Raw genomic sequence first — 57671 nt, forward strand, 5'->3', positions numbered from 1 at the left:
GCCCGAAAAGTTTCCTTTTACCTTGTTTGCACCAAGATTGGCTACTCGAAACTCAATTTTGGATTTTTCGGGATTAATTTTCTGGGATGAACATGTAAAATGAATCCCTCCAATAATCATTGCCAACAACATCAACCTTCTGATCATATGATTTACTTTTATGGAGTTAATACTTGAAAAGGATGTAAGGCCTTTGCTTATAAACAAATATAATCCATAAAGGCTGATCAATGCAAAATTAAATTTTGGATGGTAAAATAGGAATGGATGTAAAATGAACTATAGAATGAGATATTTTTTGACTCTGGAATAAGATTTAAATTGATTTGTCGTTACCTTTATCAGAAACCAATTAATATTCGACATTGGACTTTTACCTTAATAACCGGAATTGGAAATACCACTTTTTAATTGTTGCAGTTGTGATTGTGGCTGTTTCATTACTTTATACCAATAGTTTGGTGAAGAAACTGGCCCACGAAGAAGCAAAGAAAGTAGAGCTTTGGGCTATTGGATTAAAGAGTCTTGATACTAATCCAAACCAGGATGTTGCCTTGATTCAGCGGATAATGGAGGGAAATGAGACCATTCCAATGATTATAGCCGATGAAAATGATAGTATAATTGCTCACAGGAATATTAATTTTCCGGAGAACCAAGAGGCGAAAGTACTATCGAGGGAATTGATTAAAATGAAGAATGAGAATCATTCCATTACCATCGACTTGATTAACAGCAAAAATTACATTTACTACGATGATTCAAATATTCTAAAGCGCCTTGCTTGGTATCCATTCATTCAGTTGGGAGCGATTATTACTTTCATTATCATTGCATTTTTGGCATTTTCATATTCAAAATCTGCAGAACAGAATCGTGTTTGGGTTGGAATGTCAAAAGAAACAGCTCATCAATTGGGAACTCCAATTAGTTCTCTTATGGCCTGGATGGAATTGATGAAGTCGGGAAATCCAAGTCCGACAATGGTTGAAGAAATGTCGAAAGATGTAACTAGGTTGGAGGTAATTGCCGAACGATTCTCGAAAATTGGCTCAAAACCGATCTTAAAACCCTATAAATTGAATGAAATTCTTGAAGTAAGTATTGAATACTTGAAGAAAAGAACATCGGATAAAATAGAATTTATTTTTACCCATACTGATTTAAAAAATGAATTAGTGCCTTTAAACAAAGAGTTATTTTCCTGGGTGATAGAAAATTTGACAAAAAATGCGGTTGATGCCATGGAGGGGAAGGGAAAGTTGCATTTTTCCTTAACTAAAGGCAAAGAAAAAATTGTCTTGGATATTAAGGATACTGGGAAAGGAATCGCCAAAGGTCAATTTAAAACTGTATTTAAACCCGGTTACACATCTAAAAAAAGAGGGTGGGGTTTAGGATTATCATTGGCCAAAAGAATTATAGAAAATTACCATAGTGGAAAAATTTTTGTTGCCAGCTCTGAATTGGGAAAAGGCACGGTTTTTAGAATTATTTTGCCTCTAAACTGAAAGTTCTGGTTTTCAAATCACCAGAAAAGTTTTGAAACCAAAAAAGAACTCCTTATTTTTGCAGCCCGTTTTTAGGCGGGTTTGCTTATTGAATGCTTATTTGGCATCAGTAATTGCTTGAAATTGACAAAAAAGATGTATTTTTTTGTGAATTCGTAAGATTAATTTTTATACTTTTGCAAAGTTTTATTTGAATATTTTGGAATATCCAACAAAATATACGATTCCTTTTAAGGGTTTAAAGGATGGTTTACATGAATTTGATTTCAAGGTAAACCAAGAATTCTTTGAGTATTTTCAAGAGGAAGATGTTTATCAGGCGAAAGCTGATGTAAAAATCACTTTCAATAAAAAAACTCTGGTAACCACTTTAAAGTTTGAAATAAAAGGAAAGTTAAACGTAGCCTGCGACAGGTGTTTGGAAGAGCTGGAGGTTGAAGTTGAGGGTGAAAATTCTCTACATTTGAAATTTGGTGAAGAACACGAAGAGTTGGCAGATGATGTAATTGTTCTTGCAGAATCGGAAAACGAGATCAATGTAGCACAATACATCTATGAGCTGTTTGAATTGAGCTTACCATTAAGCTTTGTTCACCCTGACGATGAAGAAGGAAACAGCACTTGTAATGAAAAAATGATTCAAAAATTGAATGACCTCTCGGTGAATGAGGAAGAGAAGATTGATCCGAGATGGAATGATTTAAGAAAATTGATTGATAATAACTAGTTAAATAGGTTGAAAAATGGCACATCCAAAACACAGAACGTCGAAGCAGAGAAGAAATAAGAGAAGAAGTCATCTTAGAACAACTCCTGCTACTTTAGCATCTTGCTCAAATTGTGGAGCAACTGTTAAATATCACACTGTTTGCCCTGAGTGCGGTTATTACAGAGGCAAATTGGCTATTGAAAAAGAAGTTACAGCATAATCTGAGTACAATTAATCAGGTTTGAAGCTATATAAATTTGCTCCTCAGATTTTTCTCAGGGGCAAATTTGCGTTATACATGATTGTTCTTGCTATAACCCAGAATGTTGAATATGCAGGATTAAGATTATGCTGTAAATTCCATGCATAGATAGAGAAAAATCTGTATACTTGTAAGCTGAATTATCTGAAGAACACTAAGTAAGCTTAAACAATGTCAAAAATTAATGCAGTTATAACAGGAGTTGGGGCTTATGTTCCCGACTACATTCTTACCAACGACGAACTAAGTACCATGGTTGACACTTCTGATGAGTGGATCATGACTCGTATTGGTATTAAAGAAAGAAGAATTCTAAAAGGAGAAGAACAAGGTTCTTCAGAATTAGGAGTAAGAGCTGTTAATCAGTTGCTAGAAAAAACAGGAACTTCACCTGAAGAAGTTGACTTGGTGATTTGTGCAACAGTAACTCCTGATATGCAATTTCCTGCAACAGCAAACATTATCAGTGATAAGGCCGGAATAAACAATGCTTTTAGCTTTGACCTAAATGCAGGATGTTCAGGTTTCCTTTATGCTTTAGCGACAGGTTCTAAATATATACAGTCTGGTATGTATAAGAAAGTTGTAGTAGTTGGTGCAGAAAAAATGTCATCAATCGTTGATTACACCGATCGTCAAACATGTCCAATTTTTGGTGATGGTTCGGCAGCAGTTATGTTGGAACCAACAACTGAAGAGGTAGGTGTAATGGATGAAATGTTACACACAGCAGGTTTTGGTCGTAAGCATTTGCATCAAAAAGCAGGAGGTTCATGTAAGCCAGCTTCACACGAAACTGTTGATGCTCGCGAACACTTCATTTACCAAGAAGGTAACCACGTGTTCAAACATGCGGTTTCTAACATGGCTGATGTTTCAGTAGAAATGATGGAAAAACACAACATGACAGCTGATGATTTGGCTTGGTTGGTTCCACATCAGGCAAATAATCGTATTATCGAGGCTACAGCTAAAAGAATGGGCTTAGCTAAGGAAAAAGTGATGATTAACATCGAGAAATACGGTAATACAACTTCAGCTACCATTCCATTGTGTTTATGGGAGTGGGAAGATCAATTGAAAAAAGGAGATAATATTATTCTATCAGGATTTGGTGCAGGTTTTACCTGGGGATCTATTCTGTTGAAATGGGGTTACGATCCTAAATAGAATTTTATTACCACAAGATATTATAAAGGCTTCCATTTGGAAGCCTTTTTTTGTATTGAAACTTGACATAGAAGTGGGATTTCTGCCTCAAATTTTTATATTTGTATGGTCCGCGAACATGGGTGCTGTAGATTGGAGAAAATAAAGAGAATGTTCGTATACTTTTTTAAGAAATTTAGAGTTGATATAGGTGTCAATTCAGGGCAATAAAAGAGTAGAATATTTGATTGTATTTTATCAGTTACAATAGATATTGTCCACCTCAATAAGATTTCAAACATGTTTAGTAAAAAGAATAAAATGAGCAGAAACAACGACGTACAACCAACCGCAGTAAACCTTATTTGTGATGGAACATCAATAAAAGGCGACGTTCAAGCATCTAGAGATATCCGTATTGATGGCTACTTAAACGGTAAAATGCAGGTAAACGGAAAGGTAGTTGTAGGAAATACAGGTAAAATCGAAGGTGATATTAGTTGTAAAACAATAGATGTATCGGGTAGAGTAGAAGGTAATATTATTGCTTCAGAAATGGTGAACCTGAAATCTACAGCTTTAATATTAGGAAACATTGCTACTGATAAGATTTCTGTTGAGCCTGGTGCTAAGTTTACCGGATCTTGTAAAATGGGTGAAGCAGCACCTGCAAAGGATGAAAAGAAAAAATAATCCTGAAAAGGATAATAAAAGAAAACAGCTAAGTGGAGTTATTAAATACTCCGGCTTGGCTTTTCAAATGATTGTGGTAATTCTGGTGGTTTTATACGGAGGTATGAAACTCGATGAATACCTGCAAAAAGAATTTCCCTTATTTACTATTATAGGAGCATTTTTAGGCGTGATACTATCCCTCTATTTCGCTTTAAAAGATTTTATAAAAATGAAGTAGAAGTATTATGGAAAAAAAATACAAATCATACATTCTTAGGTTAGGATTGATATCCGTTTTTCTACTATTTGGATCGATTGCTTTATTCCTTACAGTTTTAAAGCCTTGGTTCAATTATATTTTTCCTTTCGTGATTTTATATTTTTTCTTATTCAATTCCATTCAACATTTTAAGTTGTTGAGATTATCAAAGGGAGATCCAAGAGTTTTCCATACAAATTATATGGCTTGGTTTGGAATAAAATTATTTCTGAACTTGAGTTTCGTAATCGTATACGTATTGCTGAACAGGGCGCAGGCATTGAGTTTTGTATTGTTCTTTGCCTTTTGTTATGTGGTATATACTACCTTCGAAGTAATTGTACTATCTAAGACTTTAAGGTCGGGAAATATTAAATAGACCAAAAAAGTTTTGTGGAGAACTTTTTTTATTAAATTTGAGGGACAAAATTCAGGGATGGCAAATTTTTCAATACTGTCATTCTGATAATTTAGTCTATTGACAATTAAAATAACAGATTGAATTGATCTGACTTTTGTAAGGATCTATTCATAGCAAGTGTTGTAAGTATGAAAAACATTCATCGATTTCTACTAATCTTCTTCTTTATTGCTAGCGCTGTTCCAGCGTTCGCATCTGATGAACATGACCAACATGCTCACCACGATACTCACAAAAAGGAAAAATTCGAACCTGGTAACTTTATCATGGACCATATTGCCGATGCTTACGATTGGCATATCTTATCCTATAAAGACAAGCATGTTTCGGTTCCTCTTCCTGTAATTGTGATATCTGAACAATCAGGTTTCCATATGTTCATGTCAAGTAAATTCCATCATGGGCATGATGCATACAAAGGTTTTTACATTGCGCAAGAAGGTGAATTTAGAGGCAAGGTTGTCGAAAAAATTAATGGACATGAAGTACGACCATTCGATATTTCAATGACCAAGAACGTTGTTGCATTACTTATTAGTATGATAATCCTATTATGGGTTTTCATATCAGTTGCTAAAGCTTACACCAAAAGAAAAGGACAAGCACCTAAAGGGATGCAGTCACTAATGGAACCATTAATTCTGTTTGTACGTGACGAAATTGCAAAGCCTGCAATTGGTGAAAAGAAATACGAAAAGTACATGCCATTCCTTTTAACCATTTTCTTCTTTATATGGTTGAACAATTTAATGGGATTGGTTCCATTAATTCCGGGTGGTGCGAACGTAACAGGGAATATTACTATCACAATGGTTTTGGCTCTGTTTACATTTATTATCACTACAGTGAATGGCAATAAAAATTACTGGGTTCACATTTTTAATACACCAGGAGTACCTTGGTGGTTGAAATTTCCTGTACCATTAATGCCACTTGTTGAACTTATGGGTGTGTTTACAAAACCATTTGTTTTAATGGTCCGTTTGTTCGCAAACATCACAGCAGGTCACATGATCGTACTGGCATTTGTGAGCTTGATCTTCATATTTGGACAAATTAGCCCAATGTTGGGATACGGAACATCGGTTATCTCTGTATTGTTTGTAATTTTTATGGATATGTTGGAGCTGCTTGTAGCATTGATTCAGGCATATGTATTTACGCTTCTTTCTGCGCTTTACTTTGGTATGGCAACAGAAGAACATCATTAGAATTTTCAACTCCTTAAATGGAGCTATTTATAGTTTTTTAATCATTAAATAAAAACACTATGATTACATTATCAATTCTTCTTCAGGCTGCAGCTAGTATGGCAGTTGCTAAAATGGGTGCTGCTTTCGGAGCTGGTTTGGCTGCTATTGGTGCTGGTATAGGTATCGGTAAAATTGGGGGGTCTGCTCTTGAGAGTATTGCTCGCCAGCCAGAAGCATCTGGAGATATTCGTTCAAACATGATTGTAGCTGCTGCACTTATTGAAGGTGCTGCTTTCTTTGCTATCATCATTTGTTTGTTGGCTATCGTATTGTAATAGCATTATCCACAATTTGCCAAAAAGGGATTGCCTGAGGCAAATTGTGGTAACAATTGATTATTAAAATCCACCGGAAGGTGAAAAAAATAGAATAATATGGGCTTGGTAACACCTGAATTAGGAACTTTTATATGGATGTTTTTGGCATTTGCCATTGTACTTTTTATCCTTAAAAAGTTTGCCTGGAAACCAATATTGAATGCCTTAAAAGAGCGTGAAGAGTCGATTGAAGACGCATTACGTTCTGCTGATCGTGCTAAAGAAGAAATGGCTGAATTGCAGGCCGACAATGAAAGAATTCTTCAGGAGGCAAGAAAAGAGCGTGAAGGAATGCTTAAAGAGGCAAAAGAAATGAGTACTAAAATTGTTAATGAAGCGAAGCAAAAAGCAACTCAAGAAGCCGATAAACTGGTTGAATCTGCCAGAGCTAACATTGAGAGTGAAAAAGCGGCTGCATTAAACGAAATTAAAGCTCAGGTAGCTAATCTATCAGTTGAAATCGCTGAGAAAGTTCTTCGTCAGCAATTTGCCGAAGATCAGCAACAAAAAGATTACTTCAAGAAGTTAATGGACGAAGTAAAGCTTAATTAGTATCCCGATAGTTCTCGGGAGAGTTAATGAGACAGTAATTCTCTCATCTCTTATCTAATAAAAAAAACATGAACGAAAGTAAAATCTCGGTTCGATATGCCAAAGCTCTTTTCGAATTAGGAAAAGAGAAGAATTTGATCGAAACTTTTATATCAGATATTAAAGTTATTGATGATCTGATTAAAGAAAGTTCTGATTTTTGGTTGATGATTGAAAGTCCGGTGGTGAAAACTCTTCAGAAAAGGAAGACAGTGAAGCAGATATTTACTGGTAATATTGATGCGATGACATTGAATTTCCTTGATTTGGTTCTACAAAACAGAAGAGAGATTTACATCAAAGATATTTCCAGAAACTTCCTGGCTCTTTGCAGAAAAGATATGGGAATATTATCGGCAACTCTTACATCAGCAGCCAAACTTGAAGATGCAAGCAAGCAGAAAATATCTGATCTTCTTGAAAAATCTTTCAATTCTAAGATAGAATTAACAGAAGTGATCGATGAGGATATCATTGGTGGTTTTGTAATTCGTGTTGAAGATCAACAATTAGATGCTTCGGTTGCCAGTCAATTGAATCAAATCAAACGAGAATTACTAACGAACAGAATTAGCTAAAAGCTAATGGCTTATTAAGAATATAAATCAGTCTAATAAGAATTAAATATGGCTAGTATTAAACCTGCAGAAGTTTCGGAAATTCTAAAGCAGCAATTAGAAGGATTAAAAACCGAAGCAGAACTGGAAGAAGTCGGAACCGTATTGCAAGTAGGTGATGGTATCGCTCGCATTTACGGATTATCGAATGTAGAATCAAATGAGTTGATCGAATTCCAAAATGGTGTATTGGGTATTGTTTTGAACTTAGAGGAAGACAATATTGGTGCAGTACTTTTGGGTGAATCACAAGGTATTAAAGAAGGTGACGTAGTAAAACGTACCAAACGTATCGCCTCTATCAATGTTGGAGAAGGCATGTTGGGACGTGTTATCAACACCATTGGTGAACCGATTGACGGTAAAGGTGAAATTACAGGAACAACTTACGAAATGCCATTGGAGCGTAAAGCACCAGGGGTAATTTATCGTCAGCCGGTAAACGAACCTTTGCAAACAGGATTGAAAGCAATTGATGCAATGATTCCAATCGGACGTGGACAGCGTGAGTTAATCATTGGTGACCGTCAGACTGGTAAAACTGCTATTGCAATTGATACCATTATCAATCAGAAAGAATTTTACGACAAGGGTGAGCCTGTATACTGTATTTATGTAGCTGTAGGACAGAAAGGTTCAACCGTTGCGAATATTGCCAGAACTCTGGAAGAAAATGGAGCTATGGCTTATACAACAATTGTATCTGCAACTGCATCAGATCCAGCTGCACTACAATTCTACGCACCATTTGCGGGTGCATCTATTGGTGAGTTCTTCCGTGATACAGGTCGTCCTGCATTAATTATTTATGATGATTTATCGAAGCAGGCAGTATCATATCGTGAGGTATCATTATTGCTTCGCCGTCCACCGGGACGTGAGGCTTATCCAGGAGACGTATTCTATCTTCACTCAAGATTATTAGAGCGTGCTGCTAAGGTGATTAACTCTGATGAAATTGCTCGTCAGATGAACGATCTACCAGAGAGTTTGAAGAATGCCAAGGATGAAAACGGAGAATCAATCATTAAAGGTGGTGGTTCGTTAACTGCACTTCCAATTATTGAAACTCAGGCGGGTGACGTATCTGCATATATCCCAACCAACGTAATTTCGATTACTGATGGTCAGATCTTCTTGGAATCAGATTTATTTAATGCTGGTATTCGTCCTGCAATTAACGTAGGTATCTCAGTATCTCGTGTGGGTGGTAACGCTCAAATTAAATCGATGAAGAAAGTTGCTGGTACCTTGAAACTTGACCAGGCACAGTATCGTGAGCTAGAGGCATTTGCCAAGTTTGGTTCTGATATGGATGCTGCGACCTTATCTGTTCTTGACAAGGGTGCTAAAAACGTTGAGATCTTGAAACAAGGACAGTATTCTCCTGTTACTGTGGATAAGCAAGTTGCGATTCTGTACTGTGGTACTCAAGGTTTATTGAGAAATGTTCCTACTGATAAGGTAAAAGAATTTGAGCATGATTTCATTCAGTTTATGGAATTAAAGCATAAAGATGTATTGGTAGAACTTGGATCAGGGAAATATACGAAGGAAGCGCAGGATATCATGCGTAAAGTAGCTGAAGAAGTAGCTGCAAAGTATAAATAATTATCAATTAACAATTATCAATTAGTAATGAAAATTGCTTTATTACTAATTGTTAATTACTAATTACTAATTGAATCAAATGGCTAATTTAAAAGAAATTCGTACTCGTATTTCGTCGGTTCAGAAAACCAAACAGGTTACTGCAGCGATGAAAATGGTTTCTGCTGCTAAATTGAAAAAAGCTCAGGATGCCATTGTACAAATTCGTCCGTATGCCGATAAATTACACGAGATTCTTTCGAATCTTACAGGAAGCTTAAATCCTGATGATAATTTGTATGGTGTGCAGCGAAAAGCCGACAAGATATTATTGATCGCCATTACTTCGAATAAGGGACTTTGTGGTGCTTTTAATTCAAATGTAATCAAGCAGGTAAATGTTCTTACCGAAGGAGTTTATGCCGATCAAAATCAAAAAGGGAATCTTGAAGTGCTCTGTATTGGTAAGCAGGCTAATGAAATACTTAAGAAGACTCATAAAGTAATTGGTGAACGCAATAGCTTGTACGATGATTTGAGCTTTGAGAATGTTTCGGCCTTGGCAGAATTAATCATGGAAGAATTTGTAGAAGGAAAATACGATAAGGTAGAGTTGGTGTACAACCAGTTTAAAAATGCCGGTGTGCAAATTTTAACTACCGAACAATTCTTACCTGTTCAGCAAGATGAGGATGAGAACAATGTTCAGTCGGATTACATTTTTGAGCCAAATAAAGAAGAGATTGTTCAGGATTTGATTCCTAAATCGCTAAAAACTCAATTCTTTAAAGCAATGTTGGATTCGTTTGCTTCAGAGCACGGAGCACGTATGACGGCTATGCATAAGGCAACCGATAATGCTTCTGATTTGATTCAGGAGTTGAACCTAACATACAACAAAGCTCGTCAGGCTGCAATTACCAACGAAATTTTGGAAATTGTATCTGGTGCGAACGCCTTAGCCCAATAAGCCTAAAAAGTGTCTTAAAAGGGATAAAAAGACCATATTTAAAAGATTTATATTGCTGCGAAACCTCATCCTGTTTGGATGAGGTTTTTTTGTTGATTCAACTTTTATTCTACAAGATTAAAAATTTTTACTAAATTTGCATGTTCAAACATATGTACAAAATGGAATTAAAGATAGATCACAATAGTCCGCTTCCCCTTCATGCGCAAGTCGAAACGTTATTAAGGAAAATGATAGAACTTCCTGAATACAAGAATGGAGGCTTCTTACCAAAGGAGGTTGATTTAGCGAAGCGTTTGGGAATTTCCAGAAATACTTTGCGACAAGCCACTAATAAGTTGGAGTATGAAGGGTTGTTGATTCGTAAAAAAGGAATTGGAACTAAAGTTGCCGAAAAAGGAATCACAACAAATTTGGATAACTGGCAGAGTTTTACTCAGGAAATGTCCGATCAGGGAGTTGATTTTGTCAATTTTTTAATTGAGGCCAAATGGGTGAAGGCTACTGCTAAAATTGCTGGTTTCTTAGGTATCGAGGAGGGAGACAAAACTCTTTGTCTGTCAAGATTGAGGGGCTTTGCAGATGGACCCCTTGTCTATTTTGAAAGTTATTTTCATCCTAGAATAGGTCTGACGGGAGAGGAAGATTTCTCAAAACCTCTTTATAGCATTTTGGAAAATAAATACCATGTAGTGCCGTCAATATCTAAAGAGGAAATTAAGGCAAAGTTGGCATCAAAGATTACCGCTGATCGTCTTCAGATTAAAAAAGGAGATCCAATTTTAGTTAGAGAGCGCTATGTTTCTGACCCTGGTAATAGGCCGTTAGAATACAATATTGGCTTCTACATTGCTGAAAAATTCACCTATTCAATAACCATTACAAGATAGAAATAGTATGAAAAATCCTGTCTCTTTGGGAATAGATGTTGGAGGAAGCCACGCAAGTTGTGCTGCTTTCGATTTGACTGAGAAACGTCTGATTCCTGAAAGCATATCGCATATTCCCTTGAATAATCAGGGAAGTAAAACTGAAGTTATTGATGGGTTTGCGTCACTCATTCAATCTTGTGTTGATAAGATAAACGCTGACTGTCTTGTTGGTATTGGAATAGCAATGCCAGGACCTTTTGATTACGTAAATGGTATTGGCTTATTTACAGGAGAAAATGCCAAATTTCAATGCTTGAATAATGTTAATGTAGAGTTGGAATTAAAGGAGAGGTTGAATTTACCTGAAATTCCTGTTCGATTCATAAATGATGCTACTGCCTTTGCTATCGGAGAGTATTTTTTAGGCCAACTAAAGGGGTGTAAACACACTTTGGCGATCACCTTAGGAACCGGCCTGGGATCAGCTTTTTTATCAGATGGTGTTCCGGTGATTACCGACGAGAAAGTGCCTGAAAATGGCTGTATTTGGCATTTGCCATTTGAAAAAGGTATTGCTGATGACTATTTCTCCACAAGGGGATTGGTAAATAGATACTTTGAGCATAGCGGAACAAAGTTGAAAGGAGTAAAAGAGCTTGCCGATTTGGCCAGGGAGAACTCTCTGGCTATGGAATTATTCCAGGATTTTGGTGAAAAACTGGCTTTGTTCCTTGCCCCCTGGATTAAAAGCTTTCAGGTAGAAGCCGTTGTGTTTGGAGGTAATATTTCGAAAGCTTCTCATTTGTTCAACGACGCAATGAATGAACAATTGAATAAAGAAGGTCTGCGTGTTCAGATTAACTATTCCGAACTGCAGGAATCTGCTGCATTTGTGGGAGGAGCTCAATTGCTAAACAAAGAATTTTGGAACCTTGTAAAGGGTCAATTAAAATATATGTAATCAGTTAAGCTACACTTATGAACACATCAAAAACCAACACGATACTCCCTGTTCTTCTTTCCTTTTTTGTAATCAGCTTCGTTGACCTGGTAGGAACTGGAGTGGATGAATTAAAGCAGAATTCCAAAACGCCTGAATATCTCTTGCAATTAATTCCTTTTGTTGCATTCATTTGGTTCTTTCTTTTGTCAGTGCCCGCTGGAATCTGGCAAGCTAAAATGGGTAAAAAGAAGGTATTGAATGTTGCCATCCTGATTACAGTGATAGGCTTGTTTGTTCCTGTATTGGGAAATAATTTGCCTGTAATACTAGTCGCATTCTCCTTATTGGGAGTTGGAAATACAATCATGCAGGTAGCCGCCAATCCTCTTTTGGTCGATGTTGTAGCAGAAAATAAAGCTTCAAGCTATTTGAGCCTTTCACAGTTTATCAAATCCTTAGGGTCAATGATAGGACCTTTTGTGGCTGCGGTTATAGGTCCATTTCTGGCAAGTTTGTTCAACTATGAGGGAGAAGGCACCTGGAGATTTGGCTTGTACCTATTTGGCTTGATTTCCCTTTTATCTTACCTGTGGTTGTCTATGACTAAAATAGAGGAAAAGCCGGTAGGTGAGGATAAAGTGTCCATCTCATCCTGCTTTAAGCTTCTCTCTAACCGATACATTGCCCTAATGGTATTGGGGATTTTTGCAGTTGTGGGTATCGATGTGGCGCTGAATTCCAATATCGGCACCTTTTTACACCTGAAGATTGGAGTAGGAGAAGAGGCTGCCAAATATGGAAAATCAGTATACTTTTTCGCTAAAATGATAGGGACATTTGCCGGAGCAATCATCCTTATAAAGTGGAATGCCAAAAAGGTTTTAGGCATTTCAAGTATATTGGCAATCCTTTCTGTTATTGCATTATCTATCACTTCAACTGAAATTCTGGCCTGGATTTTTGTTGGAATAATCAGCTTGGGTGTATCTAATATTTTTCCTTTGATTTACTCCATTACAGTTCGCAACTATCCTCAAAGAGCAAATGAAATATCAGGCTTAATGATGATGGCTATTTCGGGAGGAGCCTTTTTCCCGTTTTTGGTTGGCCTGTCCATGGAATATCACCTTAATGGAGGACTCTGGTTAATTCTTGTACTCCTGGTCTTTATCCTCTTCCTGAGAAGAATATCACCTAACAAATAATCAACTCACTTAAATCATTGGGAAAAATGCACAAATCCATATGTTCAAACATTAGCACAAACCTGCAGCGTGTTTTATTAGTGCTGATGGTACTGTTTACGTCCTGTTCTTCTGGTGAAGACCTGGTAAAATATGTTGATCCAAATATTGGAACGGCACATAGCAGGTGGTTCTTTTATACTCCCGCGGCGCTTCCTTTTGGAATGGCTAAGCCAGCACCTAGTACCAATGGTCATTACGGAAACAAGTGGGGCTGGGAAGCTGTAGGTTACGATGACAGGCATGAATCCATTGAAGGTTTTGCCAATGTGCATGAGTTTCAGTTGGGAGGAATTGTATTGATGCCAACCAATGGAAAACTACTTACCACAGCAGGAAAACTGGAACAGCCAGATTTGGGTTACCGATCTCGCTTTTTGAAAGAGTCCGAAATAGCAAAGCCTGGGTATTATAAGGTTGATTTGGCAGATTACGGCATCAAAGCGGAGCTAACTTCGACCAAAAGAGTATCCATTCATCGATATACCTATCCTGCCCATAAAAAGGCAAACTTGTTGTTCGACATTGGAAACCGACAAGGCGAAAGTGGAGCGATTGTAAATGCAGAAGTAAAAAGGGTGGATGACCATACCGTGGAAGGATGGGTTGAAACAGCCCCCGAATACGTGAAGAAATACCAAAAAGGATCAACGGTTAGCATGTACTTTGTTGCCAGGCTAAACAAAGCAATGAAAGAGTATGGAACATTTCAGGGTGATTCAATCTTTCCCAATCAGGATAACATATCAGGAAAGGGAGCGGGATTGTACTTTTCATTTACTCCTGAAAAGTCTGAAAGCATAGAGGTACAGGTGGCCTTGTCCTATACCTCAGTTCAAAATGCTTATGAGAATATGAAAGCCGAAAGCATATCTTTTGCAGAAGCGAAAAAGCAGGCGAATCGCATTTGGAATACAGAACTGAATAAAATACAGGTACAAGGTGGTTCAGAGACTGACAAGACTAAATTTTACACAGGCCTGTATCATGCCTTGCTGGGCAGGGGATTGGCAAATGATGTGAATGGTGCCTATCCTAAAAATGATGGTAGCATTGGTCAGTTGCCAATGAAGAGTGATGGAACCCCTCAGTTTAGCTTCTACAATACCGATGCTGTTTGGGGAGCATTTTGGAACCTTACGCAACTGTGGACTTTGGCCTGGCCCGAATATTACAACGATTTTGTTCAGACTCATCTGCAGGTATACAAGGATACTGGTTGGTTCAGCGATGGCTTAGCCAATAGCAGGTATGTTTCCGGCGTAGGTACCAACTATGTAGGGCTTATCATTGCCTCGGCCTACAATTGCGGAATCAGAAATTACGATACCGATTTTGCTCTTCAGGCTGCCATCGACAATGAATTGGGATGGGAAGGCCGACCTCTTGGGGCAGGTAAAATGGATGTGAGAAGCTTTGTAGAAAATGGATGTATTGCCCATCAGGAGGAGTGGGGAGATATTCCTGAGGCGAGCGCATTTTCAGCATCTCATGTGTTGGAATACTCCTTCTCGGCTCATGCTGTCTCTCACTTTGCCAAGCAACTAAAAAGAGGCAAGGAGGCCAAGCAATTGAAGCAACTTTCGCGTAGCTGGGAAAACATATTCGATTCTTCCACGGGTTTCATTCGACCCAAGTATGAAAACGGAGAGTTCATCTCCAATTTTGATCCTTTGGAGCCATGGCGTGGCTTTCAGGAAGGAAATGCATGGCAATACAGCTTCTATGTTCCCCATGATGCTGGCAAGCTAGTAGGTAAGATCGGGAAGGAAACATTCAATGAGAGGCTTGATTCTATTTTTCTTACATCCCGAAAGAGCGGTTTTGGTGGTGGAAAGGAAATTAATGCCTTTGCAGGGGTAAAAACCATTTACAATCACGGGAACCAACCGAGTTTGCACATTCCGTGGTTATACAACTTCTCAGGGGAACCTGAAAAAACACAATACTGGACAAGAACCATTTGCAATGAGTTTTATGGAGCCGATCCCATCCATGGCTACGGATACGGACAAGATGAGGATCAGGGACAGCTGGGGGCCTGGTACGTTATGGCTTCCATTGGATTGTTTGATGTTGCAGGCTTAACGGGCGAAAACCCAGCCATGCAATTGGGGAGTCCTGCCTTCGATGAAATTAAAATCAAGCTAAATCCTGATTACTATCCTGGCAAACACATTCAGATTAAGGTGAAGAATAACACTCCTGAAAGCTTATTGGTGAAATCAGTAAAGCTGAATGGGAAAGTATTGGAAAAACCAGAAGTCTCCTTTCAAGACCTGGTAAAAGGAGCAAAACTGGAATTTGAAAAGAAGAATACAAACGAACTGTACTAAATGATAAACAGATGAAAAAGTTAATGATTGTTCTTGCTGCAGTAAGCCTTTTAGTAAGCTGCAAGCCTGGCTCAGAGAAAAATGAGAAATTGAAGAAGTCAGTGATGGAAAATACTGATTTTAAGTTTGTGAAGCAGAAAGCTCTCGAGGTTGTGAAAACAGGCTTTAATGCGGGGGATGGTTATGGCGAAGTTTGGATTCGCGACTATGCAACCTTTATTGAACTGTCGGCAGAGGTATATCCAAAAGAAATTCTAAAGGAGAACTTACGAGTTTTCTTCCGCCTTCAGGGCAGTGATGGGAATATAATTGATGGCTTCATTCCCAAAGAAAAAGCCGTAAATGTTGAGGGGGGGTACACCTACATCTACAACGATTTGGAGCCAACTTACTGTGGTCACAAGAATACGGTGGAAACCGATCACGAGGCATCACTGGTGCAGGCGGTTTACAAGTACATTCAGAAAACGGGCGACAAAGACTTTCTTCAGGAGAAGATTGGAGAGAAAAGCGTTCTTGACAGAATGGAATGGTCTCTGGAATTTCTTTTACAGCGCCGTTGGAGCAAGGAGCATGGAATGATTTGGGGAGCTACTACCTCCGATTGGGGCGATGTGCAGCATTGTCACCCTTGGGGCGTGTACATTACCGAGGATACCAAATATTGTCTTGACATCTACGACAATGCCATGTTCTTGATTGCCATTGCCGATCTAATGGAACTGGATGCATCCAAAAAGGAGAAGTGGCAAACGATTCACGATAAGTTGGCTGAAAATACCATGAAATACCTGTGGGACAATCAAAATCAGAAGTTCATTCCTCATGTTTATTTGGATGGTTCACCATTCCCAAAAACCTTTAATGAGAATGAGATTTTCTATCATGGGGGAACAGCCGTTGCCATTGAAGCTGGCCTGCTGAGCAAAGATCAAATCAAAGTTTCTTTGGATAAGATGATTGCCAATATGAAAGCTTCAGGTGCCGGATCCATTGGGCTGACCATGTATCCTCCTTATCCGGAAGGATATTTTGAAAACAAGGGAATGTACCCATATGGCTATCAGAATGGGGGAGACTGGACCTGGTTCGGAGGAAGAATGATTCAGCAATTGGTGAAATACGGATTTGTGGAGGAAGCCTACGAGCAATTGATTCCCATGACAGAGCGCGTGGTGGTGAATGATGGCTTTTATGAGTGGTACACCGAAAAGAATGAGCCAAAAGGATCGGGAACCTTCCGTGGTTCGGCAGGGGTGTTGTACAAGGCGATTGAAATGTTGGAAGATGCAGTTGAAAAATAGAATGGAGATGGAGAACAAAAGAAAATCAGATCAGTATTTGCTACCTCTTAAAAGAAGTGAATCGGTAGTTGGGAAATACGATCTTTACCCTTCCTTGCAAATGGAAGAGGGGAAGGTTTTTGTAGGGGGGGAAACATTGGCACAAGAGCTAAGCAATGAGAAAAACATTGTGATTGATGGTTATGTGGGTGTTTTCTTCGACAAGATAAGGGAGAAGCTGAACGATCAGTTCCTAAGCCTGGGAAAGAAAGTAAATTGGGTGCCTATTGATGAGGCCCTAAAGGCTGAAGCCGATATTGATACCATGATAGAGCCTTTTCTGGGGGGAGACGATCCGATATTTGGTACAAAGGCGACCATTGATCTTGCAGACTTCTTCAATCAGGAGAAACTGGAGAGTTTGCAGCCAATCCCAACTGCTGACCTGAATATCATCTATGGTCCGGGAGCTGCCCTGGCCAATTGGGAAGGCAAATTGGTCTATATAGACCTGCCAAAGAATGAGCTGCAATTTAGAGCTCGAGCAAAAAGTATTACCAACCTGGGGGCAAGTACAGCCCTTGAGAGCAAACCCATGTACAAGCGCTTCTATTTTGTCGATTGGATTGTTCTGAACAATCACAAGCAGGCGCTTCTGCCTAAGCTTGATGTTGTAATCGATGAGCAGCGCATCGATGAGGTGACCTGGATGAGGGGAGATGATTTGCGAGATGGCCTACGCGAAATGGCCAATAACATTTTCCGTGTTCGTCCATGGTTCGAACCTGGTGCCTGGGGAGGTCAGTGGGTGATGGATAAAATAGATGGTCTGAACAAGGATGTGGTGAATTACGCCTGGTCTTTTGAGTTGATTGTACCTGAAAACGGCCTGTTGTTCGAAAGCAGTGGAAAGCTTCTGGAGGTTTCTTTTGACTGTATCATGTTTCAGGAAACCGAAGCAGTCATGGGAAAACATTCACAGGAATATGGCTTTGAGTTTCCCATTCGTTTCGACTTCCTGGATACATTCGATGGGGGAAACCTATCCATCCAATGTCATCCACAAACAGAATATATAAACAAGCATTTCGGCGAGAGCTTCACACAAGAGGAGACCTACTACATTCTGGATGCAGGAAAGGATGCCAAATGCTATTTGGGCTTTCAGGAAGAGGTTGATCCGAAGGCATTCGAAAGCGACTTGCAATACAGCTATCAGAACAAAAAGGAGATTGATATCACCAAACATGTGCAGGTTCACGATTCTAAAAAGCATGACCTGTTCCTGATTCCTCCGGGAACCATCCACGGGTCGGGGATAGATAATTTGGTTCTTGAAATCAGTACCACTCCCTATATCTTTACCTTTAAGATGTACGATTGGTTGCGTGTAGATTTCGATGGCAAACCTCGTCCGATTAATGTTGAGCGTGGCATGGAAAATCTCTGCTTCGATAGAAAAGGGCAGTATGTGAAAGACAAATTGATCTCCCATCCGTATTTATTGAACGAAGGAGCCGATTGGAAACACTATCACCTGCCGACTCATGAAAAACATACCTACGATGTTCATCGTTATCATTTGAACACTGAAGTGGATATCGAAACGGAGAACAGATGCAATGTCCTTTCGTTGGTGGAAGGGGAAAGTATTATTGTTGAGACACAGAACGGAATGCGAAAGCGCTTTAATTATGCCGAAACCTTTGTGATCCCTGCTGCTGCGGGATTCTATAAAATCATTAATGAATCGGAAGGTGAAATAATGGTGGTGAAAGCATTCATGAAATAAGCATTAAGTATTAGACGTATGAAGAAAATAGCCTTTTTTACCCTACTCGCAAGTTTGTTTATTAGTGCCTGTACTCAGGACAAACAGATTCTTTGGCAATTGGGAGAAAACGATAATTCCTGTGCTGAGTTTGCCTTGGCTCCCGGCGGATATAAAGACTATATCGCCAATGATTTTGGTTGGGAAGACAAGTACTTCCTGATTGGAAAATCGGATGCAAAAAAGGATTGGCCATACATCATTCCGGGCATTAGCGATACCTGGGGTGGCACCTGGGGAACAGCCGGGTGGAGGTCCAGCACCCTGAACATCCTCTTTGGAATTGAATCCCTTCCCAAGAGAGGGGATTGGAAACTGACAGTTGATATTCTGGATTGCAATTCGAAAGATTTGCCCCTTTTCAAGGTCACCGTAAACGGTACATCGTGGAAATACAGCATACCGGAAATCAGCAAGAACTCTTCTATTGATACTTTGCCGGAAAATCCTTCGGAATACCTCATTGAGATACCTCTGCCTGCCGACCTTATCCGTAAAGGGGGGAACCAGATTAGCATGACTACCCTGCAGGGATCATGGTTGAAGTTTGACCAGATTAAGCTGGAAGGACCTGAAAGTGTTCGTTTGGTAGCTGATGACAAAGTGCATATAAGGGGTGTGAAGGCAGCTGAGTATGAGTTAGACATCGATGGAAAATCGGTCCAGCCCTTGCTGGTGGATGTGGAACACCTGCAGGCAAGGCCCAAGCTGACCGTTATCCTCGATGGGAAGGATATCTTTTCGGAGACCGTGGAGCAGGGAAGGTACGAATTTGAAGCGCCCATGCCTGCCGTGAAATCTCGAAAAGAGAGCAACTATGAGATATGGGCCGATGGAGTTAAGATTCAGGAAGGGGAAGTGATACGTTCCGCCCAAAAGAAAAGAACACCAGCTGAATATGTTGATTCGAGAATGGGAAGCGGCCACTCCCGCTGGATGATTGCTCCAGGACCATGGATGCCATTTAGCATGGTGAAACTGAGTCCCGACAACCAGAATCCAAGCTGGCAGGCGGGCTACGATCCCAACTTCGAATCAATAGGATGTTTTAGTCATATCCACGAATGGACCATGGCAGGACTGGGAATCATGCCAACCAACGGCCCTTTGCAAATCAAGGTGGGCGACGAGAAAGATCCGGATAGCGGCTATCGTTCGAGAATCGACAAGGCAACGGAAACTTCGCGCATAGGCTACTACAGTGTCGATTTGACCGATTACAACATTCAGGCGGAGCTGACAGCTTCTACACGATGTGGATTTCAGCGATACACCTTTCCTGATTCCGATGACGCAAGAATCTTAGTAGACCTGCAGATTCCTTGTGAATACACCTATCAGAACAGGGAGATAGAGCTGAAGCAGGTGAGCGATTACCGAATTGAAGGTTTTAGCCACCAGTTAACGGAGAATACCTGGGCCGGAGGCATCGATCAGGAGTACACCATTTACTATGTGATTGAGTTCGATCAGCCCATTGGCAAGATGGGAACATGGATAGACGATAAAATTAGCGATGCAAAAGCCATTCATGCCAAAGATGTTAAGGATGCCGGTTGTTATGTGGAGTTTAGCACCAGGAAAAGCAACCAGGTGCAAGTGCGTACGGGGATTTCCTATGTGAGCATTGACAATGCTGCTGAGAATTTAAAGACCGAGGTTTCCAATCCTTTCGGTTGGGATTTTGATTCCCTAAGAGCTCATCATGTGTCTGAGTGGAATAAGCTGTTGGGTCGAATCAATATATCGAGTAACGACCAGCGCGAGAAGATGCGTTTTTACAACAACATGTATCGCTCATTGTGCAGCCGTAATATATTCAGCGATGTAAACGGAGAGTGGCGAGATGCTGGCGAAAAGGTACGAAAGATGAAGGATCCTTCTTCTCCGGCCTTGGGTTGCGATGCATTTTGGAATACCTTCTGGAACCTGAATCAGTTCTGGAACCTGGTAACTCCTGAGTGGACCAATCGTTGGGTAAAATCACAACTGGCCATGTACGATTCTAATGGATGGCTGGCAAAAGGTCCTGCCGGAATGGAATATGTTCCCGTAATGGTGGCAGAACACGAAATCCCTTTGATTGTTGGAGCCTACCAAATGGGGATTCGCGATTACGACGTGGAAAAAGCCTACGAGGCGGTTCGCAAGATGCAGACAACACCTGCGCAAAAAGTAGGGGGTGGATTTGCCGGTAACCGTGACCTGGTAAGCTACCTGAAACATGGCTATGTGCCCTACGACAAGGGACGTTTTTCCAATTCACTGGAGTACTCCTACGACGACTGGACGGTTTCACAGTTTGCCAAAGCCTTAGGCAAGAAGGCAGATTACAAGAAGTTCCTTTCGCGAGGCTATTACTGGAAGAACATCATTGATCCAGACCTTGGCTTTGCGCGTATGAAAGATTCGAAGGGAAAATGGTTGCCCGATTTCGATCCGTACAAATCAGGAGCCAACCACCACTATGTGGAAGGTAACTCGTGGCAGCTAAGCTTTTTCGTTCCCCAGGATGTTCCTGCTTTGGCTGCAGCCATTGGCAAGGATCGCTTTGTGGAGCGATTGGATTGGGGATTTGGCGAAAGCTATAAAACCAGGTTCAACGGAATGAACGACCTGTACTGGAACTATCCTGTTGTTCAGGGAAATCAGCAGTCCATGCACTTTGCCTTTCTTTTTAACTGGGTGCAAAAACCTTGGCTAACACAGAAGTGGAGCAGGGCCATCATCGATCGTTATTACGGTTATGGCGTTGCCAATGCCTACCTGGGCGATGAGGATCAGGGACAGATGAGCGCCTGGTTCATCATGGCATCCCTTGGCCTGTTCCAAACCGATGGGGGCTGTCGTGTTGAGCCCGTATATGAAATTGCCAGTCCGCTCTACAAAAAAGTGGAAATTGATTTGGGCAAACGATTTGGCAGGGGAGAAAAGTTCGTGATTGAAGCAAAGAACGCCTCCCGCCTGAACAAGTATGTGCAGTCGGCAAAACTCAATGGCAAGCGCCTGCAAGACTTTAAATTTCCTGCCAGAGAATTACTCAAAGGAGGAAAGTTAGAGCTTGAAATGGGCCCTGAACCTAATCAAAAGTGGGGTGTGCAGTAAGACAAAAAAACATCTTTAAAAGATTTATATTGCTGTAAAGGCTGTCCTAATGGACAGCCTTTATTGATAAAACTAAACTATGATTAAGCAATTACAAAATCTCTTGTATTGCTCTTTCTAAAATTTCATCGGTATTTCTATTGTCCCAATTCATTTGTACATTAATATCAGCTGGAACTCCCTTTTCCCAATATGGACTCATGTTTAAGTTAAGTGCTTGTGTAATGGAGAATCTGTAGGTCCAGCCATTTGGTAATTGACCACCATTTGGCATACCAAGGCCGCCACCCGTATAATCTCCAACTAATATCATATTATCAATAGCCTTAGTAGCAAGAGCAGTAAATGAACCAGCACTATAAGTTGATCGGTCAACCAAAACCATAACCTTATTTTGATATCTGATTCCTTCATGTGGAGTTAATATAGCTGGCTCAGCTTTACCAAAGGCATCATGATCTTTCCCATTTTTTATTCTCGAATAGTACAAAGTGGTTTCTTTTTCAACGAATCGAGCCAAAAGGTTGAAAATGTCTGTAGCAGCACCGCCACCATTTTCTCTTAAATCCAGAATTAAACCTTTGGTATTTTTATATCGGTTCAAGATGAAATCCAACTGATCATCATCTACGGTTCCTGTAAAGGATGGAAATCTGATGTAACCGATTTGATTGTTTTCGATGAAATCGTGCTGGAAAGGACCTGTGATAAGGTAATTTCGAGGTAAATAGTTGTCTTCAATAATTCTCCAATCAAAATTGTCTTGCGCTTGATATTGCACCCCAAATCGTGAAACATTAAAGTTCGACATTAAGTTGGTGTGATCATCTTTTAATTCAGAAAGCATCCCACCCAATATGTCAAACAACTGTTCATCTGTGGTTTTATCGGTTATTTTGCTTTCGTATTTGATTTTAATTTCGTCCCAGTCAATATCTTTTACATCAAAATAGGAATACTTTTCATTGCATTGTTTCCAAAGGTATTCAAAGTTGGTTTTTGCATCTGTTGACTCCAGATCTTTATCCAATATAATTGATTCGCAAGAAGCTAAAAATGGGATGATTAATATTAATAAGTATTTTCTCATGATCTATTTGGTTTTAAATAGTAAGGCAATTTTTAATTTGTAGTTTGCCATCTCGAACTTGTCAAGATTTCCTCCGGTTTTATAGGCATCAAACCCATATCCCAATCGAATGGCATTTTTGTTTTTCAGAAAAACAGTGTAGTTCAATTCTGTTCCCAATCTATACCCACTAAACATTTTTAGTTGATGATTATCAAATACATTTGGGTCATTTGTAATACCCGAATTGTCATTATAGATATAACCATTTCGATAGGTGTTATTCATTAAAGCGAATTTCATCTTAAAAGACAATGCTCTCTTTCTTGGCTTCACATTAAAAAACAGAAATTTGGACCTGCTGTCATTGGAAATATCCCAAGACAATTTTCCTGCTGCAAAAAGAGTTGAAAACACCTCTATACCAGTAGCATTGTTTTGAAATGATGGGTTATTTCGAATATGAAATGAGTTATGCCATTCGCCACCCACTTTTAGGTTCCATTTTTCTTGCTGCCAAATCGGATAAAGTTTTGAGTAGGATAAGTTGTAAATGGAAACCGTTGAAGATGCAGTATGACTGTTGGTTGAATTGCTAGCTAAACCAGTTGAAACAGAAAAAGACAGATCTCTTTCTTTTCCCTCTTTCCATTTTACAAATCCCAATTCAAAATGCTTTAGGCCACCTGTATAAAATAGGGGAGATGTAGCCATATCTCTCATTTTAATGCTGTTTAATCCGGCAGCAATTTTTATAAATTTGTCTGAATCCTGATTTTGATTGTCAAAACTTCCCTGGCTATAACTTAGGTTAGCAATCAAAATTCCTGTAAAAACTAATAATATTTTTTTCATGAAATTTTATTGTGTTTGTGCTATAAATAGCTCATTCTCTTAATTTATTTGATAAATGTTATGCTTGTCTTATGGTAAGACAAAAAGCGTCTGACCTACACGTATAGGAAAATGAAAATTATTTCAATTTTTTCCAGCTCGAGTCTATTTTCTGGAGCTCTTCTAATACTCCTTTTTGATGATCAGCACCATACATCACAATGATCTTATCATACTTTGAGTTTTGGATGTGTTCTGCAATGACTTTATTGCGATGATTTAAGATGATATCCATTACGCTTTTGTCGTTGCTGAAATTGAAATCTCCGTACAATGGCACTTGTAAATCTTCATTATTAAGTAGAATTTCTCCGTGTCTGTTTTCGTATTCCTGAATCAGCTCCTGAGGTGTGATATCTACATTAAAATCGAGGGAGTTAACCTGATTCATAAATTGTTCGTTCTCTTGAAAAACCACACCTTCAACCTCTATTCTTTCAATCATTAAACTGTATCCTTTTTTGGAAGGAATCATACCAACAATTTTCTTTGTTTTTCGAAGCGTAAGAGTATCTGCAGTTTCGTAGTCGATCCATTCATAAAACAGTACATACCCATCTTCCTTGTATCTTTTTACCTCCTGGGCTACATTGTCATAAAATTCCTGCTGTCCTAAATGGATCATATCAATAAAGTGAACCGATTTTTTATTAGAACTGAAATCAGCAGATTCTACTTTGGTATTCGTTAGTCTTTTATGGAATTGAATGGCATCTTTAAAGCTGCATGAACTCACGATTAGAGCGAGAACGAAGCCAACTGCTATTTGAATTGATTTGTTCATTGTTAAGATCTTTTAAAAGTTTAATTCCTTCGTTGATTGCTGAATTGTGTGTGCCTTTATCAACTGATATTACTTTGGCTTTTCTCTCTTTTAGAAATTGCACTTCTTTTTCATTTAAGCTTCCAACTTGTTCATCAGTAGTGCCAAACACATAAGTTACTTTTGATAGGTTTTTGCAGGCCTTTAATTTTGAGGTATATCTGTTATGACCTAAACCTGCAGCTAGTTTGCTCATGTTTCGATCCAGAATATCTTTCTGTTTTTTAATCTTTATTTTGAATTCATGGTTTCCCTTATGTAGGAACATGCCGTTTTTTCCCTCGCTAAAGGCATTCCATATCTCTGGATCGATATCAAGTCTTCCAACCATGATGTAATAAGCATCTGCTACATCAGTACCATATTGAGCAAGTAATTCCTGGGTCATAAAAGCACCAAATGAAATTCCCAGTACATAAACCTTTTTGCCTTGTGATTTGAAATAGCTGATCACTTTATGCAAGTTTGCCACACTCACTTTATCAAAATTTTTTGCCTGATCAAAAGTGAACTCCTGATTGGTGAATTTTTCAGGTTCTTGAGTTTGTACTTGATGCACATTTATATACAATTGATCTTGTAGTTCTGCATTTCGGATTACACTAATAAATTCATCTTCGAAAAGCTCATTTACCGGCCCTCCCTGTGTATTTACAATTACAATATCTGATGAAGGATTACCGTAAAACACTGCCAAATCTTTTATGCTGGTAAATTGTGTTGAATCTAATTTCTGAATGGCAGGAACCATTGTAATTTTCACACTGTCTTTGCCTAAAAATGAGAACTCTTGTGCATTTAGCGAAATGATTTTGGAAGGATTACTTTCAATGCTGTCACTTGTGTTAAAAACAATTTCATGAGTTTCCGGGAAGTATCTCCAGCTTTGTTTTACTTTCTGATCTGGTAAAAAATAGGTGATACTATCAGATTCGAACAGTAATTTTGATCCTAGATACACTTCTTTCAGATATTCCTTATAATCACCTTCATTCTTAAGTATTTTGTTCTTCTGTCTTTTTTTAGATGAAGCTAGAATCTCTTTATAAGCTTTTTGCGACAAATATGTGCTTGATTCCAAAGAGTATTGCCACTCTTTATTTAAAAGGTATTTGATTGAAGCATCTTGATTTTGTGATACACTATTGTACTTTGCAACAGAAAGCTTCTGTGCAGATCCTTCAAATGCCATACATGCGATAAGTGCAACGATTGCTACAAATAAAATAAGTTGTCTCATTTTTTCTCCTTAATTTGGTTTGATACCTACAAAGGAGATGAGAAAAATTTGGTATGGGTTCCGAAATGTCGTTAGAGCACTTCGGAATTCTGAAAAGACTATTAAATTCCTAAATTCGAATTTTTTAAAAATTGTAATGGAGTGATATTCAGTTCATTTTTAAAAGCACTGTAAAAAGAGCTGTTACTATTAAAACCAGCCTCAAAACCGACACCTTCCATGTTTAAGTGTTCTGAACTTTTATTTTGTAAGAGCTTTTTGGCTTCTTCAACACGGTATCTATTGATAAAACGGTTGAAGTTTACATTGCAAATGCCATTAATACTTCCGGAAACAAGGCGAGGGTGCTCTCCAATTTTATCGGCAATGTGAACAATGGTCAAATCGCAATTCAAATACAATTTTTCTTCACTTAAGAGTTCTTTTATTTTTGTTACAACTTGATTTTGCTTCTCCTTTTTATCATCTACCGATAGACTTTTTGCAGCATCTCTTGGTTTGCTTGTAAGATTGTTATCAACACTAACCAGATTGATAGAAGTTTGTTGAAGCAAACCATTGTAAGCAATCCAAAATGTAATGAACAAGCCCAGTAAGGATTGAAATAAATCAGCGATAAAGCCAGAAAATACAATCTCTGAAACAATAGCAAATACAAAAGATATGATAATGGTTAAAATGGCTGTGTGTAACCATTTTAATTCTCGGTTTTCAATGGAACTGTATTGGTTTTTTATCAGTTTTGAATGCTTTCGAATCTTTCTGAAGATGAGTACTATTAAAGTTAAGCCAAAAAGAACTCCCATCAATTCGAATAGAGCATAGGCAAGCGATTCTTCAATCGCCGTTTTCATTTGAAGAGGCAATAGGAACTTGCCGGTATTGAGAATGAAATCAATACCTCCTGGAATTAAAAGATAATAGCTCGATTTCTTCGTTTCTTCAATTGAAACTCTCTCAACATACAAGTACAAAAGAGTAGGAAGAAGCCATAAGAAATTAAAGGACAAGATATCCAGGAAAGGATTCTTCATATAGGCGTTGAAGAAATCAAATATTTCGGATAAGGCGCTTAATCCTGAAACTACAAGAAAAATACCCAACAATAGTAAAGAGTTTTTCTTTTTGCTGTTTAAAATTAGAAGAAACAAACCCACAGAAATGGCTTGCCACATGTCAATGGTATCCAATAAAAGAATGAAAATCTTATCCAGTTCCATATTTTAAGTTTCAGTGTTTAAGCTATAAAAGTATAGTTTTGATTACTATAATCGTATGTTGCAAAATACTGCTTATTTCGGTTAGATTGGATACGTGTAAGTGGGTATTTGGTTGTCGTTACTTCTTGATGTAAAATACTTATACTGTAAACGCCCCATTCGAAAGAGTGGGGCGTTTTTTGTATTAAGCGTAGTTGACATTTAAAGTTTTACACTGTACCTACATGTGTTTTTTTGGTACTACCACAATGTGGACAAGCTATGTCCGAGCTAAATAAACCCGGTTTAGTGTTTCTACATTGAGCACAATATTGTCTACCACATTTATTGCATCTCCAAGCAGCATAAGACAGCAATCCACCACTTGATGTACCACAATTTTCACATGCATTAATTTTGTTTCTTCCAAAAAATCCCATAAATAATAGTTTTAAAAGTTATTGTTTTTGTGTATTAACTGTATTTGCATTAATATTTTGAATATCTATTCATAAATGAAAATTTAAGTACTCTTCAAACCAATAATATGTTTGTATGAGATATTCTTTGTCTTAGATTTCACAATTCCATCCTCTTCAAAATCATATTCAATTTTCACTGTACCATTGGCGTTAATTGGTTCAATCACTTTGGCATAATAGAATGTTCCATGAAGAAACAATAGACAAATTTTACCGCATTTTAATTGAGATGGATTAAGTTCCAATTCATTTTCAGTTTTGTAAGGAAAAAATGAGTCAATACTTAAAAACTCCTTTTCTTCAGAATTCCTGTATTGAATTTGAACTTGATTTCTTTCTGGTAAAATATGCTTTATCGAACCTAGAATGATTTGATTTCTAACTTTACCAGTTACATTATCATTTAGGTGGTAGGTTATGGTGCAAAATTCTTTGTCTTTTACAATTTGTCGTTCAAAGGTTGTGTTAGGGTTATATTGAAAAACTAAATGGCTATTAATTAGTTCAATACTACCATCATCTAGTTTTACTTGATATTGTTTGCGTTTTTGATGTAGACCAATTATTTTCCCTTCTCGAAAGCCTATATACTTATTAGAGCCTGGGTTTGATTCGTCATAAAAATGAATCCTATCATTTATGGCATATTCAAACTGGAACTCTTCCTTTGATTTCTTTTTCTTGCTTTTGTTTTTGGCATCTATATAATTTCCCTTAAAGCTCTTATCCGTTATGCTTCCATCAAAATAACCATCTATGTATCCTGATAAGTTACCTAGTGCTTTTTGAACAGCTTGCCCAGTTACAGTATTAACAAATGCTGTTGATCCTCCTTGTACTTTTAATCCTCCCAGAAAACTCTTTTCTAAAGAGATATCACTTTTGCCAACAGCCTCTTGCATTTCGGTACAAATAAATTTGATTTCACCTGTTCGAATGTCCACAACTCTTAGCGTAATTTTAACAATGGCTTTTAACTTTTTAAATTTTACATCAGAAACATATTTAGAACCAAGGTTCTGACCACTAATGGTTTCTGCTAACTGAAGAGCACCTTTTAATGGAATACCTGATGATACCTGCACAACATCAGGTTCATGCATTGTTCCAGTTATTAAATAGTCAACACCGGCCATTCTGCCAACTCCCATTAATTTTGAATCTGTAAATCCATCCTGATTTAATGCCACTTCATCCATTTGTAATCCAAGAGTTTCTCTATCTATGATCTTATATTTGTCTTGAGCAAATAAATTTTCAGTAAGCAGGTCGCTGATGTAGATACCCAAATACCCTCCAGTTGCACTTGTTACTTTTAAGGGATGCACAGATAAAGATTTACGTAAAAGAGAATAATTGTTCGATTCTTCACTTGATAACTCAAATGCTCTCATTCCTTTTTTTAGTGCTTGCAACGATGAGGCTGGATATGCTCTGGCGACAGAGTAATCAGAATTAACTTCTGTAACTTCAAGAGTTGAGATTACTTCATCTTTCTTTTTGATTTTCTTACCTGAAATAGGATGAGTAAAATAGTCTCCCTCCTTAATTACACTTAATGAACAACCAATTTTACAATTGCTAGAATTTAAGTCTAAATAGACTTGATTTCCTTCAATAGCAAGAATATAACTTGAATTGTTTGTGGTTTGAGAAAAACTAAAGTTGACGGATAATATGAGTACAATAAAAAGTAGTTGGAATTTTTTCATAGCTTAATTGGTTAGCTTTAATAAATGATTGTATTTCAGAAGGGAAGTTTCATTATTGAGTTATTCTAACAGGTACATATTAATAGATGATTAAAAGAGGCTTTTTCCGAACTTACACATAGATTTCACAGAAAAGTCAAGAATCAAAAGATCTAAAATATTTGTAAAGTGTAGCTGGTAAAGTCCATCCAGTTTGCTGACAACCTTACAATTTTCGATTAATATTCATTTACTGCTTTTTTGATGATGAATTAAAGCTTGAATCGAAAACCAATAGAGCCTCCAAAATGTTTAGATTTCTCAATGTTATATTTTTTTGAGTCTTTGATTAACAAATAATTAAATTGAAAGAAAAACCATTTAACTCCTGTAGTTAATGAAATTTCTCCCTTACCAACGGGGATGTCACCTGATTCAATAACCCATGATTTTGGTTCAATAAACTCATATTTAAAAAGGCTAATTGATGGTATTATGTAGAATTTGGAATAGTTATTAAGAACATTATATCCGAGTTCAACATAGGGTGTCACTGAATTGTCCTTATTGGCAGCATCACCTTTATATCTTGCTCCTAGACCCACGTGGAATTTGTTAATTCTATAACTTGCACCTAAGGCAGGAACAGGTTGATTATCATAAAAGGAAGTTTTTGCAATTAAATGCCATTTGGCAACTTTATTGGGTACTGAATTTGATTGTACACCAGGTAGAGAAAAGTTTGAAGCTGCCTTATATATTAATTCCTCTTTGTTATTGAGAATCTTATCATTGTTGTGTGCCAATGATTGAAAATGTATTAACAAGGAAAGTACAAATAGAGTAGTGTAAATTTTTTTCATATTAATAATTTTAAAGATAGTTGTATCATTTTCTTATTGTACAATTCTTCTTCAAACATTAATGTTATTTGTAGAAGAAGAAAATTTAACGAATCATTAATGAAAAATGCCTGATAGTTTATTTAATTCGGTTTATTAATTGTTGTTCAATTATTGGTTCATAATGATTAAAGTGATATTTAGGTTTTACGAGTACGATGTAAAGAAAATATCATGTGAAAAAAGATAGAATAGCACTTAGTGCTACACTTTTAGTTTAATATATTTTGTTTGCGTAATTCGACCTACTGTATAACATTACACAAATCAATATGCAGGGGATGATAAAAAGACAAAGGGAGAGAGGTGTTGTTTATTATGATTCTTAATTGTAGTAATTATTTAAGCATGGATATTTTTAACTACATTCGTTAGTCATAAAAAGAAGATATTAGCAATTGCAAACTAAAACTATCCCACTACATGAATGTTGTTATTGTTGAGGATCATTCTGTTCTCTTATATGGGTTGACCGACATATTAGAGAACAAATTAGATGATCCATTAATTAAAGGATTTTGCACGCCTGCAAAGGCAGAATTGGAAACCAACTGGGCAGAGATTGATCTGTTAATTACCGACCTCGAATTTAAGAATGATGAGAGTGGTTTGGATTTGACAAAGCGCTTAAGGTCTCAATTTCCCAAACTTCGGATTATTGCTTATTCTACTCACAAGATTCTTTCTGTTCTTAACGGATTAAAAAAGAATGGTTTCAACTCCTATGTTTGCAAAGAAATGCCAGTAAAAGAGTTGTTGGTTAGTATAGATAAGGTAATGCAGCAATCTCCAAAAGTATTTTACGAGAGCAATTCTTACAAAACTTTTATGCATGAACGTAAACTTGTTGAGGAGAAGATGTTCGCATCTAGTTATGAACGAAATGTTTCCCTAACTCCAACGGAGAAGTTAGTGTGTAAGAAGATATCTCAGAATACACAAATTACAAATCTGGATTTGGCCATTGATTTAAAAATGGAACTCAATACCTTAAAGAAACACATCACCAGTATATACAAGAAATTGGGGGTGAAAAGTAAGGAAGGAATTATATTTAGCAGCAGTTCGGATTAAAAGAATAAATTATTGTCCTTTAAAAATTATAATAAACAAATATTTTAACCCTATGAATCACTCCTTATCCTTAAAGGCAGTAGTATTATTTATTGGCTTATTTCCAGCTATATTATTTGCACAACAGCCAAATATAAAATCATTAAATGAATCACTTTCCAAGGCTGAAAACCTTAGTGATACCATAAAAATAAGAGGGAATTATGCGATAAAAATATTCTCAAAAGATCAAGAAAGAGGCATTAAGCTCCTTAAAGAAAATACTAGTATTGAAACTCATGGAGATGAAAAATTAATAAAATTAAAAGGAGATTGTTTTCTAGCTTTAGCTGACATTTATAAAAGAATTGATTTAGATACATGCCTAATGTATTCTGATAGTGCAATTAACATCTTAGATAAATATAAGATGCGTGCATTAACACATGCTGTTAGTATAAAGGCTGAAGTGCTATACAGAGGTAAAGATGAAAAAGAGAAGGCGTGTGATTTAATGAAGAAAGCAGTTGCTGAAAGTCAATTTGTAATTGATAAGATGAAGTTAAGAGGTAGTTGGGCTAATTACGTGAAACTTGATGATCCCCTCGAGGGAATTAGAATTGCGAAGGCGAATACTCAACTAAAAAGCGCCCCTGATACCGCCTTGTTTATTCAATACAAAGGAATGTCCTATAGGCTTATTGCTCAATGTTACGAATCTATTGATGCCAATAAGTGTTTACAGTATACGGATAGTGCAATACATGTTTTAGAGTCGAGTACGTATACAGAAGCTCTTTTAAATGCCTTAACGGATAAAAGTAGTATTTTAGCTACGTTAGGTAAAACAAAAGAGAGTCTTAAAACTTACGAGTATGCCTTTACTAAAATAGATAGCACTGTTTCTAAGAGTTCAATAAATTATATAAAAGCATGTTATGCAAATACATTATTACTAACAGGGGAAATTCAAAAGTCAATTAAGATTAGTGAAGAAATTGTACAATATTATGATCAAACTAAACGATATCATAATGCTGTTGAGGGAATGCGGATTATGTCGGGGAGTTATAGGGGGATTGATGTTTATAAAGCAATTTCCATAATTTACGAAGCTATAGAGTATGCAAAAACGCATCAATTACCTGCAGAACGAAACTTTTCTCTTTACCACAGTCTAGGTTGTTATTATGAAGATTTAGGTGATTTGGAAAATGCTAAAAAGTATTATAGATATTCAATTGAATGCTCAAGGAAATGTAACAGGTTCTCGACTGAAGCTTTGGCTAGTAGTTCGTTGGCATGTGTGTATTATAAGGAAAAAAACATACAAAAAGCTGAAATTCTATATAAGGAAGCTATTGAGATTGGGAAAAAAGTAGGTTATGATAGCGCAATTGGTGAGGCCCTATTGGGACTTGGCCGTATTTATGCAGAAAAGAAAGAATATTCTAAGGCTCAAACTTACATGCATAATGCATTAACTAAATTTGTAAGAACCGATATTGAAGAGAATGTTGTTGAGACAAGAATTGCTTTAGCTAATCTATTGAAGGATAGAAGAGATTTTATTAATGCGAAAAAACATATTATTAAAGCATTACAATCATGTAACAATCTTAAATCAAAGATTCAATTCTATAAAAGTTATAAATTATTGTCTGAAATTTATGATGAAGAAAATGATACGGGCCAATCTTTAAGGTATTTGAAGAAATCAGTTCTTTATAAAGATTCGGTATTCATGGATGAGAAAAGAACAGAGATCAATCGTTTGGAGACCAAATATGAGACAGAGAAGAAGGAGCAACAGATAGAGTTATTGGAAGTCACAACTCAGAATCAGCAATTAAGCCTTGACAAAGCAGAACAAGAAAGAAACATGATGTTTGCAGGACTGGGCTTGTTGGTTTTACTAGTTGTTCCAGTAGGCTTTTATACCCGTCAGCGCAATAAAAATAAAGTGTTAGAAGCTCGCATAAACAGTGAGAACAAGGAGTGTACCCGCATCGCAAAAGAGTTGCACGATAGTGTCTCGGGTAGCTTAACCACCATTCGTTACCTGTTGGAATCGGGAACAGAAGGCAACAGTTTGGTAGAGAATATCGAATCGGTAAGCAAAGAGGTGAGAGGTATATCGCATAAATTGAACATGAGCGCGTTGGCCAATCAAGGCATTAAAGAAGCCGTTTACGATGCGTTAATGCTGAACCAATTCCCCAAAGACATTCAGCTTGCCATCAACATGCCGGAAGGGTTTGAAGTAAAAGATTTCGAGGTGAAGATCAATTTTATTAGAATTCTGCAGGAGTTGGTGCAGAACACCATTAAATATGCCGAGGCAAGTAGTGTAGAAATTAGTTTCGAGCAAGAAAAGCAAAACATAGTACTCACATACCAGGACAATGGAAAGGGCTGCGACATGGAGCAAATTTCCCTTGGCAATGGCCTACGAAATATTAAAGATCGAGTGAAATATATTAAAGGTACACTAGAATTCGATAGTCAGCCTGATAATGGTTTCTATTGCTGTATAAAAATTTAGTTATCCTTATTCCCTTTGTTGGATATGTATTACGATAGGTTTCAAAAGTAAAATCCCCACTTCCATGAAAAGTGAGGATTTACTTTCATTTATTACCTTATAGCACTTTGACTCAACAACTGTATACACTTTGAGTCGACAACTGCATACACTTTGACACTCAAAGTGTATGTACTCAAACACTCAGTAGGCAGTTTATTAACTAATGGTCAATGAAAACTTACTTGTAGTTTCTTTAATTCCTTTGGTTGTATATGCTCCAAATGTACTTTGTGTTTTTATTCTAATTCTATACTTACCAGCAGTAAGATCAGGAACCAAACCAACGATTTTCTTCTGTCCGTTGTCAGCAATTTGTGCTACCATTGTTTCACTGCCATCTTCTGCCACAAAGAAAAGACCTATGCTAGCATCTTCACCCGCTATTTTTAGGCGTTTACCATGAATTTCGAATAAGCTATTTGGAGTAAGTTTATCGTTTTTACTTTGGGTAGCAATATCGATAAAGCTTGTAATTGCAGGATCGGTTTGTACACTGTCTACTTTTGTTAACTCAATTTGCTCAACGGCTTTCTTAACTTGTATTCCATTGCTAAGATTTACATTAATTTGATGCTTCTCAGGATCGAATAAATCTGTATCATCTTCGAATACACCTGTGATGGAGTAACCAAGGTTAAAGATGGGAAGATTGATGTTCTCGCCACGCTGAATGCATTCTTCTACAATTTGGAAAAAAGCTGTGAAAACAGCGGCAATATCTGTTTTACTGATTACACTTCTTTTCTCCAACATCAAACGAATGATTCCGTCTAAATCGTGAGATTCTTTGGTTAAAACGCGAGCTGCATAATTAAAATCTTCGGTTAGTTGGTTTTCCTTCAAATAATAATTCATCTCTATTGCTTTTTGGGGTTTAACAAATACAGAGATAAAATTATGTCATGAGATTATGCTGATCAATAGCTGTTTTTAACTATTTTTATAAGAGATGACTACAAGCTTAAAGCTTTACTATAATGACAGATAATTTTGTTGATAGGGTATTAAAATATTACCATGAGTATGAAATAAGCGAAGGTGATATTGATTTAAATAAACGAAAGGAGTATCAAGAATTATTCAATACGATTGATCCCATAAGTCAATGCTTTTTTCTCATTAAAGATTACCATCGAAACAACTGCTTGTTTATTTCGGAGCGAATGAAGTCCATGCTTAAGATCGATTCTTGCTCAACGGAAGCATTGCTACAAAACTTCCAGATACATCCCGATGATCGTATGATTATTGATTCGTTAAACCAGGCCCGAAAGTACATCTGTAAGCAACGAAAAGAGGAGAGAAAGAATTACAAGTTGGTCAACAACTTTAGAATCTGCAGTGAGGCGAATCAGTGTTTTCGTATTGATGTGCAACATTCGGTATTGGAGATGGATAAACAAGGCAATATTTGGTTAGGATTAAGGGTAATCCATCTCGATCCTGATCAGGAAAGCGATAGGCCGGCAAGTTCTTTTTTGCAGCATGTATATCGCAACGAGATTATTTATTCCATTTACGGGGATAGCGAAAGCGGTACCATATCGCGTAGGGAGAGAGAAGTTCTCGAATTGATATCGGAAGGCTATGTGAGCAAAGAAATTGCCGAGAAACTCTTCATCAGCGAGTTTACCGTAAACAATCACAGAAAAAGTATTCTTAACAAGCTGAATGCAAACAATGCCTCTGAGGCCATTAAAAAGGCGGTAAAGTTGGGGATAATTTAGGAGGGGATTCTCTAAACGTATTACCAAATAAACTACCCCAAAAATACCCCAAACCCCTAAAGGGGCTTAATTAGTGCAGGTGTTGAAGTCCCCTATAGGGGATTTAGGGGGGATCGAGAGGAATTTGTGCAATTACCTTTCAATAGTTGAGCGGTATTCTCATGGAAATTCTTACATATAATACGTTGGTTACATACCCCAAACCCCTAATGGGGCTTAATTGGTGCAGGGTTGAGGTCCCCTTTAGGGGATTTAGGGGTAAAAGTCGTAGAAGGTGCACAAAGGTTACTTTTGAGACATCTTATTTAGAGGTATCTACAAAGAATTCAGTAAGTTTAAGAGTGATTAAGATAATTCTATTAAGTAATGAGTATTAGTGATCAGGTTACAATGTTCTACAATGCAAAGCCTCATATTTTTGAAAAGGCAAAATCGCTTCGACAAAATATGACGGAAACAGAGTTGAAATTGTGGGATCGTTTGAAGGGGAAAAAGATACAAGGTTTGCGATTTAGAGCACAACACCCTATCGATATCTTTATTGCTGACTTTTATTGTCATTCTATAAAGTTGGTAATTGAATTAGATGGAGGCATGCACTTGTCTAAGGAGCAAAAAGAGTATGATATTGGTAGAGAGGCAGAAATTAATCATTGGGACATTAAAGTCATTCGTTTTACAAATGACGAAGTAGCAGCAGACATAAATACGGTTGTTCTTACCATTAATGAGTTTTGTACTAAGCGAATAAAGGAATTAACTACCCCAAACCCCTAAAGGGGCTTTAAAATACAGCAGGGCTTGAGGTCCCCTATAGGGGATTTAGGGGTGATTGAGAGGAATTTGTGCATTTACCTTTCAATGACTGGGCAATAAAATTTTGGTACTGATACCTTCTTATAAGGGATTGGTTACATACCCTAAACTTTGCGATTTGTTGGGACAGGTTCTAAAGGTTCTTAGTTGTGTACTGTTTGTTAGGTCGTGTTCTTACTTTGAGGAAGCTGTGATTGTGGGGATATGATAAAAAACTACCCTAAACCCCTAAATGTAGTACCCCAAACCCCTAAGGGGGCTTAATTGGTGCAGGACTTGAAGTCCCCTATAGAGGATTTAGGGGTGGATTGAGATAGAATGTACATATCCCTCAATACTTTAGGATGACTGCAAAATCTGGTCATCCTGAACGAAGGAACGAAGTGAAGGATCTTTATCCAAGAATGAGATCCCTCGGTTCTTCGGGATGACAACAATCAAGCCCACAAAAAATCCCCATCCAATTAGGATGAGGATTCTCAATATCTAAAGAAGTAAAAACTTATTTTACTTCGTTCATTGCTTCACTTACGTTGATACAATAGTCACCTATTTTTTCACATTCGCAGAACATGTCGTTGTAGATGATACCAGCTTGGTACTTGTATTTTTTCTCCTCAACATTTGCAAGGTGTTCTGTTTTAAGAGCAGTACGATAATCGTTGATTTCACGCTCAATTTCCCAGGCTTTCTTCACGTTTACTTCAGAGAAATCTTTGGTAGTATTGTCAAGCATCATATCCAAGGCATTGTCAATCAAATCGAACATCTTGTTGATATTGTCTCTCAATTCCTGAGGGAACCAAGCTTTTTGATCACGTTTACGCTTCATGGCTTTGGCCAGGTTTAATGCTGAATCACCAACACTTTCAATATCGCTAACCATTTTAAAGTAAGCACGCACGCGTTCCGAATTCTCTTTGCTCAAGCGAGTCTCAGAAACCGAAGTCAGGAAGTTTGCAATTTCTACCTCCATGTCATCACTTTCGTCTTCACGCTGATTGATCTTATCGAATAGTTTGTTGAAAGACTTATCGTTGGTTTCGTTAAAAGCCTGTTTGGCGTAACCGAACATCTTTTTCGTACTCTTGGCATAGGTGCTAATTTCTTTTTTAGCAAGGAATAGGTTTGCTTCAGGAGTAGATAAAGTACCGGTCTTGATGTGTTGTAGTTTAAATTCTTCTTCAACATCTTCGCGCACAGGAACCAATGTAGTTACCACTTTTACAATGAATTTGGCAAACCAGATCATTACCAATACATTCAGGATATTAAACCCAGTGTGGAATAATGATAAAGTTACTGGAACAGCTGCAGCATCGGTAAATGCATCGCCTTGTCCAAAGAAGTTTTGGCTAACCCAGGCTGTTGCATCTAAAAAATAAGGCAATACTAATAGCATCCAGATCACACCAATCGAGTTAAAGATAAGGTGGGCACGAGCAGCACGTTTGGCTGATGTATTGGCAATCATGGCTGCCAGGTTAGCAGTAATGGTTGTACCAATGTTTTCACCCAATACCATTGCGGCTGCAATTTCGAAACTAATCCATCCCGAATTACACATTACCAATGTAAGTGCCATGGTAGCCGATGAAGACTGAATCAAAATGGTTAGCAAGGTACCAATACCCATAAACAATAGGGTAGTGGCAAAGCCCATATCGGTATAATTAGTCAGGAAGTTAAGGATTTCCGGGTTGTTCTTGATATCTGGCATAGATGTTTTCAAGAACTGTAGGCCGATGAATAATAAAGCGAATCCCATGATTAACTCACCCCAATTCTTTTTGCTACGATTCTGAGAGAATAAGAATGGTAGTCCCAAACCAATTAATGGTAGTGAAATGGCACTCATGCTTACTTTAAACCCAAGAATCGAGATCAACCATGCGGTTACGGTAGTACCAATGTTGGCACCCATAATCACACCAACCGATTCAACTAGTGAAAGCAATCCTGCATTCACAAAACTTACTACCATTACTGTAGTTGCCGATGATGATTGAATTAAAGCTGTAATCAGAACTCCGGTGAAAACACCTTTTACCCTGTTTGAGGTCATAGCTGCAAGAATCGATCTCATTTTATCTCCAGCTACTTTTTGAAGAGCCTCACTCATTAGTTTCATTCCGTAAAGGAATAATCCAAGAGAACCAATAAGCCTTAAAATATCGGCTAATCCATAATCCATAATAGACTAATTTTGTTTGTATTCAATTTGTTAGTTTGATAAGGTGGGCAAAAATAGAATATTTTAAATGTAAAGCAAATGTTAAGAAATAGAAAAGTAAAGGTTATGAGATTAATTAGATTCGTTCGATTTAAGGATTTTTAACTTATATATATTATGCAGTGAATCAGTGGAATATAGATACGATGTGAATTTGAGAGCAAATATTTTAATACCACACTTAACGATAATTGAAGAGGAAGTTGACAAGAATAATAATGTTTTGTAATTAATTATTTAAATCTCAGAAGGTTTGGCGCTTTTTCCTTAATTTTATGTCATTGCCTTAATTGATAATACTAAGGAAGGCTTGAAGCAAGTTTGTATCTTTTGAAAAAATGATTTTAAGTCGTATTTTCGCCGAACTCTAAAAGAAACAGGGAAATAAATAGAATAGTATGTGGAATAGGATTGCAGGATTAATTCTGAGAAATAGAATTTTACTTTTGGTGGTAGTTGGGCTTGTAACATCATTTATGGCTTATAAGGCTCAATTTGTGGAAATGTCCTATACCTATGCGGCCCTGCTTCCTGATGATGATCCTGCTTCTATTGAATATGAGAAGTTCAAGAATACTTTTGGGCAAGAAGGAAACATGATGTTCTTTGCCGTGCAAGACCCTGACTTCTATGAGTTGGATAAATTCAACGATTGGATTGCACTTGGCGATAGCCTTAATTCATTGGATGGTATCGATGCAGTAGTATCTATTGCACACACTTGGAACATCAATAAGAATAAGAAACAGAAACGATTCGAATTTGGAACCATATTTCCGCACAAGGTAAAAACGCAAGCCGAACTGGATAGTTTGGCAGCAATTGCAGAAGCATTGCCATTTTACCACGGAAGCTTAATCAACAAAGAAAGCAATACCTATTTAATGGGAATTACGGTTAATGCAAAAATCATTAACTCAAAGGCCCGTGAGCCAATGGTTGCCAAGGTTCGTGAAATTACCGATGCTTTTACCGAGAAGTATGGTCTGAACATGAAATATTCGGGTTTGCCTTACATTCGAGTAGTAACCGCTCAAATGATTAAGGGCGAGATGAACATGTTTATCTATCTTTCGCTTTTGGTAACTGCAGTTATCCTTTTCATGTTCTTCCGATCGTTTAAAGTGGTGTTTTTCTGTATGCTTGTGGTTGGACTAAGTGTGATATGGGCAGTAGGTTCCATGGTGCTGTTCGATTACAAAATTACATTGCTTACCGCGATGCTTCCTCCGCTTTTGGTGGTAATTGGGATTCCAAACTCGGTCTTCCTGATTAATAAGTATCATGGGGAGTACATTCGCCACAACAACAAAATAAAGGCACTGCAAAGGGTAGTTGCAAAAATTGGAAATGCAACTTTCCTTACCAACCTTACAACGGCATCGGGCTTTGCAACATTTATTGTTACTTCCAGTCAGATTTTAAAAGAGTTTGGTGTTATTGCTGCCTTAAATATCATGGTGGTATTTGTTCTATCACTACTATTGATCCCTATTATTTTTAGCTTTTTAGCTCCGCCAGATCAGAAGGCTACCAAACACCTTGATAATAAGATGACCGTTTGGTTTGTTGGTAAATTAGAGAAGATCGTGTTGAGCCATAGAAGTTTGGTTTATGCCGTTGCCATTACACTTTTGGTTCTTGGGGGATATGGCATTAGTAAAATAAAGAGCACAGGTTATATGGTAGATGATTTGCCACACGATAACGAAATTTATCAGGACCTGAAGTTCTTCGAAAACAACATGGATGGCATCATGCCTTTAGAGGTAATGGTAGAAACCAGGAAAAAAGCAGGTGTACTAAAAACTTCCACCTTAAAACGTTTAAATAAGCTAAATGATTCTTTACGAGCTTATCCTGAAATATCAGGATCTGTATCGGTAGTAGAAGCGGCAAAGTTTGCCAACCAGGCTTATTTTAACGGAAAAGAAAAGTACTATAAACTACCAAGTAATCAGACCAAGGATATTATTCTTTCCTATTTGGCAAAGGCCGAAACAGGTGCCGATTCCAAAGTATTGGAAACTTTTGTTGATTCAACTCAATCTATTACCAGAATGAGTTTTAGAATGAAAGATATCGGAACTACCAGGATGGCCGAAATGGAAAAAACCATTTTGGGACATGTGAATGAGATCTTCCCTAAAGACAAATACACGGTGCATGTAACAGGATCGAGTATAGTCTTTTTTAAGGGAACTCAATACTTAATCAAAAACTTATTTTTGAGTTTGGCATTGGCAATTTTCTTGATTGCTTCCTTCATGGCATGGATGTTCTCATCCAAACGAATGGTTATGGTAGCATTAATACCAAACCTATTGCCTTTGATCGTTACTGCGGCTCTAATGGGCTATTTTGGGATTCCTATTAAGGCATCTACCATATTGGTATTTAGTATTGCTTTTGGGATTTCGGTGGACGATACCATTCACTATTTGGCAAAGTATCGCCAGGAACTAAAAGCAACCAACTGGAGCATTCGTTCATCGGTTGTTTTGGCACTGCGCGAAACAGGTCAAAGTATGATGTACACTTCAATTATTCTTTTCTTTGGATTTAGCATTTTCGCATTGTCTGAGTTTGGAGGAACCGTATCATTGGGGGTTTTGGTTTCCATCACATTGCTTTCTGCAATGCTTTCAAATTTGGTGCTATTGCCATCATTGTTGCTAACTCTTGAAAAAGCAATTACCAACCGATCGTTTAAGGAACCTCTTCTTCAAATTTTCGATGAGGAAGAAGATATTGAATTGGGTGATCTTCGAATTGCAGTAATTGAAAATAAAGAAGAGGAAAAAGAATCTGCGGCTAGTTAACATGAGTTCGGAGTAAAATTTGTCCACAGTTTGATCTGGTTTTGAGTAGAAATTTTCACAAATTCGTGTAGGAATATCGAGATATTTTAAATGGATTTGGGGAAATTTATGCCAAAAACAGTCAAACCATTTAAGGAAAGTTCTTTTTACGACATCTTCACATCAAAAACTTATCAAAATAGCCCGCTATTCTTTCAAAATTTTTAATGCAAATCTATCGCAATTATAACTTTCTGTGGATAAAATTTTACACCGATCTCATGTTAGGTAATTTTTTATAATTTAGTGAGCTGTAAAAATTACACACTAAACTTATAGCTCACATGTATAGTTTCAAAGAACTCCAGGATGTAGTGCAGAAAGAAATTGATGGACTGGAGTTTTCTACACCACCAGAAGGATTGTTCGAACCCATGAAGTATATTCTTGGGATTGGTGGCAAGCGCCTTCGTCCGATTTTGGTATTGCTAAGTGCCAATTTATTTAAAGAAGATTTAAAGAAAATTTATCTACCGGCAATCGGAATAGAGGTATTTCACAATTTTACCCTATTGCACGATGATGTAATGGATAATGCGCCAATCCGAAGAAGCAAGGCTACGGTTCACGAAAAGTGGAACAACAATGTGGCAATTCTTTCTGGTGATGCCATGTCTATTAAGGCATATCAATACATTGTAAGTTGTGAAGATCGCCACTTACGTGATGTACTTACCGTTTTTAACCAAACAGCTCTTGAGGTTTGTGAAGGACAGCAGTTCGACATGGAATTCGAGGATAGAAGTGATGTTCAGATCGATGAATATTTGGAAATGATTCGTCTGAAAACCGCGGTACTTCTTGGTGGAAGTTTAAAAATGGGAGCGGTAATGGGCGATGCTGATGCCAAAGATGCTGAGTTACTTTACCACTTTGGAGTAAATCTAGGCATGGCTTTCCAATTACAAGATGACTTTCTTGATGTTTTTGGCGATGAAGAAGTTTTCGGTAAGAAGATTGGTGGAGATATTCTTTGTAATAAAAAGACTTTTTTGTTGATAAAAGCATTTGAGTTGGCAAAAGGCGAAGATAAAAAGGAATTGGAAGAATGGGTTTCAGCCAAAGATTTTAATGCGGAAGAAAAAATTATTGCAGTTAGGTCTATATACGAAAAACTAAAGGTGAAAGATCAATCGCAAGCGAAGATCGATGAGTATTTTAGCCTTTGTTTAGAGTATTTGGATAAGGTGAATGTACCTGCTGAAAAGAAAAAGGAATTGTACACTTTGGTGAAGAAATTAGTAAATCGTTCCGTTTAAGTGTGTTAAAATTTAAGATAAGATTCTCCTTTATTCGTAAAAAATTTTAAATTTGTCATCACGCGATATTAATGATCCAAAAATTTAATAGTAAATGTCACAAAATACAGGCAAAATTGTACAGGTAATCGGACCTGTAATCGATGTAAGTTTTGAAAAGGAAGGTGCTAAGCTTCCTGAGATTTACGATTCTCTTGAGGTCGTGATGGAAAACGGTAAAAATTTGGTAGTTGAGTGTCAACAGCACATTGGTGAAAATACTGTGCGCGCAATTGCAATGGATTCGACGGATGGTTTACGCCGTGGAATGGACGTAATTGCTACAGGTTCTCCTATAATTATGCCTGCCGGTGATAAAATCAAAGGTAGACTTTTGAATGTTGTTGGTGAAACCATCGACGGAATTGATGAGGTAGACAAGGAAGGTGGATATCCTATTCACAGAACTCCTCCTGCTTTTGACGAACTAAGTACCGAATCTGAGGTTTTTTATACAGGAATTAAAGTAATCGACTTGATTGAGCCATATGCAAAAGGTGGTAAAATTGGTTTGTTTGGTGGAGCCGGTGTAGGTAAAACCGTACTGATCCAGGAGTTGATTAATAATATTGCAATCGGACAAGATGGTTTGTCTGTTTTCGCAGGAGTAGGTGAGCGTACTCGTGAGGGTAATGACTTGCTTCGTGAAATGATCGAATCGAAAGTAATCCGTTATGGAGATGAGTTCGAGGAAGATATGGAAAAAGGAGGATGGGATCTATCTAAAGTAGACAAAGATGCTTTGGATAAGTCACAGGTATCACTGGTTTTCGGTCAGATGAATGAGCCTCCTGGAGCACGTGCTCGTGTTGCTTTATCAGGACTAACAGTAGCAGAAAGTTTGCGTGATGGTGATGAAAAATCAGGTGGTCGCGATATTCTTTTCTTTGTTGATAATATTTTCCGTTTTACTCAGGCAGGTTCTGAGGTATCAGCACTTCTAGGTCGTATGCCTTCAGCAGTAGGTTACCAGCCAACTCTTTCAACTGAGATGGGTATCATGCAGGAGCGTATTACTTCTACCAAGCGAGGGTCGATTACATCGGTACAGGCAGTTTATGTACCAGCGGATGACTTGACTGACCCTGCACCAGCAACAACATTTGCTCACTTGGATGCTACAACGGTATTGAATCGTAAGATTGCTGAGTTAGGAATTTATCCTGCAGTAGATCCATTGGATTCTACTTCTCGTATTTTGACTCCTGATGTAGTAGGTGAAGCTCATTATACTTGTGCACAAAATGTAAAAGAGATTCTTCAGCGTTACAAAGAATTGCAGGATATCATTGCAATTTTGGGTATGGAAGAACTTTCGGAAGATGACAAGTTGGTGGTACACCGTGCTCGTCGTGTTCAAAGATTCTTATCGCAGCCATTCCACGTGGCAGAACAGTTTACTGGTTTGAAGGGTTGTTTGGTATCCATCGAAGATACAATCAAAGGTTTCAACATGATTATGGATGGTGAAGTGGATAAATATCCTGAAGCAGCATTTAACCTTGTTGGTACAATTGAAGAGGCAATTGAAAAAGGTGAGAAATTACTAGCTGAAGCGGAAGCATAATAAGTATCTTAAACTTGAAAATATGCATTTAGAAATCGTAACACCGGAAAAAAGTCTTTATTCAGGCGAGGTTGTTTTGGTTCAACTTCCTGGTAAGGATGGATCTTTCGAAATACTGAAAAATCACGCTCCGATTGTATCCACTTTGGAAAAAGGGACGATTAAATTGAGACCATATGAAGGAGATGATCTTTTCTTCGAGATTGGTGGAGGAGTCGTTGAATGCAAGAAGAATGTAATTTCAGTATTGGCTGATAGTTAGATATTAATATTTAGTACAGAGTAGTGCTTTGTGCTAACAATAGATATTAAAAAGAGACTTTGGAGTTAAATCAAAGTCTCTTTTTTCGTTTTTTACAATGCATTGGTATTCCATCAAATGCTAATATCAAGGTATAAATGGTATTAATAAGAATATGAACCATTCATAGTTCAGTGTTAAGCAAAAATTTTTTACTTTTGTCTATTTGAAATAAAATTATCAAAAGTGTAAATCATCTCGGTACTAGTTACGAAATACCTGATAAGATAAAAATGCCAAAAAAATTCCTAATCATTCGATTTAGTTCCATTGGAGATATCATTCAATGCATGACAGCTGTTGACGGTATTTTGAACCATTATCCTGATGCAGAGATTCATTGGATTGCAAGAAAAGATATGTCCTCTTTTTTAGCTATGGATCAACGAATTCATAAGGTTTGGGGATTTGATCGACAAGATGGATTTAAAGGCATTCTGCAGCAAGCAAAGCAGCTTAAACAGGAAAAGTTCGACTATGTATACGATGCACACTCAAATATCCGCTCTCTCATTCTAAAGACTGTTTTGGCTCCAATTTGGAAACGCTGTTTTGGAATAGGTCCAAAGTTTACAATGAGAAGTAAGAATCGAATCAAAAGAGTCTTGCTCTTCAAATTTGGAATTGATTGTTTTCCAATGCCTTTTAAAGGGATGCTTTCTTTTCGTAAGCCTCTGGAAAAATGGGGAATTACGAATTACTCTAAGGTAAATGAAGATTGGTATTTTCCTCTTGATTTAAAAGAGAAGATAAATCAGCAAGTTTTTGAGAGCCTAAAAGGTGAAAAGAGCAAGTTGATAACAATGGTTCCTTCTGCTGCCTGGCAAATGAAAAGATGGCCTGTGTCACACTGGCAAAAACTTGTGAATTTACTTCCTGATTATCACTTTATGATTCTGGCTGGTCCGGATGATGTATTCTGCAAGGAAATTGAAGAAGTTGCTCCCGACCGAGTGCTTAATCTGAGTGGAAAAACCAATTTGTTGGCATCTTGCTACCTGGTTCAAAAATCAAATTTGGTTATATCTGGAGATACAGGGTTCTTGCATGCCGCAGATAAATTTAAAATACCAGCTCTTTCTTTAATGGGACCAACTGCATTTGGGTTTACTACGGGTGATCACATTAAAACATTGGAAGTTGATATGAAATGTCGTCCATGCACAAAGGATGGATCTGGCAAGTGCAAAATGAATATTTACCAGCAATGTATGGTGGATATTACTCCTGAGTGGCTGGCTGATGAGGTGAAAATGTTAATGGAATCTTAAATCAGACTAATAAGTATTTTAATTTTTCCTACTTCGTATTTTTAATGATATCTTAGTTTTTAAATCAAAACAAGAATTCATGAAAAAAATTGCATTACTACTAATGGTTTTGGTAGGAGTTTATACTAGCCATACAATTGCCCAAAACAAAGAGACAAAAGAATGTAAGAAAGAATGCTGTTCTAAAAAGAAATGTGAAAGCAAAAGTTTTTACAGCTATAAAATGAGCTCTCTGCAGGGCGAAGAGGTAAAACTCAAGAAATATAAAGGAAAAGTGGTTTTGGTGGTTAATACGGCAAGTAAATGCGGATTAACACCACAATACAAAGGTTTGGAAGCCATGTACCAAAAGTACAAAGATCAAGGATTGGTGATCTTGGGTTTTCCTTGCAATCAGTTTTTAGAACAGGAACCCGGAACGGCTAGGGAAATTGGAGAGTTTTGTCAGAAAAACTACGGCGTAAGTTTTCCAATGTTCGATAAAATTGAAGTTCGTGGCGAGAATGCCCATCCGCTTTATAAAATGCTAACTTCAGAAAAATCATTCAAAGGCTTTGATGATTCAGAATCAGGACAGAAATTCAAGGGCTTTTTAAGTCAGAAATTTCCGGAAATTTACGAGGGAGATGGTGTGAAGTGGAACTTTACAAAATTCTTAATCGACAGAGATGGTAAGGTGGTTCAGAGAATTGAACCAAATATTACACCTGAAAGTATGGAAGAGGATATTAAGAAATTACTATAAAGAAAAAGAGCTCCAATTTGGAGCTCTTTTTTGTTATCTACGAAAGTATTTTAAGACTATTTGCATCTACCTTTAATTTGATTTTTTCACCAATAACAATTGGTTCTCCATCTACATGTCCGAGTTGAGAGGCATGAACAATTTCTACTTCATCAAACTTAAACTCTTTGAACAAAGAGGAGCTTTCGATTTTCCTCGTAAAAGTTTTAATGGTTAAAGATGGGATTTGATACCACTTTGGTTTCTGCAACAGACAAAGGTTTAATTTTCCATCATCAATTTTAGCAGAAGGAGCGATGAATGCATTGTTGCCAAATTGAGATGAATTACAAAAACTCAACATCATGCCTTCTTCAATACATAAACGGTTGTTGGTTGTTAATTTGAATTTTTGACATTTAAATGTTCGGAAACTTGTTAAAACAGCCTTTATGTAGGAAGTAAATCCTCGAGAATTCATATTGGCAAACTGGTGAGAAATAAGCGCATCAAATCCAATACCCGCTACATTCACAAAACGATACTCATTGATACAAGCAGTATCCATTGATTTGATTTTAGCCTTATTAAGGTGTTGAATTGCTTTTTTTGCATTCATAGGAATACCAAGATGTCTTGCTAATCCATTACCTGATCCACAAGGAATAATACCCATGGCAACATTGGAGAATGTCAAGGCACTAGCTATCTCATTAATTGTTCCATCTCCTCCTATTGCAATTACCAGATCAAATCCATTCTCTATGGCTTTTTTTGTAAGCTCAGATGCATGACCTGCATATTGGGTCATTTCAATTGTTAATTGAAATTTGGATTCGTCTAAATGTTGCTTTAGCAGATTTTTGATATGTTTTTGTTTGCCATTCCCAGAAATTGGATTGATAATGGCAAGTGTATTTAATTTGTCTTGCATTCTGTTATTTTAGTGTTCTGATAGCGTTCAACTAACGTGACAAGTCTTGTTCTTTATATGTTATTACTTCCCAAAAATAAACCAATAATTTCGACTTATCCACCATTTGAATATAGACTTGACACAGATTCGATTATCAAGTATTTAAAAGGAAACTCATATCGAGACTTACTTGTTAAAATTGTACCCTTTGTGGTGAAACAAATAGCTGGCTGTTTGATAATATGTAATCGCATCTTTCAGTTCAGATTTGTTTAGTTTACAGGCCTTTTGATCACCATTTTCAATTGAATAGGATTCAATTCGTTTTGTTGGCAACTGAACGGTGAGTAAATTATTTTTTAGCAAGCCAATTTTCTGATAAGTTCCAATTAAAGCTCTATCAGGATGATCTAAGAGAATATCTTTACCGAAAAATTTAGATGTATAATCCATATTCAATAATCCCATAACGGTTGGGGCAAAATCAATTTGAGAAGCCATTGTTTTTACTTCTCTGGCTTTAATAATTCTCGGAGCGTAGATCATAAGTGGGATATGATATTTTTTTACTGGCAAAGAGGTTTTTCCAGCACTTGAAGCACAGTGATCAGCTACAATTACAAATAAAGTGTTGTTGAACCACTCATGTTTTCTTGCTTCACGTAGGAATTTGGCAATTGCATAGTCGGTATATTTTACTGCACCTTTTCTTCCGGTATGTGAAGGAATATCAATCTTACCTTCGGGGTAAGTATATGGCCTGTGATTCGAGGTTGTCATGATAAAATTGTGGAATGGTTTCCCTGAATGATGGGCTTTGTCAGCAACCTGCATTGCTTTTGCAAAAAGATCTTCATCGCAAACACCCCATGCATTTTCGAAAGTGATTTCTTCTTTTTTGAAATCTGATTTATCCACAATATTGTAACCACTGTTCCCGAAGAAATAGTTCATATTGTCAAAATAACCATTCCCTGCATAAATGAAATTGGTATTGTAACCTTTCGATTTTAAGACATTACCCAAAGTAAACATTCCTTCATTTTTTGGACGCTTTACAATAGAGTACCCGGGTGTTGGAGGCAAAGAAAGCGTTAGGGCTTCCATGCCTCGAACAGTTCTTGTTCCCGTTGCATAAAAGTTGGTGAAAAACAATGATTGTTGAGCAATGGTATCCATGTTTGAAGTAATATTATCAGTTCCACCAAATTTAGTAAAGAATGATCCGCTCAAACTCTCTACAGTAATCATCATTACATTGTAATTTTTGTCTTCACCCGGGTAAGTGATTTTTCGAGTTACATCAAATACATCATTACTGATAAATTCACTGTTTGAAGTTTTAATAAGCTTTCTCAAATTGGAAAAAGCTTCCTTATCATCCATTGATTCGTAGAACGATTTGTAATCCAACTCGTTGTTTCTGAAAGCTGAAAATACCTGATATATGCCATTATGAGCCAATTCATTTGAATAAGTGTTCTCTGGGATTTCAGCCGAGGTTTTATCAATTGTAAGAAAGGCTATTGTTGGGATCATCCAAAGTACAACACTGGTGATTAATCGCTTTACAAATTTGGATTCGGAGTTAATACATTGGTCAAACTGCCTTTTAACCAAAGCAAAGATTCCTCCCGAAAGTACAAGCATTCCAAAAATAATAATTGGCATTGGATAAGATTCTTTAATATTGGAAATCACCTCGTGTGTATAAATCAGGTAATCCACCGCAATGAAGTTGTATCTTACGCTAAACTCTTCCCAGAAAAACCATTCTCCAATTCCAGAAAACACAAGAATCCCAATGCTAATTGTGAAGAAAGCATATGATATCCAACGGTGAATTTTGCTGTTGAAGATTTTGTCAGGAATGATTAAAAGATACAATACAAATGGAATGATGAAGTACGATATGGCAATCAAATCGTAGAACAGACCGAATGTATAGATTTTAAAGAATCGAATGACGCTTAACTCAACATTCTGAAAATCTTTAATTAAAAGAATAGTTCTTACCAAAAAAGATAAGGCAATGAAAATTAAACTGAATATGGCCAAACCACCATAACGACTTTGTAGGATGTTTCTGAACTTCATGTTTTTTGAATTGCGGGATTTGTAATAGGATTCAAAAAAACTGAGCGTTTCTAACAAAAATCTAACAATTGGTTTAGATGTCTGAAAAAGAATATTAAAAAATCTTAAAAGCTCACTTTTACAGTTATAAGTGAGCTTTTAAAGAATGTTCTATTGAAACAATGATGAAATAGGACCAATTAAAAATATCACAAGATGGAAAAGGATAGTGATATAGAGAATCCATTTACCTGGGTCGGTTTTACTTACTTTTTTTACAGATATATATGTCGCATAACAAAGCCCCAAAATTCCCAAAACAAGAACCAGGTTGTTCACCCAAGCTAACGGATTGAGAGCAATTTCCTTATTGAAAATTAGATTTGCATATTGCAAACCATCTGGTTGTTCGAGGGCATATTGCCAATATGGAATTCTTGAACTGGTTTTTAACAAGGCTTTGAATACATGTCCAAATGCTACCAATGGCAAAAGATGAATGGCAAGTTTTTGAAGGCTTTGTTTCCATGAAGTTTTTCCATTTACTTTAAGTAGGAAAGAGATGAATCCCATAAAAATAGCAGGAACAAGAAGGAAGAGAATCAATGCTTCAAACAAGCCGTATGGAATAGCCTCACTACCGATTAATTTGTTGAGGTGTGAAGGAATGAAACGAATAATGGTATTACTTGTTTCCCAAGATGAAAGGTTCTCATAGCAAACAAAACCAAGAAGTACCATCAACATTCCTATTTCAGACCATAAAAGCTTTTTTAAGTCGAAATTTTGGTAAGAACTTTTAATTCTTTTGAGAGTGATATTGTTGTTTGAGCAGGATTTTACACATTGAGTACAAAGAATGCAAGTTCTGTTATCGGTAATGTTAGCTGGATACAAGTTTGAAGAACACGATCTTCCAATCAATTTGTATTGATTTTCTTTTGAGATACAATCCTTGGTTTTACATGAATGGCAAGTGACCTGATTCTTAACTCTTATGCCAAAGTGAGACAGAAGAGAATACAATCCTAATAGTTTACCTACAGGACATAAATAGGAACAAAAGGCTCTTTTTTCATAAATGATTGACAAGATTACAGCCAAGCCCATTAGTGATAAAAGATAATAAGCCATAAGGTTAGGATAACGATGAATTCCCCAAGTATGTATGGCAACTATGGCAATAAATGCGTAGAAAATGGTAATCATCCATCCTGATTTCAGGAATTTGGGAACTTTTCGCTTCAAACCAATACGATTAGCAATTGCTGATAAAAGTTCAATTGGGCAGATGCTACACCAATGTCGTCCGAAAAATACGGCAGTTAACACAATTACAGGCCACCAATACGACCATACAATTAAATTGGATAAGTTGGTATTTCGCAATTGTTTTACAAGAGCAGGATCACTGGTTGTAACATTAATTGCTCCTAAAACAAGAAGTGTAAATATTAGAAGTGATAGGATCTGAAATACAAGAGGGTAGAGTTTAGATTTATATAATTTTTCAATCATTTTTTCATTTGTAATTTAACATGAGAATTGGGAATCAATAGGCATACTGATTCGTAGAAATTGGATGTGTTAAATTAATGAAGGTGGGGATAATGAATTATTCAAATATAAAAAGCGATCTGATTTAGATGATATTAAGTTGTTGTGAGTAAGAATTTCAAATTCATAAAAAACAGAGGAGCAGTTACAGTTTTTAGTCTCTGTGAATTCTAAGTGTGGAAAGGGAAGTTTTAGGTCACTATCCTTAAAGGATAGGTAAAAAACAGCATGTAATAATTCGTCAGTATTTTTCTCTTCGTTTTTAGAATTGCGGCTCTGTAAAAATTCAAATACCTCTCCTGTTTCAGCATGAATATCATGTTTATGTGGAATAATCCTTTCCGAAATAGAGGAAAGAAATGCGAGTAATAATATGAATTGCAGAGTTCTCAATCTAATGATTATGCAACGATTTCTCTAACATTTATTTTCTTATACCATTCTACGAAAAGTTTAATCCCTTCTTCAAATGAAACTTTAGGAGAATATTCAATAAGTTCTTTGGCTTTGTTTATATCAGCAAATGTTCGATTTACGTCGCCAGCTTGCATTGGAAGACGGTTGATGTTTGGGATAATTCCAGAAGCTTTAGAGATGGCTTCTATCATTTGATTTAAGGGTATTGGATAACTGTTACCAAGGTTAATAGTTTCAAATACATTTTCGCTTTTAAAAAGGAACTCACAAACTTTAACAATTCCATCAACAGTATCATCTACAAAGGTATAATCTCTTGCTGTACTTCCATCTCCAAATACAAGAATGGGTTCTTCATTCATCATCAATCTCAGAAATTTGTGAATTGCCAGATCTGGTCGCTGACGAGGACCAAAAACAGTAAAGAATCGCATGTTAACGATATCTAGATTATACAGATGATGATAGGAATGATTTAAGATTTCACAAGCTTTTTTTGAAAAGGCATAGGGAGAAATCACATGATCGACATTTTGATCTTCAGCGAATGGAACTGTAGAATTGTTTCCATACACCGATGAGGATGATGCAAAGGCCAGTTTTTTAATTCCTTTTTCATTCATGAAATCAAGGATGTTTCTAGTAGCTGTGATATTACTATCGATATAACTTTGAGGAGCTTCTATTGACGGTCGAACACCGGCTTTGCCTGCCAAGTGGACAATGAGAGATACATTTTCCTGTATCATGTTTAATACACCAGTTTGGCAAAGGTCTAATTGGTAAAATTTAAAAGCTTTGTTTCTTTTAAATCCTTCCATATTCTCCATCTTTAAATCTATGGAATAATAGGGATCAAAATTATCGACACCTACAACCTGATAACCCAGATTTAAAAGCTTTTCACACAAATGCGAACCAATAAATCCAGCACATCCTGTTACAAGAATGCTTTCTTTTAATCTGTTTTCTTGTTTAATTTCCATAGTCCTTTGTTTTATTCATTTCTATAGCGGTAGCTTCTGAAAATGTTTTGTCAGCAATTGAAATGGGACTTACCAAACTGACATATTTCTTAAAATGTTCTTTGTATCGATTTTTCCCAAACCTGTTCTTATTGTTATCGTATTGACCTATAATGTCAAGTTTAATTTTGTTCATTTGGGCTTTGGTAAACAAAGCTTTTGGGTTTTCAGTTGAGATGACCAAAAAGGGTTTCTCTTCAGGTAGATCAGGTTTTTCCAAGGTATTCCATTGTTTTACCTCTTTACCTATTTCATAAACCAATTCAATTGCGAGATGATCTTCACCTATACTATAATAGTTGTATTCATGGAAATTAGTGAGTTTTCTAATCTCAGCTATGCTCTTGAAATGAGGATTTCTATTTAAGATTCCACCTGTGTGGGGAATAATGAAGATTACAACGATTAGGAACAATGCTGTTGTGCTGAGTACCATGCCTCTTACATTTCGATTGATCCAACAGATTGCCATAAGCATTGCAATGATCTCTGAAAAAATAGAGAAAAGTGCGAAAGAATGAATTGATATCAAGTTCTCCCTTAGAAACATTACAAAAACAATAACTGGCATCGAAAAAGCGACAATGGCAATGATCCATGTATTAATCCCAAATAAAATATGGTCTGCTTTTTTAGCGCTGTCATTCTTAAAAGCAAGGTATAGATGATGAAACAGCTGTCCTGCCAATAACGCGCTTGGAATTAATACAGGCAAAAGATATCTGTCTTTTTTCTCAGGGATTAATGAAAGAAGAACCACAGATGATAAAGTCCATATCAATGCAAATTTGTATTCCTCTTTTGCCTTGAAATTTTTGATTGCGTAGGGAAATAGTAAACTGGTAAAAATGGCTATTGTCCAAACTCCAGATTGAATAGGAAAATTCCAATAGTAATAGAAAGGACGAACATGGCGATTCATCCAAGAACCAGATTCCAGTTTAGCAACAGCGGCAGCTTCTTGAGCATGTGCAATTGAAATGTAAATTGGCCACCAAAAACTAATGATTGCAAATATAAGCAGACAAAGAGCAATGGGTTTCCAGTATTGTTTTAAGTTTATTTTCTTATAAACTGAGAAATACGCAATTAAAAAGGGTAGAAGGAGAGCAAAAAATGCCACTGGACCTTTACTTAGAAAGGACAATCCTAACAAAACGCCGGCGAACGAAAACTTAATCCATAAACTATCATTGTTATGATGATTAAAGGCGCTGTAAATAATCCAGATGGCACCCAACATGAAGCTGTGACAGAATATATCCCAAGTTCCTGTTCTGCTCATATAAAGTACATAAAAGCTGCTAACAAGAATTAGGCAGTTTGTTAAAGCTTTTATTCTATTTCCGTTTAAACTAAGGGTAAATTGGTACATAAACAATACCATCAATGAGCCCATTATTCCAGCCGGAAACCTAAGCATACTTAAATTTTCCATGCCAAATATGTTCCCGAATATTGCGGTAATCCAAGTGGGAAATGGAGGCTTTGCCAATCGCAACTCTCCGTTCATTGTTGGTACAAGCCAATTGCCTTTTTCAATTATTTCTCGAGCGGTAACAAAGTTTCGCGCCTCCATGATATTTACAAAGAACTCATCATTAAACAGGAAAAATGAGAGGTAGCAAATAATAATTAGCAAAATGGCATGCCCATATCGATTGTTATCTAGTATTGATTGGATATTCATTGATGTTAGTTTTCAGAGTTTAGTTGGAGTTTCTTTTTTCGGATTAAAATGATATTTCGTGTATAAACTATCATTCCGAATCCTTGTCCGATAAACAATACCGGATCTGTTCGATAGACTGCATAGGACAAAATCATACATGATCCGATAATGCTTATGATCCAAAATCCTATAGGGAGACAGGATTCACCTTTTTGTTCGGAATAAACCCATTGATAAATGAACCGGAAGGTGAAAATAATTTGTCCGGCAATTCCCCAAATCAAGAGCAAAACAGGAATGTCATCATTCTTAAATAAAAGATTTTGATGCAATTCCCAATTGAATATGATGTTTGCAATTGCAAAAATCGGAGTACCAAGAGCCAGAATTCGCGTTACTAAAGGCAATTTTTTCCAGCGTTTTTGTAATTGTAGGTTACGGATATAGATTGTATAAGCAATGATTTGACCTAAGATGATCGCAAAATCATTGCGCAATAATCCATACATAAACAACAGCCAGGAAGCCAATATGCTCAACTGCCAGAATATTGCGGGTGAAAGAGAATCACCAGCTTTCTCAGATTTTACCCATTGAACAATTAGGCGGGCCGAAAAAAGGGCTTGTGCCAGAAAACCAATGGCATAAATATGGTAGCTTTCCATCATCCCTGGTTTGAGATTTCATAATTGATGTATCGTTTTTTCATCCAACGGTAGGCAAAACAATCTTTAAACGGACCAATCATTCGGTTGAATAAATGGTATTTTGCTTCGCCGGCAATTCGAGGAAAATGACGAACGGGAATTTGTTTCATTTCCCCGTTTTGCAACATGATTAAGGCAGGAATAAATCGGTGCATGCCAGTAAAGAATGGAATCTTCCTGGCATATTTTGTTTGCATGATTTTTAAAGGACAACCCGTATCAATGGCTTTATCCTTGGTCATGAATCGACGAAAGTTGTTGGCTATTGTCGAGCTCAGGTTTTTTACAAAACGGTCTTTTCGATCCTTTCGATAGCCAGTAACCAATGCATAATCATTGCGGTATTCCATCAGGAAATCAAAATCAAAAGGAGTTGTCTGTAAATCGGAATCAATATAGCCTACAAATTCGGTGTCAGCATGATCAATTCCAGCTTTAAGGGCAGCACTCAACCCCATGTTTTGATTTAATTCGATGTATTGATATCGATCGGAGCTTTTGCAAATCTTTTCAATCATCATTTGACTGTAATCAGATGATCCATCATTTACAAATAAAACCTTTGAGCGATAGGGAGATTGGGAAAAGTAAGCGTTGAATTCCACTTTTACTCGTGCAAGGTTATCTTCCTCATTGTATACGGGAACAACAATGGTAAGCTCAAATTTTGGATGCGATAAATTCATGATATGATCTGTTAGTTCTTCCATTCCAAATAAAAACATGGAACAAAAGTCCGTCACTGATCTAACAAAAATCTAACAAGCTGGGAATTGAAAAGTAAAAGTATGTTTAAAATTCTTAAATGAGTAATTGATCTGCATGTTGTAATGATCGGTAATCTTCTTTACAATGGCCAAACCAATGCCTGTTGATTCTTTACCATCACTTTCTTTATAGAATCGTTTAAATATTTGGTCTGGATTTTTAATCTTCTCCTCTCCATAATTACTGAAAACAAGCTGATTTTTTTTAAGCTCAATTTCAAGGTCTTTATGGTTAGGAGAGTGTTTAATGGCATTCACCAGTACATTTTGTATCCATAACAATACCAGCCTTTTGTCCATGTATACAACACAATCATTTTCAGATGTAAACTTGACATTCAGGTTGCGATCTTCAATAATTTCCCTGTAGAAATTTATTTTATCAGAAATTATTGATTTGAGGCAAATCTTTTTTTCTTCGTTGAACTGACCATGATCAATTTTTGCAAGAAGTAGCAATGCTTTCGTTATGCCGGACAAACGATCTGTAGAAACAAAAATTTCGCGAATAGACTGGATGGTATCGGAAGACAAATCATCTTTTGAAAAAAGAGATTCACATTTGGTTCTGATTACAGCTAAAGGTGTTTGAAGCTCGTGAGCTGCATTGGCAGAAAATTCTTTGGATGCTTGATAATCTTTTCCTAATCGATCCGACATTTTGATCAAAACCCGGTTTAAATCATCAAATTCATCAACATTTGTAGTTTGGAGTTGAAGTCTTTCTTTAGAAGTAAATGAATATGATTTTAATGTATCCAAATTGTCTTTAAAATCCTTCCAAAGGCTTTCGCTCATGTATTTGTTATAATACATCATTACTAAAAATATTGAACCAAGAAATATACTGATGATGGGAGTTATGTCGATAAATAACTCCCAAAAACTCTCTGCAAAGTGCCTGTGAACAATTAGATAATTAGTCCCATTTATTTTTTGTGAAAATTGATATTCCCTAAATTCATCCATGGTTTGATCTTCAGGATCAAACATGATTGTGTCTTTAAATAATCCGGGAACAGAGTCTTGAATATCGATAATTTTAACGGAGTAAGTGGGTTGTATTTCAGGAAAATGTCCATGAACTTTAATAATTTTAGCAACTTCCATTGCACCATACCGGAGTTCTTGTTCTGTATCTAATTTTTGAATCTGAGAAATCATAGAAATGATAATTAAATCAGCAATGAAAAATACAATTAAACCATATTTGAAATAGTTTTTGTTGATTTTGGTAAGAAGTTTCATATATGAAGCTTTTTCAATTCGTAATTGCAGTAATTAATCAATGTATGAGTACAAAGTAGAATCTATTTGTTTGAAATTTTATTTTGGAAATCTATATTCGAAAACGTGTTTAGAATTCTTAAAATGATATTCAAACTCTATCTTATAATGATCTATTATTTTTTTTACGATTGCCAGTCCTATGCCTGAAGAACCAACCTGCTCTGATTCTTTGTAAAAACGATTAAAGATTTGTTCAGGATTTGTTATTGCTTTTTCTCCAAAATTTGAAATGGATAATTGCTTGTCATTTACTTGAATATTAACTTGATCTCCTTTGGGTGAGTACTTGATAGCATTAATGATGATATTTTGAATCCATAGGTTGGCAAGTCTTTTATCAATATTAATGATACAATCGCCAGTAGAATGAAAGTTTATTTTTAGATTTTTATCCTCCAGGATTTCCTTAAGTGAATCTATTTTTGAATTAATAAATTGATTCAAATTAATCTGTTCATTTTTGTTGAATTGTCCGTGATCAATTTTAGCCAATAAAAGAAGAGCTTTGGTTATTCCAGATAACCTGTCTGTCGAGACATAAATTTCATGTATGGAATTGATCACCTTT

49 protein-coding genes (2 of these 49 cut by a window edge) are annotated in these 57671 nt (G+C 36.9%); 30 read left to right on the plus strand and 19 right to left on the minus strand.

Annotation, left to right across the window (positions count from 1 at the left end; all coding sequences use genetic code 11):
- Nucleotides 1-147 carry the start of a YceI family protein gene (locus BXY64_RS00555; protein WP_120238058.1) on the minus strand. The gene continues 378 nt to the left of window position 1, outside the view, so only the first 147 of its 525 coding nucleotides appear in the window; its start codon is at nt 145-147; its stop codon lies off the left edge, out of view.
- A gap of 275 nt (nt 148-422) precedes the next feature.
- Between BXY64_RS00555 and BXY64_RS00560 the strand changes: the two genes are divergently transcribed.
- The 20 genes from BXY64_RS00560 to BXY64_RS00655 all read left to right on the plus strand — a co-directional run bounded on the left by BXY64_RS00560 (nt 423) and on the right by BXY64_RS00655 (nt 21938).
- Nucleotides 423-1511, plus strand: a complete 1089-nt coding sequence (locus tag BXY64_RS00560) for a sensor histidine kinase (protein ID WP_245996563.1) — start codon at nt 423-425, stop codon at nt 1509-1511.
- A gap of 190 nt (nt 1512-1701) precedes the next feature.
- Complete coding sequence (locus tag BXY64_RS00565) at nt 1702-2238, plus strand: YceD family protein (RefSeq protein WP_211334380.1); 537 nt, start codon at nt 1702-1704, stop codon at nt 2236-2238.
- Between the two features lie 16 nt (nt 2239-2254).
- On the plus strand, nt 2255-2440 hold the full coding sequence (gene rpmF, locus BXY64_RS00570) for a 50S ribosomal protein L32 (protein WP_083464500.1): 186 nt from the start codon (nt 2255-2257) through the stop codon (nt 2438-2440).
- Between the two features lie 213 nt (nt 2441-2653).
- Nucleotides 2654-3652, plus strand: a complete 999-nt coding sequence (locus BXY64_RS00575) for a beta-ketoacyl-ACP synthase III (RefSeq protein ID WP_120238061.1) — start codon at nt 2654-2656, stop codon at nt 3650-3652.
- Between the two features lie 300 nt (nt 3653-3952).
- Nucleotides 3953-4324, plus strand: a complete 372-nt coding sequence (locus BXY64_RS00580; protein WP_120239711.1) for a bactofilin family protein — start codon at nt 3953-3955, stop codon at nt 4322-4324.
- Nucleotides 4308-4544, plus strand: a complete 237-nt coding sequence (locus tag BXY64_RS00585) for an AtpZ/AtpI family protein (RefSeq protein ID WP_120238062.1) — start codon at nt 4308-4310, stop codon at nt 4542-4544. The genes BXY64_RS00580 and BXY64_RS00585 overlap by 17 nt, the downstream gene beginning before the upstream one ends.
- Before the next feature lie 7 nt (nt 4545-4551).
- Nucleotides 4552-4944 (plus strand): hypothetical protein, encoded by a 393-nt coding sequence (locus tag BXY64_RS00590; RefSeq protein WP_120238063.1) that lies wholly within the window; start codon nt 4552-4554, stop codon nt 4942-4944.
- 170 nt (nt 4945-5114) lie between these two features.
- Nucleotides 5115-6197, plus strand: a complete 1083-nt coding sequence (atpB, locus tag BXY64_RS00595; RefSeq protein ID WP_120238064.1) for a F0F1 ATP synthase subunit A — start codon at nt 5115-5117, stop codon at nt 6195-6197.
- A 59-nt stretch (nt 6198-6256) separates the two neighbouring features.
- Nucleotides 6257-6514 carry an ATP synthase F0 subunit C gene (gene atpE / locus BXY64_RS00600; RefSeq protein WP_262493474.1) on the plus strand — a complete coding sequence of 86 codons (258 nt, stop codon included), beginning with the start codon at nt 6257-6259 and terminating at the stop codon, nt 6512-6514.
- Nucleotides 6515-6613: 99 nt separating this feature from the next.
- Nucleotides 6614-7108, plus strand: coding sequence for a F0F1 ATP synthase subunit B (locus BXY64_RS00605; RefSeq protein ID WP_120238065.1), 495 nt, complete (start codon nt 6614-6616; stop codon nt 7106-7108).
- Between the two features lie 68 nt (nt 7109-7176).
- A complete protein-coding gene (gene atpH, locus BXY64_RS00610) occupies nt 7177-7725 on the plus strand; it encodes an ATP synthase F1 subunit delta (protein WP_120238066.1) in 549 nt (182 codons plus the stop codon).
- Between the two features lie 48 nt (nt 7726-7773).
- The gene (gene atpA / locus BXY64_RS00615) at nt 7774-9375 is read left to right on the plus strand and encodes a F0F1 ATP synthase subunit alpha (protein WP_120238067.1); all 1602 of its coding nucleotides are present in this window, start codon (nt 7774-7776) and stop codon (nt 9373-9375) included.
- Nucleotides 9376-9454: 79 nt separating this feature from the next.
- On the plus strand, nt 9455-10324 hold the full coding sequence (atpG, locus tag BXY64_RS00620) for an ATP synthase F1 subunit gamma (protein WP_120238068.1): 870 nt from the start codon (nt 9455-9457) through the stop codon (nt 10322-10324).
- A gap of 161 nt (nt 10325-10485) precedes the next feature.
- Nucleotides 10486-11214 carry a GntR family transcriptional regulator gene (locus tag BXY64_RS00625; RefSeq protein ID WP_120239712.1) on the plus strand — a complete coding sequence of 243 codons (729 nt, stop codon included), beginning with the start codon at nt 10486-10488 and terminating at the stop codon, nt 11212-11214.
- Between the two features lie 7 nt (nt 11215-11221).
- The gene (locus tag BXY64_RS00630) at nt 11222-12157 is read left to right on the plus strand and encodes an ROK family protein (RefSeq protein ID WP_120238069.1); all 936 of its coding nucleotides are present in this window, start codon (nt 11222-11224) and stop codon (nt 12155-12157) included.
- Between the two features lie 17 nt (nt 12158-12174).
- On the plus strand, nt 12175-13344 hold the full coding sequence (locus BXY64_RS00635) for an MFS transporter (RefSeq protein WP_120238070.1): 1170 nt from the start codon (nt 12175-12177) through the stop codon (nt 13342-13344).
- Between the two features lie 26 nt (nt 13345-13370).
- Entirely contained in the window at nt 13371-15719 is a 2349-nt protein-coding gene (locus tag BXY64_RS00640; RefSeq protein ID WP_211334381.1) for a GH92 family glycosyl hydrolase, read from the plus strand.
- An 11-nt stretch (nt 15720-15730) separates the two neighbouring features.
- On the plus strand, nt 15731-17023 hold the full coding sequence (locus BXY64_RS00645; protein ID WP_120238071.1) for a GH36-type glycosyl hydrolase domain-containing protein: 1293 nt from the start codon (nt 15731-15733) through the stop codon (nt 17021-17023).
- A 7-nt stretch (nt 17024-17030) separates the two neighbouring features.
- Complete coding sequence (locus BXY64_RS00650; RefSeq protein ID WP_120239714.1) at nt 17031-18794, plus strand: class I mannose-6-phosphate isomerase; 1764 nt, start codon at nt 17031-17033, stop codon at nt 18792-18794.
- A gap of 18 nt (nt 18795-18812) precedes the next feature.
- On the plus strand, nt 18813-21938 hold the full coding sequence (locus BXY64_RS00655; RefSeq protein ID WP_120238072.1) for a GH92 family glycosyl hydrolase: 3126 nt from the start codon (nt 18813-18815) through the stop codon (nt 21936-21938).
- A gap of 91 nt (nt 21939-22029) precedes the next feature.
- Here the strand turns inward: BXY64_RS00655 and BXY64_RS00660 are convergent, their stop codons facing one another.
- The 7 genes from BXY64_RS00660 to BXY64_RS00695 form a co-directional block, all read right to left on the minus strand.
- Complete coding sequence (locus BXY64_RS00660) at nt 22030-23028, minus strand: S41 family peptidase (RefSeq protein ID WP_120238073.1); 999 nt, start codon at nt 23026-23028, stop codon at nt 22030-22032.
- A 3-nt stretch (nt 23029-23031) separates the two neighbouring features.
- Nucleotides 23032-23862 carry a hypothetical protein gene (locus BXY64_RS00665; RefSeq protein ID WP_120238074.1) on the minus strand — a complete coding sequence of 277 codons (831 nt, stop codon included), beginning with the start codon at nt 23860-23862 and terminating at the stop codon, nt 23032-23034.
- 118 nt (nt 23863-23980) lie between these two features.
- The gene (locus BXY64_RS00670) at nt 23981-24685 is read right to left on the minus strand and encodes a hypothetical protein (RefSeq protein ID WP_147375838.1); all 705 of its coding nucleotides are present in this window, start codon (nt 24683-24685) and stop codon (nt 23981-23983) included.
- Complete coding sequence (locus tag BXY64_RS00675) at nt 24618-25964, minus strand: hypothetical protein (RefSeq protein WP_147375839.1); 1347 nt, start codon at nt 25962-25964, stop codon at nt 24618-24620. The genes BXY64_RS00670 and BXY64_RS00675 overlap by 68 nt, the downstream gene beginning before the upstream one ends.
- Nucleotides 25965-26065: 101 nt before the next feature.
- A complete protein-coding gene (locus tag BXY64_RS00680) occupies nt 26066-27184 on the minus strand; it encodes a helix-turn-helix domain-containing protein (RefSeq protein ID WP_120238077.1) in 1119 nt (372 codons plus the stop codon).
- Nucleotides 27185-27686: 502 nt separating this feature from the next.
- Nucleotides 27687-29357 (minus strand): CsgG/HfaB family protein, encoded by a 1671-nt coding sequence (locus BXY64_RS00690; RefSeq protein ID WP_120238079.1) that lies wholly within the window; start codon nt 29355-29357, stop codon nt 27687-27689.
- 251 nt (nt 29358-29608) lie between these two features.
- Nucleotides 29609-30199: a hypothetical protein gene (locus BXY64_RS00695; protein ID WP_120238080.1), complete on the minus strand. Its 591-nt coding sequence runs from the start codon at nt 30197-30199 to the stop codon at nt 29609-29611.
- A gap of 462 nt (nt 30200-30661) precedes the next feature.
- Between BXY64_RS00695 and BXY64_RS00700 the strand changes: the two genes are divergently transcribed.
- Nucleotides 30662-31312, plus strand: coding sequence for a DNA-binding response regulator (locus BXY64_RS00700; protein WP_120238081.1), 651 nt, complete (start codon nt 30662-30664; stop codon nt 31310-31312).
- 52 nt (nt 31313-31364) lie between these two features.
- Nucleotides 31365-33836 (plus strand): tetratricopeptide repeat-containing sensor histidine kinase, encoded by a 2472-nt coding sequence (locus BXY64_RS00705; RefSeq protein ID WP_120238082.1) that lies wholly within the window; start codon nt 31365-31367, stop codon nt 33834-33836.
- A gap of 198 nt (nt 33837-34034) precedes the next feature.
- Here BXY64_RS00705 and BXY64_RS00710 read toward each other — a convergent pair whose 3' ends face one another.
- The gene (locus BXY64_RS00710; protein WP_120238083.1) at nt 34035-34733 is read right to left on the minus strand and encodes a DNA-binding domain-containing protein; all 699 of its coding nucleotides are present in this window, start codon (nt 34731-34733) and stop codon (nt 34035-34037) included.
- Between the two features lie 122 nt (nt 34734-34855).
- Between BXY64_RS00710 and BXY64_RS00715 the strand changes: the two genes are divergently transcribed.
- Both BXY64_RS00715 and BXY64_RS00720 read left to right on the plus strand, forming a co-directional pair.
- Complete coding sequence (locus BXY64_RS00715; protein WP_120238084.1) at nt 34856-35605, plus strand: helix-turn-helix domain-containing protein; 750 nt, start codon at nt 34856-34858, stop codon at nt 35603-35605.
- Nucleotides 35606-35971: 366 nt separating this feature from the next.
- Nucleotides 35972-36382: an endonuclease domain-containing protein gene (locus tag BXY64_RS00720; RefSeq protein ID WP_120238085.1), complete on the plus strand. Its 411-nt coding sequence runs from the start codon at nt 35972-35974 to the stop codon at nt 36380-36382.
- 541 nt (nt 36383-36923) lie between these two features.
- Here the strand turns inward: BXY64_RS00720 and BXY64_RS00725 are convergent.
- Nucleotides 36924-38615, minus strand: coding sequence for a Na/Pi cotransporter family protein (locus BXY64_RS00725; protein WP_120238086.1), 1692 nt, complete (start codon nt 38613-38615; stop codon nt 36924-36926).
- Nucleotides 38616-39052: 437 nt separating this feature from the next.
- Here BXY64_RS00725 and BXY64_RS00730 point away from each other — a divergent pair, with 437 nt between their 5' ends.
- The 6 genes from BXY64_RS00730 to BXY64_RS00755 all read left to right on the plus strand — a co-directional run bounded on the left by BXY64_RS00730 (nt 39053) and on the right by BXY64_RS00755 (nt 46697).
- On the plus strand, nt 39053-41476 hold the full coding sequence (locus tag BXY64_RS00730) for an efflux RND transporter permease subunit (protein ID WP_120238087.1): 2424 nt from the start codon (nt 39053-39055) through the stop codon (nt 41474-41476).
- A gap of 323 nt (nt 41477-41799) precedes the next feature.
- On the plus strand, nt 41800-42774 hold the full coding sequence (locus BXY64_RS00735) for a polyprenyl synthetase family protein (protein ID WP_120238088.1): 975 nt from the start codon (nt 41800-41802) through the stop codon (nt 42772-42774).
- 94 nt (nt 42775-42868) lie between these two features.
- The gene (gene atpD, locus BXY64_RS00740) at nt 42869-44380 is read left to right on the plus strand and encodes a F0F1 ATP synthase subunit beta (protein ID WP_120238089.1); all 1512 of its coding nucleotides are present in this window, start codon (nt 42869-42871) and stop codon (nt 44378-44380) included.
- Between the two features lie 22 nt (nt 44381-44402).
- On the plus strand, nt 44403-44642 hold the full coding sequence (gene atpC, locus BXY64_RS00745; protein WP_120238090.1) for an ATP synthase F1 subunit epsilon: 240 nt from the start codon (nt 44403-44405) through the stop codon (nt 44640-44642).
- A gap of 272 nt (nt 44643-44914) precedes the next feature.
- Nucleotides 44915-45952 carry a glycosyltransferase family 9 protein gene (locus BXY64_RS00750; RefSeq protein WP_120238091.1) on the plus strand — a complete coding sequence of 346 codons (1038 nt, stop codon included), beginning with the start codon at nt 44915-44917 and terminating at the stop codon, nt 45950-45952.
- Between the two features lie 79 nt (nt 45953-46031).
- Nucleotides 46032-46697, plus strand: coding sequence for a glutathione peroxidase (locus BXY64_RS00755; RefSeq protein ID WP_170150541.1), 666 nt, complete (start codon nt 46032-46034; stop codon nt 46695-46697).
- Nucleotides 46698-46734: 37 nt separating this feature from the next.
- Here the strand turns inward: BXY64_RS00755 and BXY64_RS00760 are convergent, their stop codons facing one another.
- The 9 genes from BXY64_RS00760 to BXY64_RS00800 all read right to left on the minus strand — a co-directional run.
- Nucleotides 46735-47610: a diacylglycerol/lipid kinase family protein gene (locus BXY64_RS00760; RefSeq protein ID WP_120238092.1), complete on the minus strand. Its 876-nt coding sequence runs from the start codon at nt 47608-47610 to the stop codon at nt 46735-46737.
- Between the two features lie 168 nt (nt 47611-47778).
- On the minus strand, nt 47779-49689 hold the full coding sequence (locus BXY64_RS00765; protein ID WP_120238093.1) for an LTA synthase family protein: 1911 nt from the start codon (nt 49687-49689) through the stop codon (nt 47779-47781).
- 150 nt (nt 49690-49839) lie between these two features.
- On the minus strand, nt 49840-51186 hold the full coding sequence (locus BXY64_RS00770; protein ID WP_120238094.1) for a 4Fe-4S binding protein: 1347 nt from the start codon (nt 51184-51186) through the stop codon (nt 49840-49842).
- Nucleotides 51187-51626: 440 nt separating this feature from the next.
- A complete protein-coding gene (locus tag BXY64_RS00775; protein WP_120238095.1) occupies nt 51627-52628 on the minus strand; it encodes a GDP-mannose 4,6-dehydratase in 1002 nt (333 codons plus the stop codon).
- Nucleotides 52618-54357: an ArnT family glycosyltransferase gene (locus BXY64_RS00780; protein ID WP_120238096.1), complete on the minus strand. Its 1740-nt coding sequence runs from the start codon at nt 54355-54357 to the stop codon at nt 52618-52620. Before BXY64_RS00780 ends, BXY64_RS00775 begins: the two co-directional genes overlap by 11 nt.
- A gap of 5 nt (nt 54358-54362) precedes the next feature.
- Nucleotides 54363-55004 (minus strand): lipid-A-disaccharide synthase N-terminal domain-containing protein, encoded by a 642-nt coding sequence (locus BXY64_RS00785; protein ID WP_120239716.1) that lies wholly within the window; start codon nt 55002-55004, stop codon nt 54363-54365.
- Nucleotides 55004-55756 carry a glycosyltransferase gene (locus BXY64_RS00790; protein ID WP_245996565.1) on the minus strand — a complete coding sequence of 251 codons (753 nt, stop codon included), beginning with the start codon at nt 55754-55756 and terminating at the stop codon, nt 55004-55006. Before BXY64_RS00790 ends, BXY64_RS00785 begins: the two co-directional genes overlap by 1 nt.
- Nucleotides 55757-55804: 48 nt before the next feature.
- Nucleotides 55805-57061, minus strand: coding sequence for a sensor histidine kinase (locus BXY64_RS00795; RefSeq protein ID WP_120238097.1), 1257 nt, complete (start codon nt 57059-57061; stop codon nt 55805-55807).
- Between the two features lie 78 nt (nt 57062-57139).
- A protein-coding gene (locus tag BXY64_RS00800; RefSeq protein ID WP_120238098.1) for a sensor histidine kinase crosses the window boundary here: on the minus strand, nt 57140-57671 show its final stretch. It continues 722 nt past the right edge of the window; 532 of the gene's 1254 nt are visible here — the last part of the coding sequence; its start codon lies beyond the right edge, outside the window; its stop codon occupies nt 57140-57142.

Origin of the sequence: Marinifilum flexuosum (genome assembly GCF_003610555.1) — a bacterium.
Lineage (GTDB): Bacteria > Bacteroidota > Bacteroidia > Bacteroidales > Marinifilaceae > Marinifilum > Marinifilum flexuosum.

Excerpts from the sequence above, each read along its gene's own strand:
- rpmF (WP_083464500.1), top strand. The coding sequence starts at position 2,255 with ATGGCACATCCAAAACACAGAACGTCGAAGCAGAGAAGAAATAAGAGA.
- BXY64_RS00575 (WP_120238061.1), top strand. The coding sequence starts at position 2,654 with ATGTCAAAAATTAATGCAGTTATAACAGGAGTTGGGGCTTATGTTCCC.
- BXY64_RS00580 (WP_120239711.1), top strand. The coding sequence starts at position 3,953 with ATGAGCAGAAACAACGACGTACAACCAACCGCAGTAAACCTTATTTGT.
- BXY64_RS00585 (WP_120238062.1), top strand. The coding sequence starts at position 4,308 with ATGAAAAGAAAAAATAATCCTGAAAAGGATAATAAAAGAAAACAGCTA.
- BXY64_RS00590 (WP_120238063.1), top strand. The coding sequence starts at position 4,552 with ATGGAAAAAAAATACAAATCATACATTCTTAGGTTAGGATTGATATCC.
- atpB (WP_120238064.1), top strand. The coding sequence starts at position 5,115 with ATGAAAAACATTCATCGATTTCTACTAATCTTCTTCTTTATTGCTAGC.
- atpE (WP_262493474.1), top strand. The coding sequence starts at position 6,257 with ATGATTACATTATCAATTCTTCTTCAGGCTGCAGCTAGTATGGCAGTT.
- BXY64_RS00605 (WP_120238065.1), top strand. The coding sequence starts at position 6,614 with ATGGGCTTGGTAACACCTGAATTAGGAACTTTTATATGGATGTTTTTG.
- atpH (WP_120238066.1), top strand. The coding sequence starts at position 7,177 with ATGAACGAAAGTAAAATCTCGGTTCGATATGCCAAAGCTCTTTTCGAA.
- atpA (WP_120238067.1), top strand. The coding sequence starts at position 7,774 with ATGGCTAGTATTAAACCTGCAGAAGTTTCGGAAATTCTAAAGCAGCAA.
- atpG (WP_120238068.1), top strand. The coding sequence starts at position 9,455 with ATGGCTAATTTAAAAGAAATTCGTACTCGTATTTCGTCGGTTCAGAAA.
- BXY64_RS00625 (WP_120239712.1), top strand. The coding sequence starts at position 10,486 with ATGGAATTAAAGATAGATCACAATAGTCCGCTTCCCCTTCATGCGCAA.
- BXY64_RS00630 (WP_120238069.1), top strand. The coding sequence starts at position 11,222 with ATGAAAAATCCTGTCTCTTTGGGAATAGATGTTGGAGGAAGCCACGCA.
- BXY64_RS00635 (WP_120238070.1), top strand. The coding sequence starts at position 12,175 with ATGAACACATCAAAAACCAACACGATACTCCCTGTTCTTCTTTCCTTT.
- BXY64_RS00640 (WP_211334381.1), top strand. The coding sequence starts at position 13,371 with ATGCACAAATCCATATGTTCAAACATTAGCACAAACCTGCAGCGTGTT.
- BXY64_RS00645 (WP_120238071.1), top strand. The coding sequence starts at position 15,731 with ATGAAAAAGTTAATGATTGTTCTTGCTGCAGTAAGCCTTTTAGTAAGC.
- BXY64_RS00650 (WP_120239714.1), top strand. The coding sequence starts at position 17,031 with ATGGAGAACAAAAGAAAATCAGATCAGTATTTGCTACCTCTTAAAAGA.
- BXY64_RS00655 (WP_120238072.1), top strand. The coding sequence starts at position 18,813 with ATGAAGAAAATAGCCTTTTTTACCCTACTCGCAAGTTTGTTTATTAGT.
- BXY64_RS00660 (WP_120238073.1), bottom strand. The coding sequence starts at position 23,028 with ATGAGAAAATACTTATTAATATTAATCATCCCATTTTTAGCTTCTTGC.
- BXY64_RS00665 (WP_120238074.1), bottom strand. The coding sequence starts at position 23,862 with ATGAAAAAAATATTATTAGTTTTTACAGGAATTTTGATTGCTAACCTA.
- BXY64_RS00670 (WP_147375838.1), bottom strand. The coding sequence starts at position 24,685 with ATGAACAAATCAATTCAAATAGCAGTTGGCTTCGTTCTCGCTCTAATC.
- BXY64_RS00675 (WP_147375839.1), bottom strand. The coding sequence starts at position 25,964 with ATGAGACAACTTATTTTATTTGTAGCAATCGTTGCACTTATCGCATGT.
- BXY64_RS00680 (WP_120238077.1), bottom strand. The coding sequence starts at position 27,184 with ATGGAACTGGATAAGATTTTCATTCTTTTATTGGATACCATTGACATG.
- BXY64_RS00690 (WP_120238079.1), bottom strand. The coding sequence starts at position 29,357 with ATGAAAAAATTCCAACTACTTTTTATTGTACTCATATTATCCGTCAAC.
- BXY64_RS00695 (WP_120238080.1), bottom strand. The coding sequence starts at position 30,199 with ATGAAAAAAATTTACACTACTCTATTTGTACTTTCCTTGTTAATACAT.
- BXY64_RS00700 (WP_120238081.1), top strand. The coding sequence starts at position 30,662 with ATGAATGTTGTTATTGTTGAGGATCATTCTGTTCTCTTATATGGGTTG.
- BXY64_RS00705 (WP_120238082.1), top strand. The coding sequence starts at position 31,365 with ATGAATCACTCCTTATCCTTAAAGGCAGTAGTATTATTTATTGGCTTA.
- BXY64_RS00710 (WP_120238083.1), bottom strand. The coding sequence starts at position 34,733 with ATGAATTATTATTTGAAGGAAAACCAACTAACCGAAGATTTTAATTAT.
- BXY64_RS00715 (WP_120238084.1), top strand. The coding sequence starts at position 34,856 with ATGACAGATAATTTTGTTGATAGGGTATTAAAATATTACCATGAGTAT.
- BXY64_RS00720 (WP_120238085.1), top strand. The coding sequence starts at position 35,972 with ATGAGTATTAGTGATCAGGTTACAATGTTCTACAATGCAAAGCCTCAT.
- BXY64_RS00725 (WP_120238086.1), bottom strand. The coding sequence starts at position 38,615 with ATGGATTATGGATTAGCCGATATTTTAAGGCTTATTGGTTCTCTTGGA.
- BXY64_RS00730 (WP_120238087.1), top strand. The coding sequence starts at position 39,053 with ATGTGGAATAGGATTGCAGGATTAATTCTGAGAAATAGAATTTTACTT.
- BXY64_RS00735 (WP_120238088.1), top strand. The coding sequence starts at position 41,800 with ATGTATAGTTTCAAAGAACTCCAGGATGTAGTGCAGAAAGAAATTGAT.
- atpD (WP_120238089.1), top strand. The coding sequence starts at position 42,869 with ATGTCACAAAATACAGGCAAAATTGTACAGGTAATCGGACCTGTAATC.
- atpC (WP_120238090.1), top strand. The coding sequence starts at position 44,403 with ATGCATTTAGAAATCGTAACACCGGAAAAAAGTCTTTATTCAGGCGAG.
- BXY64_RS00750 (WP_120238091.1), top strand. The coding sequence starts at position 44,915 with ATGCCAAAAAAATTCCTAATCATTCGATTTAGTTCCATTGGAGATATC.
- BXY64_RS00755 (WP_170150541.1), top strand. The coding sequence starts at position 46,032 with ATGAAAAAAATTGCATTACTACTAATGGTTTTGGTAGGAGTTTATACT.
- BXY64_RS00760 (WP_120238092.1), bottom strand. The coding sequence starts at position 47,610 with ATGCAAGACAAATTAAATACACTTGCCATTATCAATCCAATTTCTGGG.
- BXY64_RS00765 (WP_120238093.1), bottom strand. The coding sequence starts at position 49,689 with ATGAAGTTCAGAAACATCCTACAAAGTCGTTATGGTGGTTTGGCCATA.
- BXY64_RS00770 (WP_120238094.1), bottom strand. The coding sequence starts at position 51,186 with ATGATTGAAAAATTATATAAATCTAAACTCTACCCTCTTGTATTTCAG.
- BXY64_RS00775 (WP_120238095.1), bottom strand. The coding sequence starts at position 52,628 with ATGGAAATTAAACAAGAAAACAGATTAAAAGAAAGCATTCTTGTAACA.
- BXY64_RS00780 (WP_120238096.1), bottom strand. The coding sequence starts at position 54,357 with ATGAATATCCAATCAATACTAGATAACAATCGATATGGGCATGCCATT.
- BXY64_RS00785 (WP_120239716.1), bottom strand. The coding sequence starts at position 55,004 with ATGGAAAGCTACCATATTTATGCCATTGGTTTTCTGGCACAAGCCCTT.
- BXY64_RS00790 (WP_245996565.1), bottom strand. The coding sequence starts at position 55,756 with ATGGAAGAACTAACAGATCATATCATGAATTTATCGCATCCAAAATTT.
- BXY64_RS00795 (WP_120238097.1), bottom strand. The coding sequence starts at position 57,061 with ATGAAACTTCTTACCAAAATCAACAAAAACTATTTCAAATATGGTTTA.